We start from the raw sequence: 57,671 nt of genomic DNA, 5'->3' as shown, positions 1-57,671 counted from the left end.
GTATTGAAGGGATTTTAGAGAATTTATCATCATTATCAGCTGGAATCCGTAAGAAAATTGAAGCAGACCTTGATATGCTTCATTTATCAAGAGACTTAGCTACTATTCGTTGTGACGTACCTTTAGAATGCAATATTGATGAAGCAGAATGGAACATGATACCTGAAGTAGTAAAGTTTAAGTTTGAAGAACTTGAATTTAAGAATTTAATGAAATTAATAGGCTAAGTATCACACGAACTGGAGAACAGTTCGTGTTTTTTTTTAGGGAAGTTAAATCAACAACTATTACACTTCTACGTTTTTAAGATTTCGTGTTCCGTTTCTTAGCTCGGTTTTCCAGTTCTGTCTTAGGTTCATTTTCTATTCCGGCATCTTTACTATGTCCTTGTGGATTTACACTTGATGCTACTGAACCACGGTTATCTTTATTACTTTTATGAGTTGCCAATTCACTCACCTCCATTATTACGTTTTGCAAAACCCCATAAAAATATGTGCATAGAAACTGATTCGCAATAAAACAATATTAATTGAGGTGAGATGATGAATCGTGCGATAGCTACTGCTTTATGTTCAATTGGAATAGCACAAGTATTGAAAATTCCTTTTGCAAAAGACAAGGACGAAGGGATTATTAAAACAATATTTTCAACAGGGGGAATGCCGAGTTCTCATTCGGCTGGAGTTTCTTCTTTAGCGACGTATGTCGGCTTGAAAAAAGGATTTACGTCAGTTGATTTTGCTCTTGCAACAATTTTTGGATTAATTGTTATGTATGATGCACAAGGAATTAGGCGTCATGCTGGTGAAATAGCTATTCAAGTAAATGATTTAGATGAAGAAGTAGAAAAGTTAGCAGGCGACCACCCTGGAGTATTTCACACACGCCGTGAAAAAGAACTAAAAGAAATGCTTGGTCACCAACCTGAAGAGGTTGCTGGAGGAGCTGTACTTGGAGTATTACTAGGAGCAATTAGTGCATCCTTATCAAAATAAAAAAGCAAGCGCTATGCTTGCTTTAATCTTTTTAATTTTTTAATAGCAGGAAGCTCTGCTAATATCATTCCTAAGAAAATGAGGAAACATCCGATGATAGCTGATTTTCCTAATGTCTCACTAGTAAAGAGAAAAGCTGTTAATGCTGCAAATACAGGTTCCATTGCAAAAATGATTCCGACTTTCGTTGGTGTAGTATATTGTTGTGTAGATGTTTGGATAAAGAATGCAAGTGCAGTAGCAAGGAAAGAAGTAATTCCAATTGCTAGCATGACATCTTTGTTCAACAACACTTGTAAGGAAAAAACACTTTTCCAATCTTCAAAAAGTAAAGAACTGGTAAAGCTTAATATGGAAACGGTCGTAATCTGAATGACTGTTAACATTAGTGCCTCATGTTTTTTAGCAAAATATCCTGTATAAATGATGTGCAGTGCAAAGGAAATAGCACAACCTAAAACTAACAAATCGCCAAAAGCAATACCGAATGTATTGATCATAGTTAGTAAGTATAAGCCAATTAAAGCTAAAAATATGCCCACTACAGGAAAGAGTTGTGGCTTTTGCTTAAATAAAATAAGGGAGAATATGGGAACTAATACAACACTTAATCCTGTAATAAATGCAGCTTTAGAAGTTGTCGTATATAATAGTCCAATCGTTTGAAATGCATATCCAGCGAACAATAGTATTCCTAATATGACTCCAGAAGTAATAATCTTTAAGGATACTTTTGCAACCTGTTTTTTTCTATTTATTGAAACAAGCCAAATGATTAAACAAGCTGCAGCAATAAAGAAACGCACTGCATTAAATGCAAGTGGAGGTAACGTATCAATTGCATTTTGAACTAGAACAAAGGTGGTTCCCCAAATAAAAGCAACAAAAAGTAAACTACTATCCGCAAAAAGTGTTTTATTATTCATAGTCACACCTCTTTATTTAAGCGAATAGCTTGCTTCGCTAATTGGTCTGCTTTATTTTGTTTCGTAGGAATCCATTTAATAAAAAATAACTCTATTTTATCTATCATAAGTAAAGCTTTATCTAAATGTATTTTAAATGCTTTGTTTTTTATATATTTATTTTCTACTGCTCGTTCAACAAGTTGAGAATCAGTTTTTATTGAAACTACATTAAATTCATTCTCTATGCAATATTCGAGCGCAATGATCAACGCCAAAAATTCAGCTTCATGGTTACTTACCATTCCAAGAGGCTTTGAAATTTTTTCAACATTACCTTTTGATTTATGAATTGAAATACCAGCTCCAGCTGGCCCTGGATCACCGCTACTTGCACCATCGATGTAAATTTCTATCACTTTTAAATCCCCCTTAAATGCTTCCAACTAATTATACAATGGAAAGCAAGGAAAGGATATTATAGATATTTAACTTTCTTCTTCGTTTGATAAGGTTAATTTAACAGGTGTATTTAATGCAAGACTAGTTTGGCATAACGTCTTCAATTTTTCCCATACGTTATATACTTCAGTATTTTTATAGTTAGTGTTTAAATATATCTCTAACCAAGTACACTCATCTAGAAGCTTTTTAGCAGAACAAAATGAAAGCGTCTTTCCGTCGGCGGTTATTGAGAATGGTTCGGCAAAAGATAAAGGTAATATATAGCCATCTGTTAAGGAATGTTGAATAAGTTGTTTATAAATAGTATTTTTCTTAATTTGAGCATACCACAGGAACAGTCCGTCATTTTTAGCAGCTGCCCTCTTTAAATTTTTAATTTGTTTTTTACCAGATAAAATCATGTTCCCGTGATTTTTGTCCCAATTTATTTGTTCTGTAAATGGCATTAATAGTCCTAGCAGTTGCATTCTAGAATGCATTTCACAATAAAAAGGATCAGTCTTAGTACGATTTATATTTAATGGTTCATAAGATGCTACTATCTTCATGATGAAACTCCTCTCGATATCTTGTCTTACACCTTTCGTTTGAAAAAAAGTGCTTATGTCGGTAAGTTCTAAAGCTACTAAAAATTGTAACTTTGTATTACTTGGAGATGATAATGTGGAAAAACATGACATTCTAATGAAAGTTACTGGAATTTTAGATATGTACTGCGAAGATTGTTTATTATATCACTGTAACAAACAAGAAGAAGGGAAACGACAAGCGCACAGATTTTGTTTACAAAGTTGTACTATAGGAAAAAAACTTCAGAGTTATGGTAAGAAATTAATGTGATAAAAGAACTGGAGGATGAAATATTGAAAGTGTATGTGAATTGGCAATACCAAATGAAAAGAACAAAGAAGACTATTTCATTTCAGTCGGAAACGATGTCCCCAGCAGAAGCACTTTTTCTTTATGAAGACCTTGAAGCAAATGCCCGAACACAATCACTAGAAATTATTGATGAAGACGGTTTTAAAATAATGAAAAAGGAGTTAAAGAAGTATTTAGACTCTATCGTAGATGAGCCACATGATATAATTGCATATTTTGATGGAGGCTTTGACACATCGCAAAATATTGGGTCTGCCGGAATCGTAATTTACTATAAAAAAGGCACAAAAAAATACCGTTTGCGAGAAAATGAGATTATACCTTATATTGACTCCAATAATGAAGCGGAATATGCAGCATTTTGGAGTATGATTAGTGCACTAGAAGAGCTCGGCGTAAATTCAATTCCTGTCACCTTTAAAGGAGATTCTTTAGTTGTCTTAAAACAACTAGAGGGGGAATGGTCATGTCATGATGAAACGTTAAGTAAATGGCTTGATCGTATTGAAGACAAAATTAAAGTATTGAAAATTAGACCTAATTATCAACCTATAAATAGAAATGAAAATAAAGAAGCTGACAAATTAGCTACTCAAGCTTTGAATGACATAAAAGTAAAAAGTGTTATTGAAATTATTGACTAAACGATTCAAAAAGTAAAAATAAAAGACGACAAGTTGTCGTCTTTTATCTTCTAGCTTCATTAATTTGTTCTTCACACTGAGCTAATAACTGTCTTGATTGAGCGAGTAATTCTTCATCAGTGCCTGGACCACTATTGCTTAAGGCATTTAATTGCGCATGAGCATTGTTAACTGCTTCAGTAGCTGCTTGTAGGAGATTATCATCCATAGCCATCGTAGCTTTACCTACCATGTTTTGCGCAGCTTTTAATGACATCTCTAGTTGTTTTACTTCATTGAATGGTTCTGACATAAATTCATCCACCTACCCTTTCATCTTTGTAGGATGACCAATTTTTTGGTATTTATGAATGAATTATGCAATTAGGATTTGTTTATTTAATGGGATAAGTTTTTGAGGACTAAGAGGAGGAAAGAGAGGTATTACTATTTATTATTTTTGTTTTGTTGATATTTCCCATCAACATATCCTTGACCTACGACATATGACATCATTAAACCAATAGCGCTTAAAACTGTTTCTTTTTCAAGGCCAAGTCCATAATAATCATTACATATGATAGTAATAACCCCAGCAACAGTAATAATAAACTTCCTTGAAGATAGCTTTTCTTTTAACAAATCCATCCCATCACCTCCTAGACAAAACTTGTTTCATCATATTTTATGTGACTGTCCTATAAATGGAGAGGGCTGATGTTTATTTATTCGAATATTCTAGTAATTAAATATATAATTAGTTTATTATTTAACTAAGCATAAAAAAGGAGTGTGAGAAATGGGTTCAAGAATAACAATGATTGATGAACATGAAGCAGAAGGAAAGCTTAAAGAATTGTATGAAAACTATGGTAAGAAAGTAGCAAACATATTAAAAGTTCATAGCTTATTTCCTGAGTCATTAGAAACTCATTACAACTACTATAAGACGATTATGTATAAGAAGAGTCCATTAACTAGAGCAGAGCGAGAAATGATCGCAACAGTCGTTTCTGCTGAAAATGAGTGTTTTTACTGAATGGAGCATCATGGGGCGGCGCTCCATATGTTGACGAAAGACAAGGAACTTGTTTTGCAACTGAAGGAAAATTACTTGGAAGCTTCTTTAGATGAAAAAACAAAAGCAATGCTGTCATATGCAGTGCAACTTACTAGACGACCTGCTAGTGTTAAAGATGAACACGTTAATCAGCTACGTAACCACGGCTTTTCTGATCGGGCAATTCTTGATATTTGTCAAATTGCAGCATATTTTAACTTTGTAAACCGAATGGCTGAAGGACTCGGTGTTCAATTAGAGGAAAAATAGCGTAAAAAAAAGGCATTCATACATTGTATGAATGCCTAAACTATAAGTTTTAATTACAGCTTAGTAACGTTAGCTGCTTGTGGTCCGCGGTTACCTTCAACGATTTCGAAAGAAACTTCTTGACCTTCTTCTAATGATTTGAAACCTTCGCCTTGGATAGCTGAGAAGTGTACGAATACGTCGTCTGCACCTTCAACTTCGATGAAGCCAAAACCTTTTTCAGAGTTGAACCATTTTACTTTTCCGTTTAACATAAAGAATTCCTCCTGTGTTTCGTGGTACATTGTACCAAAAGATATTAAAACATTACCATTACCATACAAAAGCGAAGTAAAATCACAGATTAGTCAGAAGACGTAAATCATTTTATTTTAACTGAGCTATGTATTCATTTATAATGTTTCATAAGCATTTTATCTTTTTTGAAAAAAATCGTCAAGAGAAAAGGGTGTCGAATAATGTTTGATCCAACTGTCTTTGAAAACTTAAAAGTTGTTCTTGAAGGGGATGTTTATGACCGTGACCTTTTTCAGGAAATTAAAGTAATAAACAGAAAGGACATCATGGATATGGCTTCGATGTCGAGAACATTTAAAATGTCCTTTTGTACCTACGAAAGACCAGCAAATATAGTTACTATTAAATTATATTCGGGAATTCATGAGTTTGTAGATGAAAAAATTCACTCTAAGGAAGATGTTGGCTGCGATATCTTTATTACTTTTAGGTGGCCAATAAAATATGAAAAAACGTGTGAGGAAATAGAGAAAAAGTTGAAGGAAGTTTGGTTAAATGAACCGAAAATGAGACGAACAATAAGTTACAATTTAGATCATAAGGAACAAATGACGTTAGAGATTACACTTGATTTCAAACGTAAAATAACAGAAGAGCAAATCGATGATTTATCCCCAATGGTTGATTCATGTGTAAGGTCGTTGAATAATTTACAATTAATATAAAAAAAGATGCCTAAAAACAGGCATCAATTTATCCTTCGTAATGTTCATTAGTTTGCCCAGCTAGAATCATCTCATGTTGGGCAGTCCGTACTTGTCTTTGGATTAGTTGGAGTTGGTAACGTTGCTGAGAGTTTGCTGAACGCATCATTGCATCTAAATCTTCATAAGTTTGTTCAAGTTGTAGCTGAGCCTGCGTGAATTCATCCATGTCAGCACCTTGCTGTTGCCTCGCTTTGTCTAATTGTTCTTTAATTGTTTCTAATGTATTTTCTGCACTTTTAATATGTTCGTCAATATCTGTTCGATTTGCCATTGGATGATCCTCCTTTAAAGTACTGTCATAGTTAATATGGTCAACAGATGAAAATGTATGTAATGTTTGGTTAAAATAGTAGTAAGAAATGTGTTGGAGGTAAAAAATGGAGCCGAAAAATGATATTGAAATTGCTCAATCTGCTATATTAGCTAACATAAGTGAACTAGCATCAAATCTTCACTTAAATGAAAACGATTGGGAGCCATATGGAAAATACATAGCCAAGTTAAATACTGAAAGCTCTTCAAATAAGCAAGGTAACTTAATACTAGTTACTGCAATAAACCCAACACCAGCTGGTGAAGGAAAAACGACTGTAACAATTGGCTTAGGGCAAGCCTTAAACCGTATAAATAAGAATGCGGTAGTTACATTACGTGAGCCATCACTTGGGCCTACTTTAGGTATGAAAGGTGGTGCCACAGGTGGTGGATATAGTCAGGTACTACCAATGGAAGACATTAATCTTCATTTTACAGGCGATATCCATGCTATAACTACAGCTAATAATGCTCTTGCAGCCTTATTAGACAATCATATTCACCATGGGAATGAACTAAATATAGACCCACGCCGAGTAATAATAAACCGCGTTGTTGACTTAAACGACCGTTCGTTAAGAAATGTAACAATTGGTTTAGGTGGTCCTTTCAACGGTATACCACGAGAAGACAAGTTTGACATCACTGTTGCCTCCGAAATTATGGCTATATTATGTTTAGCTACAAGCTTAGAAGATTTAAAAGATCGACTTTCTAAAATGGTCATAGCCTATAACTATCAAAAAGAACCTATTACAGTCAGGGATTTAAACGTAGAAGGTGCGCTCACTGTTTTGCTTAAGAAAGCATTGCATCCTAATTTGGTACAAACAATTGAAAACACTCCAGCAATAGTCCATGGTGGTCCTTTTGCTAATATCGCACACGGATGTTGTAGTTTAATTGCAACGAAAACCGCTTTAGGGTTGTCTGATTACGTCATTACTGAAGCTGGTTTTGGAGCAGACCTTGGAGCGGAAAAGTTCTTTAATCTCAAATGTAGAATTGGAGAATTGAAACCTAGAGCAGTCGTTATAGTAGCAACTACTAGAGCACTTAAAATGCACGGTGGTGTCGGGAAAACCGAACTTTTAGAAGAAGATATTACTGCCGTAGAAAAAGGTATAGAAAACTTAGAAAAGCATATTCAGACCATCCAAACATTTGGTCTTCCTGTTATTGTAGCGATAAACCGCTTTGCAACTGATTCAAAAGCAGAACTGGAATATATAATTAAATGGTGTGAAAAGAAAGAAGTAGATGTGTCATTAACGGAAGTTTGGGAGCATGGTGGAAAAGGAGGCATCGATTTAGCGGAAAAAGTAGTCAACATTTGTGAGGAAAAGGAAAGTGATTTTTCTTTTCTATACAGTAATGATGAAACAATCGAAGAAAAAGTTGCATCTATAGCTAAAAAGGTTTATGGTGCTAAAGATGTAGTATTTTCAAAAAAGGCAAGAAATCAAATTAACTTATTCCAACAATACAAATGGGACAAACTTCCTGTTTGTATCGCTAAAACGCAATATTCTTTGTCAGATGATCCTTCATTGTTAGGACGTCCAAAGGATTTTTCGATTACAATTAATGAGTTAAAACCGTCAATTGGTGCAGGTTTCATTGTTGCATTAGCAGGGAATATATTAACAATGCCAGGGTTACCTAAAAATCCTGCAGCTTTAAATATTGATATTGATGATAATGGCAATACAAAAGGTTTATTTTAAAGAAGAGAGGTATTTATATGAGTCAATTAATGGCTGGAAAACAATATGATTTAACCGTTTATAATACAAATGATTATGGTTATACCTTAAAAGAAGGTGATGACGAAGTTTTCTTACATACAAAAGAAGCAGCAAGTGGTCTGAAAATCGGGCAGGTTGTAACTGTATTTTTATATCAAGATCACGGTGGCCGTTTAGCGGCAACAATGGCAGAACCTTTAGTCACACTAGACTCTTTTGCATGGTTAAAAGTAGTTGGAACAAGAGGAAGACTAGGAGCTTTCTTATCTATGGGCATTCAAAAAGATATTTTACTTTCACGTGACGATTTACCAGAAAAATTTTCCCATTGGCCAAAAGAAGGCGATGAAATCTACTGTACATTAACAACAGATAAAAAAGGACGTTTATTTGCAAAAATGTCATTAGAAGCAGTTGAACAACAAGCAGTTTTTGCTGAGGATGAAATGTACAATGCTGATGTTTCTGGAACGGTTTATAAAATTGCCGAAGAAGGAGTAAAAATTATTACTGAAAACCGCATCATTTGCTTCATTCATGAAAGTGAAATGGATGAACCAGTAAGGCTAGGGCAAAAAGTAAAAGGTAGAATTACATTTTTAAAAGCAGACGGTACAGCAAACATGTCATTAAAGCCAAGAAAACAAGAAGCTCTCCAAACAGATGCTGAACTAATATACAGTTATTTAGAACATAACAATGGTGCAATGCCAATTCATGATAAATCGTCCCCAGAAGTTATTAAAAGTACTTTCCAATTAAGTAAAGGTGCATTCAAACGTGCCTTAGGAGCTTTATTAAAAGAAGGTAAAATTGAACAAATAGATGGATGGACTAAAATAAAAAAGACTGAACAATAACTGATGAGGAGTGGTTTTTATTTCTAATAAATCAATACCAATCCATTATGTAAAAAATACACGTGCGGTTAAATCAAGCATCGTTTTGCCACCTGATACGAATAACCACCATACGATGTTTGGTGGAAAAGTAATGTCATATATTGATGATATTGCGGCAATTTCGGCAATGAGACATGCTCGAAGTAATGTAGTAACTGCTTCCACCGACTCTGTCGATTTTTTACATCCTATATATGAAGGTCAATCGGTTTGTTTAGAGTCGTTTGTCACTTGGACGAGCAGAACATCGATGGAAGTTTTTGTGAAAGTTGTTGCTGAAGACTTACTAACTGGAGACAGAAATGTATGTGCAACTTCATTCTTAACATTTGTTGCAGTTGATGAAAATGGTACACCTAAAAATATTGCAAAAGTAATACCTGAAACAGATGAAGAAATTTGGTTACACAATTCCGCACCTGAACGGGCAAAACGCAGAAGAATAAGACGAGAAGAAAGTAAGAAAATAGCGGGTGAAATTGGCCATTTAAAACCATGGGAAAGAGAATGATTGTGTGGGGGAGAAGCAATTATGATGATCGATCTTAGAAGTGATACTGTTACAAAACCAACGGAAGCGATGAGAAAAGCGATGTATGATGCAGAAGTTGGCGATGATGTATACGGAGAAGACTATACTGTCAGAAAACTTGAAGAAATTGCAGCTGAAATGTTAGGTAAAGAAGACGCGTTATTTGTTACTAGCGGCACGCAAGGGAATCAAATCGCTGTATTAACACATTGTCAGCCTGGGAATGAAATCTTATTAGAAGCAGATTCTCATATCTTTTATTATGAAGGAGCGGCAATTTCAGCTTTTGCTGGTGTTCAACCACGGACTATTTCAGGTAATCGAGGACAAATGAGTGCCAAGGATGTAGCAGCTTCCATTCGAGTAGATGACATTCATATGCCAGAAACCTCATTAATTTGTCTTGAGAATACACATAATCGAGCAGGCGGAGCTGTGGTTCCGATAGAAAATATGAAAGACATCTATTCAGTTGCACAAAATCATCATATTCCACTTCATTTGGACGGGGCGCGACTTTTTAATGCATCAGTTGCTTCAAATACAAAACTAAGTGAGTATGGTGCACAAACGGATACAATTCAAGTCTGTTTATCAAAGGGTCTTGGAGCACCTATAGGTTCTGTTATTGCCGGTTCTGCCCCTTTTATAAAGGATGCTCGTAAATGGCGTAAACGCCTCGGCGGTGGCTTAAGACAAGTGGGTGTTATAGCCGCTCCTGGCATTGTTGCTTTAACGCAAATGGTTGACCGCTTAGAAGAGGATCATAAGCGAGCTAAACGATTAGCAGAAGGATTACGCGAAATTCCAAACATTACAGTTGAAAATGAAGTAGACACGAACATTATTGTTGTAAACATTTCCAAAACCAATATATCAGTAGATGACTTTTTACATAGGCTTAAGGAACAGGAAGTCTTAGCGGTTCCATTTGGAAGTGAAACTGTACGTTTTACGACGAATTATCATATTACCGATGAAAACATTGAGCAAGTTTTGCAAAAGTTAAACGCTTGTTTAAAATAAAAGAAAACGACGCTACCATGCGTCGTTTTCTTTTCATTATACAGCTACCTATTCATCTTCAGGGCGAGGGCCTGCATCTAGTCCAGTACTTTCAACAGTTTTAAGTGGGTTAACTGTCATGTCTTCTGTAACAAAGCATTGACATGAAAGGCGAATTCCTTCTTCAACACCTTTTGCTTTAATTGCAGCTTGTTCAGCTTCGTTAGGTTCAGGTAATGAGCCAGATTGAATTTCAACTTGGCAAGATGTACACTTAGCCTTCCCTCCACAACGATGTAATATATGTACTCCGTTATCTTCTAACGCTAATACTAATTTCTTTCCATTTTCAACTTCGAATGTCCCATGTTCAGGTACAGTTATTTTTGGCATAATTATTCTTCCACTCCCAATAAATTATTTAAAAGCTTATACAATTAATTTTCCCCGAGTTTCGTCAATAATAATCAAAAAGAGAAGCGATTAGCTTTACTGATTATTATACGATGACTTAAGATAGTATTAATTACTAAAGTTACCTTAATTTAACTCATTATTCAAATTTTTTAACTAGCGGAGGACTTTTTGTGGTTATTAATAAATATATAGGGCATTTGAAAAAGCACTTTGAAGATAATCGTGATAATGAAAAAGCTATTCCAATGAAGAAATATATGAAAGATCATTTTGAATTTTTAGGTATTCCATCTCCGATACGAATTGATTTAACGAAACAATTTTTTAAAGAATACGGTATTCCTGAAGGGAAAGACTTACACACTATAATTAACTTGTTATGGGAATTACCAGAAAGGGAATACCAATATATTGCTTTATCCATTCTAGATAAAAAAAAGAAGCAGTTATCAGAAACTGATATCCCGTTCTTAGAGGATCTTATTACCAATAAATCTTGGTGGGATACAATTGATGCGATTGCTCCGAATTATTTAGGATTAATTCTCAAAAAAAATCCAACCATTGTTGAAACATATGTAAATAAGTGGTTGAGTTCAGATAATATATGGTTGAATCGTACAGCAATTCTTTTTCAATTGAAGTATAAAAAAGATACAAATAAGGAGTTGCTTTTTAATATTATTTCAAAACTTGCACACTCCAATGAATTTTTCATACGTAAAGCAATTGGTTGGGCTTTGCGTGAATACTCTAAAACTGATCCAGTTGCAGTTACCGTATTTATAGAGGAAAATAACGATCAACTTTCCCCATTAAGTAAAAGAGAAGGGATGAAAGTGATTAATAAAAAGAAGAAAGAAGCAGGAATGTAAATGATTGATTTTAATCACGTAACCGAAAAATTTAATACAATGTTAACTTATTGGGATAGAATGCAAACGTTAAGTGGTGATGAAGGAGCAGACGCTGCCGAACTCTTTGAGAAAACATATTATGAATACATTGATAAGTTAAGAAAATGGTACCAAACACTTCATAAAAAGCCGACTTCATTTGAACAGTTTGAAGAGATGCCTGAAATTGAAAAAATGTATGAAAAAATACCAGGACCCTTACAAATTAATTTGATAACGGACTTAGAAGAAATTTTTGATGGAATTGAACCGAAGCGTTTTGACTAATGTTTTATGAATTGGTTAATATTGAACAGAAATGCAATTGTTCTATAAAGTAAAAATTAGTTAATGCCATACACTAATAGTACCTCGACCGAGAGGGGGAAGTATTGTATGGATACTCAAGAATATGATAAAGCCTTATATTACGCTAGTCATTTATGTTGCCAAGACCTTATTATCTTAATGGTACAAACGAAAGATGATCTCTTATCAAAAAAAATAGAACAATTTATCTTATCGTTTAAGTTTGAACAAGATATAAAAAATGTTGAAAAGAAAAGACAGCAATTAATTGAATATATAACACATGCGACAGAGTCACTACCTATACAATATAATGAATATGCATTTTAATAAAACAGGCAGTTTTTTTCTGCCTGTTCAGCTTTATGAAAGGAGTTGTCAAGTATCATGATTATTCTTCGATCGAAAAGAGAAATTGAAAACATGCGAAAAGCAGGATCTTTATTAGCCTCATGTCATCAAGAAATAGGTAAGATGATAAGGCCAGGTATTTCTACTATGGAAATTAATGATTTTGTAGAAGATTACCTCAAAAAAAACGGTGCGACACCAGAACAAAAAGGGTACAAAGGCTATAAATATGCCACGTGCGCATCTATAAATGATGAAATATGCCATGGGTTTCCAAGAAAAGAAAAATTAAATGACGGAGATATCGTTACAATCGATATGGTTGTAAATTTAGATGGGTGGTTAGCAGATTCCGCTTGGACATATGCTGTTGGAAATATTACTACTGAATCAGCACGACTAATGGAAGTGACAAAAGAAGCACTTTATCGAGGTATTGAACAAGCAGTAGTGGGTAATCGGATTGGTGATATATCCCACGCAATTCAAAGTTATGTGGAAGCTGAAGGGTTTTCGGTAGTCAGAGACTTTATTGGTCATGGAATTGGGACGAAAATTCATGAAGAACCTGCAGTTCCTCATTTTGGTCCACCAGGTAAAGGGCAACGTTTAAAAGAAGGCATGGTCATTACTATTGAACCAATGGTAAACATCGGGGACTATATGAGTAAAATGGATGATAACGGATGGACAGCTAGAACCGTAGATGCCTCATTGTCAGCGCAATTTGAACATACAGTTGCAATAACTGATGGCACTCCGCAAATTTTAACAGATCAAAAAGAAAGTGATGATAGATGTAATGAATGAAATCATACATAAAGCAGAACAATTTGCAAAAGAGTTTTTCCTAAATGACAGCAGTGGTCATGATTGGTACCATACAGATCGCGTTAGAAAAACTGCATTAAAATTAGCTAAAGAAGAAAATGCAGACGTATTTATCTGTGAAATGGCAGCATTGCTTCATGATGTAGCAGATGAAAAAATGAATGATTCTGAAGCGGCAGGGTTAGAAAAAGTTAGAAAATGGTTAGCAAAACATAATGAAGATGAAAAACAAAATTTACATATTATTAATATTATTTCATCCATGTCTTTCAAAGGTGGAAACAGTAAAGGTGTAGAAACTGTTGAAGGGAAAGTTGTCCAAGATGCCGACAGATTAGATGCTATTGGAGCTATTGGGATTGCACGAACTTTTGCATATTCTGGTGCAAAAGGACAAGCGATGTACGATCCAACAATTCCAGTTCGAACTGATATGACGAAAGAACAGTATCGGAATGAAAAGAGCTCTGCGATAAATCACTTTTACGAAAAATTATTTAAGCTTAAGGATTTGCTTAATACTAGGAGTGCTAAGCAATTAGCTGAGGAAAAGCACGCATTTATGGTTGAGTTTGTTACGACTTTTTTAGATGAATGGGAGCAAAAATAAAAACGCACTAGCCTTTGCTAGTGCGTAATTTTTATGCTTTTATATCACGTTTATTGAAAATAAACCAAGCAATAAACAAAAAGATTATATAGTAGATAGAAATAATTGTGATTGATTGACCTAATGTTCCAAGAGCAACCTGATTCCCCATCTCATCATACCTCATTAACACATGACCACTTATCATGTATTCTTGCAAGTTTATAGTGTGGATAAATAAGAAATATTTTACCCATTCAAAACCAAGTTCGAAAAAGGCAATCGAAATTGTAGATCCCATAAATAATGTCAATAAAGAAATACCGATTGCTAAAGAACTACTGCGAAAAACTGTTGATATCATAAAGGCAATCGTTACGATAATAATTAATGAAACGGATTGGATCCCGTAAGATTGAAAAATATTTAAAAACCTGGATTTTTTAATGATCTCTCCGTCAGGAGTAATAGTGATTAGTGATTGGTTAAACCCATCAAAACCATACAATATGCCGCTAATTGTAAAAATTGACACGAAAAGTAAAACTAATAATAATAGTGCAAAAGATAGTGTAGCTAAATATTTAGCAAGTAATATTTTTGTTCTGCTTACTGAACGGATTAATAATAATTTGATTGTTCCCCAAGTGAACTCACTTGCAACAATATCTGCCGCAATAATTACAACGAACAATGTCAGTAGTTGAAATGCCATCGTTGTTGCTCCCTCGATATTATTCCATATTGGAGCTGTTGGAGCGATGTCATGCTCAAGTTTGTACTCAATTTCTTCAATTTCTCTTTCAAGATAGCTTTTGTACTTTTCATCCATATGTTCACTATTTAATTCATTCTTTAAATGTTCTATCTTTTCTCTTTCATAATCTTTCCAATCTTTATTTTGTTGTTCGTATTCTGACTGATACATATCTTCAGACACTTTTACAACAATTGATCCACCAATTACTAATAGAAATAATAAACCAAACATAATCCAGGTTCGCAAACGTTTATATATTTTTAAGTTTTCATTCAGCCACAATTTAAACAATTTCCTCACCTCCAGTAATTTGTAAGAATTTATCTTCGAGTGATTGAGATACAGTAGAGATGCCAAATACTCCTATTTCAGCTTGTACTAAAGCTTTATTTACAGTTGGAATTTCATCTTGTTTTAATTGAACAATTAACATATCGTCTTTTATTAAGACTTCTTTTTCTATAAGTTGCGAAATTTCAGTTTGAGCTTTTTCTAGCTGGTCCACTTTAAATGCTACGGTTAATAACGCTAAACTTTCTTCTAAGTCACGAACAGGTTGGATATCAATTAGTTTCCCGTTTTGAATGATCGCAACACGATCACACATTAGTTCCATTTCCGATAATAAATGGCTTGAAACTAATACCGAAATACCTTCTTCTTTTGCAAGTTTTCTTAAGTGGTCACGAAGCTCACGAATACCAGCAGGGTCTAGGCCGTTTGTAGGCTCATCTAAAATTAGTAATGTCGGGTTATGTAATAGTGCTTGTGCGAGTCCTAATCTTTGGCGCATTCCAAGAGAATAAGACTTTACTTTATCTTTAATACGGTTATTCAATCCTACTAAGTCAACAACTTCATTAATTCGAGCGTCAGACACTTCAGAACTCACCATGCGAGCATAGTGCTTCAAATTGTCATAGCCTGATAAAAACTTATACATTTCTGGATTTTCAACAATTGCACCGACGTGAGCCATTGCCTTTTCAAAGTTCTCTTTTACACTAATTCCGTTAATTAATATTTCACCACTAGAAATCTTCATCAAACCAACAATCATCCGAATTGTTGTTGTTTTTCCTGCACCATTAGGACCTAAGAACCCAAACACTTCGCCACTGTTCACTGTCATTGAAAGGTCATCAATTAGTAACTTTCTTCCGATTTTTTTTGATACATGTTTCAATTCTAATACTGTAGAATTTGATTCCACTTAAATACCCCCGAAGTAACAAATTTTTTCTTATGTAATATTTTACATGTTGCATTTGATTTGTACTAGATAATTTTTCCAAAAATAACTCACAAAAAAGTTGCCAGCATCTACTGGCAACTATTGTTGAACAATTCGCTTTGCTCCTAAATATCTTGTTTTCCAATAACTTGTAGATAAATTACTTATTGTGACTCCTTTATTAATTCCGGAATGTAGGAAATTTCCTTTCCCTAAATATATACCTGCATGTGAAGGGCCTGGTTTATATGTTTCGAAGAAGACGATGTCACCAACAGCAGGTTCTTTTACAGGAATCGTATAGTTCCAAATGTCACTAACAGTTCTAGGGAGTTTGATGCCTTTAAAGTGGTTGAAAACAAAATTGATGTATCCGCTGCAATCAAATCCTGCAGGTGATGTTCCTCCCCACACATAAGGAGTGCCAATATATTGCTTTGCATTTGTAATAAAATCTTCACTAATTTTTATTGGCTTCGTTTGCTTAGGGTATTTTGGTGTTTCTTTTTTAACAATTAATTTAATTCCTTTAATTTTATTATAGGTTTCACTTGTAACAATCCCTGTAATTGGTAAGTTGTGCTCTTCTTGAAATTTAATAATTGCTGTTTTTGTAGCTGCCCCATAAATACCATCAATCATACCAGAGTAGTAGCCAAGTAACTGTAGCTTTTGTTGTACTGTTGACAATTCTAGGCTTGATTCACTTTCATTAAAAGAACGTATTTGTACTGTGCCAATATTTACATCAGAGGGAGCATAAATATGTTTGACAATTCCAGAGTCATTTTCAATAACAGTGAAATCATAGTCAAACGTTGAATTACCACTTGCCATTGTATAGACGTCGATGGACTTATTCGGGTAAGACCCTTCCAAAGGCTTTAGTTTTTCTAAATTCTTTGTCAGATTATTAATCTCTTCGTGCCCTTTAATAGGTGGTAAATCCAAATATTCGTTTTCAAAGGATTCAGCAGTATTTGTTAGGCCAATAGCCATTCCTGTCATGACAGAGGAAATGAATAAACGTTCCTTCACACTAGGCGATTTCCTCATTGTTTGTCGCCCCCTTAGTTTGTTAATAACTTTCAGAAGTAAATCAGATTTTAAGCCATATATTGAAAATATGCGGAATGCATGTCCTTTATGAAGTAAATGATTAGTAAAAGTTCAAATTAATATGGTACACTCAAACTAATATGATATGAAGAGAGGGTAAGGAAAAATGAGAATTATGACGATAGAACCTACCCCAAGTCCTAACACAATGAAAATTGTTTTAAATGAGACATTACCAAGTGGGGAAACTAGAAATTATAAAAAAGAACAAATGAATGAATTGCCTACATATGCAAAACAATTACTTTCTATTGAAGGCGTCAAAAGCTTTTACCATGTTGCTGATTTTATCGCACTTGAAAGAAACCCGAAATTCGATTGGAAAGAGATTTTACCTCAAGTGCGTCAAGCTTTTGGTGAAGAAGTTAAGTTACAACAAGGAACTAAAGAACTAAATGACCACTTTGGTGAAGTGGAAGTATATGTACAAATGTTCCGTAACATACCGATGCAAATTAAATTAATTTCAGGTGAAGAGGAATTGCGTGTTGGCCTCCCTGATGTCTTTAAAAATGCCGCGATGAAAGCTCAAGAAACATCTGAAAATATAGTTATTGAAAGAAAGTGGCAAGAGTCTGGCGTAAGATACGGAGACCTCAAAGAAATAGGCAACCAAGTTTCTGAAGAAATTATTGCCGCATATCCAGAGGAAAGAATAGAGAGACTAGTTAAACAAGCACTTGAAGGAACATCCTCAACAAATACAGTTAATTCTACCAGCTCTAAGGAACTAGAAGAAGCGCTTCAAAGTGATGATTGGAAGGTGCGATATGCAGCATTAGATCGTTACAACCCGAAAATTGAAGATCTATCATTATTAGAGAAAGCGCTACAAGATGAAAAGGTTTCGATCCGTAGGCTAGCTGTAGTATATATTGGAATGCTTGAGGAAAATCAAGACAAAATCTTACCATTATTGTTTGAAGCAATGAAAGATAAAGCGATAACGATAAGAAGAACGGCAGGAGATTGTTTGTCTGACTTAGGCAATACAAAAGCCATTCCTACTATGATTGCCGCATTAAAAGATAAAAATAAACTTGTTCGTTGGCGTGCTGCAATGTTTTTATATGAGGTTGGCGATGAAAGTGCTATTCAAGCTCTAAAAGAAGCTGAGAATGATTCAGAGTTTGAAGTAAGCATGCAAGTTAAAATGGCATTAGCGAGAATTGAAGGCGGGGAAGAAGCAAAAGGCTCTGTCTGGAAACAAATGACTGAAACGATGAAAGAATCGAAGTAAATAAAGGGAGATGGATTTTAATGAACGCTTATGATGAATATATGAAACAGATGGTAGAACCGATGAGAAAAGAACTTTCTAATAATGGTTTTACAGAACTTACTACTGCTGAAGACGTTGACAAATTTATTGAAAATGCAACTGGTACAAGCTTAGTTGTTGTAAACTCAGTATGTGGCTGTGCAGCTGGACTGGCAAGACCTGCTGCTGTTGCTTCACTTAAACATCCAACAAGACCTGACAACGCGGTTACAGTGTTTGCAGGACAAGATAAAGAAGCAACTAGCAAAATGAGAATGTATTTTGGTGATATTGAACCGTCTTCGCCTTCTATGGCATTATTGAAAGGAAATCAAGTCGTTCATTTTATTCCTAGAGAACAAATCGAAGATAATACACCTGAAGGAATTTTAGAAAATTTAATTGCAGCTTACGAGCAATACTGTTAAAACAGTAAAGTAAGAGTGGGTACCTAATTGGTACCCTTTTTCATACGCTCAGTTAGGAGGAGTAAAAGGTGATAGTTACTACAGCAGGACGTACCAATGAAATAATGATAGAGACAGCAAAGAAGGTAGCAAGTGATTTACAATTGACCTATATTCCTCGAAAAAAATTATCCACTGGTAAGCTCCACGAGATGTATGCTGATGACCTCTTAATTGTTGGTAAGGAACGGCTAGAAATCTTACCATTACATGAAAAAGAACCAGTTTTCTTTCACCCAAACTCAGCAATGTTTCGGTTGAAACGCTTGCAAAGAGGAGAATCTGACCCATTCCTAGAAGTAACAGAATTAAATCCTGGAAACAGCTTTCTCGATTGCACGTTAGGATTAGCTTCAGAAAGTATTCTAGCTAGTTACCTTGTAGGCGAATATGGAATTGTAAGAGGTGTGGAAGGAAATCGTTTTTTAGCTTATTTAGTAGCTAATGGACTGAAGCAATGGGAAACAAAAATACCTAGTATGGACGATGCGATGAAAAGGATTAACGTAATCAATGAAAATTATGAATCCTACTTGCCTACATTAGCTGATAATAGTTTCGATGTCGTTTATTTTGATCCGATGTTTGATACTTCGATCATTGAATCAGACGGTATTAAAGGAGTCAAACAATTAGCTATCTATGAAACTATTTCTGAGAACGCTATAAAGCAGGCGAAAAGGGTTGCCAAAAAACGGGTCGTCTTAAAAGACCATTGGCAAAGTACTCGTTTCCAACATTTTGGCTTTAAAGTAATTAAAAGGCCAACAGCAAAATTTCATTATGGCTACATAGAATGTAATGATACTAAAATGTGAGGTTAACTATGAGTAATGAATTTATTATAAAAAAAATGACAAGTGAAAACGCAAAAGAGATATGTTCTTGGAAATATGAAAAACCATATGATTTATATAACATGAATACAGATGTCTTTGAGGAGCTAATGAATAATAATTATTATGAGGTCATTAATAATGAATGCCAGTTAATAGGGTACTTTTGCTTAGGCAAAGACGCTCAAGTTCCTGGCTGGGGTTATAATAATGGACCAATCGATATAGGCTTAGGATTAAACCCAGCATTAACCGGCAGAGGGTTAGGGGCCGCCTTTTTATTGGCAGGATTAAAATTTGCAAAGCTAAAATTAAATAAAGTCAACTTCCGCTTAACCGTTGCTACATTTAATGAAAGAGCTATTAAAGTGTATGAAAAAGTGGGCTTTATAAAACGTGGGGAGTTCCTACATTCAAACACAAATCAACCATTTTATGTCATGGATTATCAATATTAGTTAACAGGAAGGCTAAGGTGATTGCATGTCTTCAATTATTTTAATGAAACTGGGCATTGCTGGAATTCTCGGATTGATACTAGGGATTGAACGGGAAATGAAAAAGAAGCCTGTAGGGCTCAAAACATCACTAGTCATATCAATTGTCAGTTGTTTATTGACGATTGTCTCTATTGAAGGGGCTGAAATATACGCTGAATCTTATTCAAAGCCGATGGATCCATACCGTCTCGCTGCACAAGTTGTAAGTGGCATCGGATTTTTAGGTGCAGGTGTTATCCTTAGGCGAGGTAATGACTATATTTCCGGATTAACAACTGCTGCAATGATTTGGGGAGCAGCAGGAATAGGGATTGCTGTAGGTGCAGGATTTTATTTAGAAGCTACAGTTGTTTCCATATTAATTTTAGTAAGTGTTCAATTTATTCCTATCATTGTCAAGTGGATAGGACCAGCAGCACTGAGAGAAAAGGAAATTAGGATCAAAATGATTGTTGTCAGTGAGAAAAAGTTAACAACAGTGTTGCAAGAAATGAATAAAAAAAGTATTAAGGTTAATAAAGTAAAGGTGAAGGATTTAGATGATGGGAATCGAAAAATGGACTTAATCATTTTTGTTAGCCAAAAAAGGTATACAACGGACGTTTACTACGATGTAAAAGAGATTGAAGGCGTTATTAATGTTGAAATTGAAAGCCTAACGTAATTTTTTAAGAAGAGACTGGGACAAATAGCGTTTAAGTAAAGAAGGAACCGAATTCATTCAGATTTACGATCTAGATGAATTCGGTTCTTTCTTATATTCTTAAGAAAAAATAATAATGCTCCGTCAAAATCGTTCGCTTTCCTCAGGCCCGTCCTCAGCCTCCTAAGAAAGCAAAGAACACTTTCTTACGGGGGTCTTCGGACACGGGCTTTCCCGTAGGAGTCTCTGATTTTGACTTCGCCGCATTTACTATTATTATCTCTAAATATAATTATCGTCTCTTGAATGAACTGTTTTTGTTTTGTCCAAGCCTTTTAAAAATTATGGTCTCATTAACTATTTTTTTCTGCTAGTTTGATGCGGAAATAATCGTAGCCAGTGACTTTATTAAATCCTACTTTTTCATATAATTTTAAAGCATTTAAGTTTTTTACAGCTACTTCTAGTACGATATCGTTGCGGCTTAAATTATCCAAGTGAACGATGGTCTTCTGCAAAATTTCTAAACCATATCCTTTACCTTGGTATTCTGGCAAAACAGCAAATCCAAAGATATAAGCAGGCGAATTATTTAATTGAACATTGATTTTTCCGACAATCGTGCCATTAAGTTCTGCAATAAAACGTAAATTGGTTGGAGAATTTAGTTGGACTTGAGACATTTTTTCAGCATCTAATTTGGATAAGTTAAAGCATTGACTGTCGATATTAATGACGTCTTGAACATCATCTTCTTTCATAACTCTTACCTTTAGTTGATCTCTCATGTCTTGAGGTAAATTATTGTTCCACTTCATTAAATACTCGGAAAATTCATAAGTTGATTGAAGGTGTTCTAAAGCGGATATCCCTGAATTCGAGTTAGTGTCAGTGAAAAATAGTAATTCATAAATTTTTCGCTGCTTAACTTCTTGGATTGCTTGCTCTAATAATATGGAAAATATCCCTTGATTTCGATACTTAGGGTGAACCATTGCACTTACTTCTGCTTCCTTATTATTAAATATATATAATGCTAAATAACCAACTAATTGATTTTCATCATAATAAAGAAAATCCTGCAATTCATTTTGAGGACGACTGTTTAAGAAATCCCAATTTAACTTCATCGTAATGTTATCGTGTGTATTACAAATACTGGCCAATGTTCCTATGTCACTTAATTGATTTTTCGATAATCCTAAGCCTCTTATTAATCCTTGTCTCAACCTAATTCTCCTCATAAATTTAATAAATAAAAAATCTACATTATAAATTTAATAAATAAAAAATCTACATTTCAAGCATATAAAAAAACTTTCCTAATGGAAAGTTTAAACTGGGAGATATTATTGTTCAATTAGATCTTTTACGTTTACTTGTTTTTCATCATCTGGATTATCTCGTGTATAAACGCGAGCAATTTGCGCATTTTCATCAACACTTTGTAACCATACTGCTTCATTGTTATGTAGAACAATAATTTCATTTGGAGAATCGATAATTTGCTTTGCTCTGTTAATATTCATTTCATCTGCCTCCTTTCGATAGCAATTATTATTACCATAACCTGCTAATAAATTTTCTATTCATCTCGGGAAAGATAGTAATGGAGGTGAAGAGTATGGGTAAAAGAAAAAAGGATGCATCAAAGTCTGTCTTAGGCTCCTCTCAAGTAAAGGGGCAAGGAACTGGATATGAAGCTGAGTTTGGTGCGGAACATGGCGCAACGGACTCAGCAAGAAAGAAGAAAAGACCATCTCGAAAAGGGTAAAAGCAGGGTTTTCCCTGCTTCTTTTGTTATCTCTATATTCCTCTACACTGTTTGAGCACTTAACCATATAACAACTTACATATAGAAAAATAACAAAAACGACTACCATAGATGAATAAAATCTGTTATTATACTTTATGTCGTTCCTTATGTATCCTGCAAATACAGAAAGGTGGAAGTATAAATGTCAGAAATGAATTATCGTGTATTATTGTATTACAAATATGTACACATTGAAAATCCTGAGGAATTCGCTAAACAACATTTAGCATTTTGTAAGGAAAACGAATTAAAAGGTCGTATTCTAGTTGCCGAAGAGGGAATTAACGGTACAGTTTCGGGTACGATTGAACAAACACAAGCTTATATGGATCACATGCATGCAGATCCTCGTTTTGAAGATTTATGGTTTAAAATTGATGAAGCGGACGGACATGCTTTTAAGAAAATGCATGTAAGACCACGTAAAGAACTTGTAACATTACGCTTAGACAATGATGTAAACCCAATTGAATTAACTGGTAATTATTTAGAACCAAGAGAATGGAAAGAGATGTTACAAAGGGACGATGTAATTGTGCTAGATGCACGTAATGACTATGAATATGATATCGGTCATTTCCGTGGTGCGATTCGCCCTGATATTAAATCATTCCGTGAATTACCTGAATGGGTTCGTGAAAACTTAAGTGAGCATAAAGATAAAACTATCTTAACATATTGTACTGGTGGAATCCGATGTGAAAAGTTCACAGGTTTCCTTAAACAAGAAGGGTTTAAAGACGTTAATCACTTAAAGGGTGGTATTGTCTCTTATGGAAAAGACCCTGAAGCTAAAGGTGAATTATGGGATGGAAAATGTTACGTTTTCGATGAGCGTATCTCTGTACCTATTAATCAAGTAGAGGATAAAGTTGTCGGGAAATGTTACTACTGTGGAAAATCTGAAGACCGTTATGTAAACTGTGCTAACCCAGAGTGTAACTTACAACACGTTGCTTGTGAAGAGTGTGAGCACGAACATAAACGTTCATGTACGGATGAGTGCCGCGAGCACCCACGAAATAGATATGAAATGGAACTAACAACAGAAGCTTAATTTTATATATAGTGCAGGAAATAAGTGAAACTTAAAGAATGGCTTTATGCCATTCTTTTTCTTTTTGTGCATATGATTTCCAAGCACGATAAATGGGCTTGGTAAAACGAATGAAAGCGGTCATTTCATGCGGAAAATAATGTATAATAGAATAAAAGATATGTTTATCTTAATATTGAGGAATCAGTGTTGTCGGAGGTATGCGTGTGCACTATATTATTTATGATTTGGAAATGACTAATCACCTTTCCGAAGTTATTGAAATAGGGGCAGTTAAACTAAAGAAGATCAATGGCAAACTAACGGTAATAGATGAATTCCAACAGTTTATTAAACCTAAAAAAGACACGGTAGATAAGAAGATTACAAGTCTTACAGGAATAACTGAAAGCGATGTAAGGCATGCACCATCGTTTATAGAAGCAACAGAGTCCTTTCACTCTTGGATAGGATCAGGTGTATATTTTTTATGTTCTTGGGGTCCAGAAGATAAATGGGCACTGATTAATGATGCTATCTATCATGATCACCCTATTGAATGGTTAATTAACCACAATGATATACAATTAAGCTTTAGTATGTTATTTGAAAATGAGCGAGGATTTCGATATGGTTTAAAAAGAGCTTTAGCCTTATTGAAAATTGAACAGTCTGGAAAGCAGCATCGTGCATTAGATGACGCTAAAAATACAGCTAAAATATTTATTGAAACTTTTGATAAAATTTCATTAAAGAAAAATGATAAGTCGTATCAAGAATCAAAACTCTTAGAGCCAGTAAAAGTAGTTTATAAAACAGAAGAAGATGAGGAAGAAAATATAAAGAACTCCCCATTTGCTCTGTTAGCAGATTTACAAAAGTAAATACTAAAAAGATTGAATGGAGGTATAACATGACTGATATTCAAATTGGTGATATTGCCAGTGCCAAATATAAAACAGGTCGTTATATAGGTGAAGTTATTGATATTGAGGAAAATCGTATCCTACTGAAAATACTCGCTATATTAAAGCACCCAACTCAAGGTGATTTGCACGCACCAAAGCAAACAGAAGTCCCACTTTTTCATACAAGGAAGGCATTAGCTCACTATGAGAAAGCATGGATGCCAAAAGCGACTGTAACAAAATATACTGAAGAGATAATTCCTCCTTACAAAGAATCATTAAGCAAAGCTGTCCAAGAATTAGAAGCAGAACTTAATAAAATGGATTCAACTTTTGCAAGAGAGTCACTAAATTGTATAAAGGAATTAAAGGAAGATTATCATTTGTCTTAACAAGAAAATACATATAATTCTTGCTTATGTAATCCTTCTTTTTCTAAATTGGACAAGCATTGCTCGTTAATGGAAAATGGAACATAAGCATTAGCTTCACTTACAGCATTAATTAACGTTTCAGCTTTAATAACATAACTATTATTAAATCCAAAGTGATTATCAGTTTTGGTAATATGTAGCGTTACGATGACATTCACCTCCTAAATATAATATGTCACTTTTCATAATGATTTAATCAATAAAGGAGATCCTCAACAATGGATAAAACAGAATTAGAAAAGAAAATTATTGAACAATATAAAGCGGATGAAGGTATGATGATTCTTGTCTTTGTCCAATGGTGTATTAATAATCAGTTAGACCCTATTTCACTATATGAAAAAGCTTACCCCGATCAAAAAAGAAATCCATTATTAACACAAATGATGGAGAATTCGGTATCGAAGGAGGAAGCAGGGGATATTGCGGATGAGACCTTGTTACAAGTACTATCGTTATTTGGAAATGATGATTTAGCCTTTGTCGTATCTGAAGAAATTACTAATCGAGATAAAGATAATAGGTAAATTTACTTAATTAATAGTATTTTCTGAAATCTTAGCTTCGATATGATATAATTAGTGCATAAGTATATATATTGGGGTGATGAAGTGGTTGTTTTATTATTTAGAAAATTCTTAGTAACCCTCATCGCTATCTTTACCTTTGGGTTAATTATTCCGGATCTTGGTATAGACCAAAAACCAGATGAGATTAATCCAAGTGCAATTGGGGTAGAAGAAAATAAGGCTACTGATTTAGAAGAAGTCTTGCATTCATATCCTGAAACAGTTACTAAACCGGAAGTAGTTGAAAGATTCATTGCCAATACATACGTAAAAGCAAATGAATTAGCGAAATCAAAATTTGGTAGCGTAATTGATCAAAAAATTGGAGCTTCTTTTGAAAATGAAATTCTACCTAAGATTGTTGAAACAGTAAAGCTAGCGAGTGTAGATTTAGATGTTGATACTCTTCAACATTTAACATTCACAAGTAACCCTCCAGGAGGCTTAACAGAAAAAATATTTAATATTTATGATGAGCGAACTGGAAAGGATTTCTTAAAGTTTCACGTACGTCGAGAAAACCCACCAAAACAAGGGCATTTCTTTAGTTTTCACTATCATACAAATGCAGATTCATTTGAAAACCATTATGAAATAGGAAAAATATTTTGGGATAAAAATACGCCACCTAAATGGAAAAAAACTGCTTAAAACCACTCATTTGAGTGGTTTTTTTGTATAAATAATTAGTTGCAGATGATACTATTAAAAGCAATTATTATGGAGTGAAACGATGACTAAAATAATTAATCATTACATTGAAATCCTTGGTACTGGTGTGCCAATAGTATTTATTCACCCACCAGGAATGGGACATGTAGTATTTAAGTATCAAAAAGAATTAGCTAATAAATATCAAGTAATACTGTATGATTTACAAGGGCATGGTAAGAGTGATTATTCAGGAGATCCATTAACAATACCAACATTAAGTGAAAACTTATCTCATTTACTTGAACAATGTAAAATAGAAAAAGCTTATATCTGTGGCTATTCAAATGGAGGATTTGTCGCACAAGATTTTGCTATACGATACCCTAACCAAACATTAGGAATAATCTTATGCGGGGGATTTTCAGAAGTTACTACATTACTTCTGAAAAAGCAGTTTGAGGTTGGAATTTGGTTAGCAAAAAATAATCTATCTTTATTAGCAAGCCTCTTATCATTTAGCCATAAGGTGGTTAAAGAGGATCTATATGAGATGAAGGAATACTTTTTAATGAATAACCAAAAGGCAATAGCTGACTTATATACAAATGGTTTGCAATACTCGTGTACTAACAAGCTTGAATATATAAAGGCTCCGATGTTGCTTATTTATGGGAACAAAGATTATTACATCCACTCTTATCAAAAGATTTATCAAGAGAAGGTACCAAATCTAAAAACCGTTTATATTAATAATGCCTTTCACCAAATTCCAACGAAGAAAGCAATACCCTTTAATCATGCTATTGACCATTTTCTTAAAGAAAACACTCAAGATTTTTAATTTATGTTCACTAATGTTCCGTTAGGAATTGTTGATGCTAGTTCTAGAACATCCGCATTGTACATTCTAATGCAGCCTAAAGAAACAGCTTTTCCGATAGAAGAAGGATTATTTGTTCCGTGAATACCGTAATGTTTTTTAGATAAGCTTAGCCACATGCTTCCAAATGGTCCGCCTGGATTTGGTTGTCTATTAACTACAACGTAGCTTCCAGAAGGTGTAGCATGCAATATTCGACCAATTGCTATAGGATACTCTTTAATAAGTACGTTATTTTTAAGTAACTGGAGTTTTTTTCTACCTAAAAAAACCTTTATTTGATATGGAATTGTGTTAGGGTCTGGTAATCCAGGAATGATTATTTGTTGTCCAATCATAATCATATTTGGATTTGTAATATTATTGGTTAGTATTAAGTTTGATAATGGAACTCGATAATCTTCAGATATAGACCAAAGCGTTTCGCCTTTTTTAACCGAATGGATTAGCACATTTACCACCTCATCAGCTATCATATGCGACAAATAAAAATAGTTAACTAGAAATATTACTGGGAGGCTATAAACTAATATATGTTACTAGTCTACTAATACAAACGATATATTTACCGTATTGGTTAAAGTTTTTATTAGAAAAATTAACCTTTTCCCTGTTACAATAATAATATGAAAAAATTATTATGGGGGAATTCTGATGGAACAATATTTAAAACTTTGTGAGAAGATATTAAATGAAGGTACTACTAAAATGGACCGAACTGGGACAGGTACAGTAAGTATTTTCGGTCATCAAATGCGTTTTAATTTACAAGAAGGATTCCCACTTGTTACTACAAAAAAAATACATATGAAATCTATTATTCACGAATTATTATGGTTTTTACAAGGTAGTACGAATATTTCTTATTTACAAGAAAATGGTGTTAAGATTTGGAATGAATGGGCAGATGAAAATGGAGATTTAGGACCAATTTATGGTCACCAGTGGCGCTCGTGGACAGCTGACAATGGAACTACTATTGATCAAATTTCTGATGTCATCCAAGAAATTAAGCAAAATCCTAATTCTCGCAGATTAATAGTTTCTGCCTGGAATGTTGGTGACTTAAAGAAAATGGCTTTACCACCATGCCATTTATTATTCCAATTTTTTGTTACAGACGGTAAACTATCATGTCAGCTTTATCAAAGAAGCGGAGATGTCTTTTTAGGTGTTCCATTTAATATCGCTTCCTATGCACTCTTAACACATATGGTTGCTCATGTTTGTAACTTAAAGCCGGGAGAATTTATCCATACATTAGGAGATGCACATATATACTCTAACCATATTGAGCAAGTGAAATTACAACTTTCACGGGATCCTAATACACTTCCACAACTAGAGATTAATAAAGAAAAGAAAACGATTTTTGATTTCACGTTCGAAGACTTTTCTATAAAAAACTACAATGCTCATCCGCATATTAAAGGAACGGTTTCTGTATGATTTCATTAATTACATGCATGGATAAAAAAAACACAATAGGATTAAATAATAAATTGCCTTGGCATCTACCAGCTGACCTAAAGTACTTTAAACGAATCACGACAAATCACGTTATAGTAATGGGTAGAAAAACGTATGAATCTATTGGCAAACCACTTCCTAATAGAAGAAATGTTGTCTTAACTCGTAATAAGGATTGGTCTGTATCTGGTGTCGAAGTTCTCCATTCTGTTGAAGAGGTACTTACTACTTTTAAGGGACAGGAAGTCTATGTTATTGGTGGAGAAGAAGTGTACAAGCAATTTCTAACAAAAGCAGATAAGTTGTATATTACATTAATTGATGAAGTTTTTTCAGGAGATGCCTTTTTTCCATTTGTTCAAATGGAACAATGGGAATTAGTCCATGAAACAATTGGGGAAAAAGATAGTTCCAATCCTTATGATTATAAATTTTTAGAATATGTAAGGAAATAAAGAAGTTATCATTAGGCGGACATTTGTTCGCTTTTTTCTTTACAACCAATAATGAGCATTTTATTTAACTGAGTTATAATAATTAAACAGAGGAGTGACAACTAATGATTCATATTGTTAATGGAGATGTGCTCGCAAACAAACTGAAAAATATAGAAGGTGAAATAATAGTATGGCGTGAAATGTACGACTTTGGCCCACTTGAAGAACAGTTAACTGAAGCGGTTTTGAATAAACGGGCTAAATACTTTGAAAATAGTATTGGTGTACCAAAGGAGTTATTTATTGAAACATCCATGAAACAGGAGGAAGCGCTTAATCGTATACAAAGAAATGATGATGTAACATTGTGGTTTGAACATGATAGATATGACCAGATAATGCTTATTTACATATTAAATCGTTTAAAAGGAATATCGTTTAACACATTAAAAATAGTTAGTATTAATAATCATCCTTCTGTGAAGCAATTTCATTCCCTAGGGCAATTATCTGAGAATGAGTTGAAAAAACTATTCGTAAGTGATAGAAGAGAAGTATCAAGAAAACAAATAGATGATGCTGCGTTAGCTTGGGAATATTACACATCAGATAACCCGGTTCTATTACATGATATGTTACAAAATGAGGAGCTTAGCCTTCCGTTTTTAAAGAAAGCAATTGAAGTTCATTATTCTTATTTTCCACATCCTGCAGACGGATTAAATGAATTAGAAAGAACGGTATTAAAACTATTAAATGAAGAGGCTTTGCTATTTAATGAGCTCTTTCAAATAATAACTAATGAGCGTGTAGAGGATGGGTTAACTGACCTGCAATTTTCTGCAATTTTAATGAAGTTATCTCCACTAATTCAAGTCACTGATAAGCTGCCAAGGCTAAATGGAAATAACAATCCGCTTTGCTCTATAACTAATATAGGGAAGTTAGTACTAGATGATAATTCAAAGAAAAGAACAGATTATTCGCCAATTGATTGGTGGGTAGGTGGAGTTCACTTAACAGATCATGGTTGGTATTATGATGGGGAAAATTTAATAAAAAAATCCTAACCACAAATAATATTGGTTAGGATTTTTTATTTATTTGTTCGATTAAGTTTGAAGAAATTTGATTACGACCATTTCTTTTTGCTTTATAAAGCTCTTGATCTGCAATGTCAATTGTCAATTCCATATTTTGAACGTTTACATAATTAGTGAATCCAATTGAAGCAGTTAAAGTCATCGGCTCATTTTCATGTGTGTAAAAAGTAGTTCTTTCAATATCGTTTCTAATAGCTTCAAGCTTGTTTAAAACTCCTACTGGAGACATACCTGAAATATGAATGATAAACTCTTCACCACCATACCTACCAACAACTAAATTCTTTCCTGAGTTAGATAACAATAAGTTAGCAAAGGCTGACAAAATTTTATCACCAGATACATGTCCGTATGTGTCATTAATTTTTTTAAAGTAATCAATGTCGACCATTGCAATATAATAAGGCCCATCCTTTTTTATAAATACTTCTTTAACCTTTTCAAAAAATCTCCTATTGTTATATAATCCTGTAAGTGGATCGTGATTAGCAAAAAATTTAAGTCTATTTTGGAGTTCTAATCTTTTTCGGTTTTCCATTACCATTAAATAGATCATGTAGGCACTAGAAACAAAAAACAAGAAGCGCAATGGGAATATATCTTTAAAAACTTCCCAACCATTTGGGACTACTATAATGATGAATAAGTCTGATGATAAAATAACAGCAACTGATCCAGTTAAGTATCTGAATACATTTTTCATTGCAAATGCATTCTTTGATAATAGCATAGCAACTATAGTCGGTATCATAGTTCCATAAATAACACCTGGAATAGCTCCTTCTCCGCCAAAACTAAATCGCACGAGTGATACTAAGATTAATGCAGGGATTGTATGCTTCCATCCTAATATGAATGCTAGTAGCATCAAAGGTAGAGCTCTAAAATCAAAGCGAAAGTCGCCAAAAGCAATTGGGAAATATAACATGGCAATTGATGTTAATGAAACAATTGTAACTTGTAATAGGTATGTGAACTTTGTATTGAATGGCTTTAATTTACTATGAACGGCACTTAATAAAACATGCATCATGAATAACAAAGCGATGTTTGCTAAAATTAATTGTAATTTTTCTATTGTCATGTAAGAGGTCTCCTTGCGGCAATTACTGAGTAGTTTATTTGATTTTATCATAAAAGAGTAGATAAGTAGTTAACAACAAGATGGAAATTGTAATTTCTTATAGAAATTTGTCGGAAAAACTAATACAATATAATAGTATCATTAATAGGTATATTTTTCCTAGAAGAGAGTGAAGTTAAATGTTCTTCCGTACACTTTATAGTAAACTACTGTTTATAATACTATTTATTTCAATCTGCTCACTAGGAGTTTTAGGTTTTATTTCGTATGATGATCAAAAAGAGATTCTAGCAAATCAAATAGATCGAAATCTTCATTTTGCTTCTGAGAGTGTTTCGGGTGAAATTAATGAGTTCATATATGAGAGATTAGCCGATATTGATTTATTACGAAGGAACACGGTTATTACAAATTTCCATGGCAACTCTGAAGAGGTTAAAAAGGAGTTTTATTCGTTTATCGAATCACACGATAAATATTTTTATGGCTCAATTTTATTAAATAAAAAAGGAATTGTTATTGCAGATATGGGAGACGGAATGCTTGGGGCAAACTTAAGCACACGTTCTTGGGTTGATAAAGCAAATGAAAATGGCATTTATTTCTCAGATATATATTTATCACCTGTTATTAATCGTCCACTTGTAGTATTGGCAGCACGTGTGGAAAAAAGTGATGGCGTTCATTTAGGCACTGTTTCAACTTCGATAGATTTAGATGCATTTTGGGACTTAATCGACCGTTTTAGTAAACAAAGTAGTAATGCTAACAGTCATGACCTTGCCTTTTTAATGAATGGCAAAGGAGAAATTATTGCCCACCCTGAACGTTCTTATATCTTTAATGTTAATTTCTTTAATTATTATGGTGTTGAGAAAGAGAAGTTGAAAGACGCCTTACAAAATAAGGAAATATTGCTAAGTGAAGACGAAAGTTATTCGTTTAGCGTTTCAAAAATCCAGCATGTTAATGGTTTTAATAATGATTGGTATGTAGTTATTTCATCACCAACAAATAAAATGTACGAGCCGTTGCGACAGTTGTTAGTTAAGTATTTGTTTATTTTCATTATTGTGTTACTTACTAGTATAATTCTTTCTATTTGGTTAACTAAATATTTAACAAAACCAATTTATGAACTAGTCGAAAGAGTATCGATTTTTGGTGAGGGTAAAACCCCTCAAAATAAAATCAATAATACATATAAAGAAGTTATTCAATTAAATGCATCATTTGATTTAATGATGGAACAAATTATCAATAGAGAGCACGAGTATCGTAAGGCCGCAACTATTTTAGAAACTACTAACTACGGTGTTATATCGATAAGCAGCACAAATAAAAAAATCACAACATTTAACAGTTACTGTGAAGACTTATTTTCAATATCAAAAGATCAAGTAGTAGGGAAGTCTATTGAAAACATTAAGAGCATCAATATAGAAATATTTCGTTTTATTAGTGTAATTGATTTTGATTCATTTAATAGTAATGAAATAAAACATAAAAAAATAGAATTTAGTTTAGATCTTGATAGTAAACTTTATACTTTTAGTGGTACGATCTCCAGTATTCCTTTTAGTAAAGAAGACCTTAGTAATAATGATTTATTAGTCATGTTTACGGATATAACCGAACAAAAAATACTTGAAAAAGAAATTTTCCATTCTGAAAAGTTAAATGCAATTGGACAGATGGCCGCAGGCATTGCTCATGAAATTCGAAATCCATTAACTACAATTAAAGGTTTTTTAGAACTTGAAAATGATAACAACTCATCTGCAGGAGTGTATAAACCTTTACTAATTAATGAGATAGAAAGAATAAATTCAATATTAAATAGCATGTTATCTATTTCGAAACCTAAAGTGTCCAATAAAGTTGTAAAGACCAATATTAATCAACTTTTAGATGAAACAATATTATTATTTGTGAATGTGTTAAAAAATAAAGATATTACGGTCATTAAAAAGTTCTCAAAAATCCCTGAATTTTATGTGAATGATGACTACTTAAGGCAAGTATTTTTTAATATGTTCCAAAATGCGAACGAAGCTATGGAATCAGGTGGATCTTTAACAATAAAAACTAGTTTTGAAGATGATCAATTTTGTATTTCCATTTCAGATACTGGAATCGGTATGGAGCAACACGTAGTTAACCAATTAGCAACTCCTTTTTTCACGACAAAAGAGCAAGGGAATGGATTGGGGTTAATGATTTCCTACCGCATTATTCAAGATTTAGGTGGAGAAATAAAAGTTCAAAGTGAAAAAAATAAAGGGACCACATTTAATATCTATATCCCTACAAAAGCAGATAACTGAAGTTAAGTTATCTGCTTTTTATATCAACTCATTGAATATCTTAGGTGAAAGTAAATTTGTTACGCAATCATAACGGTCTTCAGATCCGTTATAACAAAAAATATCCTCTATTAAAACTTGATCATCATTAGTACTTACAATAATTTTAAAACGATCGTTATAAGAATGTGCATTATTATTTTCTACCTCTATTAAAAAAGTGGATTGGCTGCCTTGAATATCTAATAGTTCTTTATGAATTACCTTCATATTAAACTCCTTTTTAGAACTATTATTACCGAAGTAGTAAAATCTTAAACATGTAATTAGTTTCCCGGGAAAGCGCAAACTACGAGGGTTTTCGACGGTTTCCTAACTATTCGCATGATAGTTTGACAGATTTTGTATAATCTAGTATCTTGTAAAAAGAGATGAAGGCAAAGTTTAAGATAGGAGGACGATTGGTGGAGAAATCCTTTTACCATTTCTTAATGAAATATAGAGGCGATAGCAATATTGACATTGCCAAAATAGCTAATGAAGTTTATCTTGCACATGACTTCCCTAAACAATCTAATAATTATGATGAAATTAGCACATACCTTGAATTACATTCATCTTCAATTCATTCCCTAACATTATTTGATGATTTATGGGAAATTTATTTGTTAGATGAGTTAAAAGTGTTATAACCTACCTGCGGATATGGTAGGTTTTTTATATTCATTCATAAGTTACTCTCTTTTGTAGTATTAAATAGAAAACAGCAAATGGAGATGATGCAATGAATGAAAAGTTGTTATTTAATCAATTACATTTTGCCAGAAGCCTTACTTTAAAAGCAATAAAGACAATACCAACAGATTTATTAGATGAAGTACCAAATGGGTCTACAAACAACTTACGTTGGCAGTTTGGACATATTTTTACTGCTCAAAGTCTTTTAGTAAATCGTTTTGTTGGGATACCGTTACAACTGCAAGATGAATATATATCGTATTTCGCCCCTAAAACTAGCCCTGATAACTGGAAAGAGGTACCGCCAACCATCAAAGAAATAACCATACATTTATCGAAACAGCCATCTGAAATCGAGCAATTATTAACAGGGAAGTTAGAGGAAAAACTAAAAAAGCCGTTCCTAACAGGTACTCATGGAGAATTTACGACTGTTCAAGAAATACTTACCTTTGCAATTTACCATGAAGGTCATCATTTAGGAGCTATAAATGTATTAAAGCGCATACTGGGGATTAACTTATAGGAGTAAGCCTTTTTAAGCAATTGTTCTAAAATATGTTGTTAAGCGAAGGTATTAGATTAAAAAACAATGAAAAAAAGAGATGAGGATTCATTCCTCATCTCTTTTAGCGTCTTACTTCGTTTTCTAATTCAGGAAGCATGCGGACTTCTTTTTCCATTTCACCTTTGCAAAAAGGACAATCAGGCTCTTTATCAAATGAAAAGTTTTCACGAATCCAACCGTTGCAATCCTCTTTTTTGCAAGTCCATACATTTGTTTCTACATCTGGTCCAGGTTCTGGGCCCTTTCTTGAAAATGCCATAAAACCAACCTCCTAATTTGTCGATACTGACGAGTCACTATGTATTAGTATATGTACATATTCTAGATGATATGTATACGCCTAATAGTAATAATCAGTTGCTAGAGCCATTTAATTTTTGGTTCTGTTTTGTTCATTATTCTTTTAATATTAGCACGATGGCGATAAAAAACAAAGATTCCAAGTAATAATACAGCAACTATTAACCAAAGATCCTTAATAAAGATAGAGAAAATTAAAGAATAAATAGCAGTTAACATCGATGATAATGAGACATATTTTGTTAAATATAAAAATAAAAAGAAAGCAATTAGTGAAGTAATAAACAGTAGAGGGTGATATGCTAAAAACACACCTCCAGATGTTGCGACTGCTTTACCACCTTGAAACTTAGCGAATACCGGATAAACATGTCCGATAACTGCAATAACTCCTAGTAAAAGAGAAGGCTCAGGATTAATTGCAAAAATTACTGGTAAGAAAGCAGCTAGTGTACCTTTAAGTAAATCTGCTATAGATACAAGTAGACCAGCTTTTACGCCAAGAGTACGAAAAGTATTCGTTCCACCAAGGTTTCCACTACCATATTCGCGAATATCTTTTCCATAGCCAATCTTTCCAACAATAAGTGCAAAAGGAATTGATCCTAGCAAGTAAGCTGTTATGTATAATAAGTAATCGTAGTACATTGATAATTCCCCTTTGTTCCAGATACTATTGTTTAATTATAGGATACAAAGCCGTTACTATCAAGTTATTATTGTGATTAGGTAATAAAAGTAACTAATAATTGTTTACATACTAAGTAGAACATAGGTAGTATTTCTCTTTGTGTTATTGAATCTCTTTAATATTCTTTTGACGAATTCATATCCGCCATATTATGCTAAATACAATAAACATATCCATTTTCTAAAATACTTGTGATGTTTAAATAATAATTTAGTTTGAAAGGTGATTAATGATGACTATTGAAAATCCTAGCAGAGATGAAATAGGAGAAATTCTCCGAAAAAAGAAAACGATTGCTGTTGTCGGACTTTCAGATGATCCAACTAGAACGTCATACATGGTATCTGAAGCAATGCAAAGAAGTGGATATGAAATTATCCCTGTTAACCCTAAAGCAGAAGTTATTTTAGGTATGAAAGCTTATAACTCCCTATCTGAAATTGATAAACATATAGATATTGTTAATGTATTTAGAAGAAGTGAGTTTGTTTATGATATTACGAAAGAAGCAATAGAAATAGGAGCAGATGTTTTATGGACACAACTTGGTGTCATTGATGAAAAAGCATTCGAATTAGCAAAAGAGCAAGGCATGATAGTAATAATGGACAGATGTATAAAAGTAGAGCATGCTTTAACAAAATAGAGTAAATATCCCCTGTTTTTGAAGATTAGCAGGGGATATTTAATGACAGAAAATTTAAAAAATGGTTGCGGAATTAGGAGAAATAGGTAAAATTGATTTTAGTAATTAATATAAAGACAGTTGATTTGATGGTGACAATTTATAAATCCTCTAGTACACTATGGTTTATAAATGCAGAGAAACGGATGTTTTTGCAACATTGAAGGGAGATTACACAGTGGTTAAGCAAAAAGGAATAGAGTATAACGATGATGCTATTCAGGTTTTAGAAGGGCTTGAAGCCGTTCGAAAGCGTCCTGGAATGTATATCGGTTCTACTGATAGTCGAGGGTTACATCACCTCGTTTTTGAAATTGTTGATAATTCAGTTGATGAAACGTTAGCTGGTTTTGGAAATAAGATAGATGTCGTAATTCATAAAGATAATAGTATTTCAGTTACAGATGAAGGCCGTGGTATGCCAACAGGGATGCACGCATCCGGGAAACCGACTCCTGAAGTAATTTTAACTGTGCTTCATGCTGGTGGTAAATTTGGACAAGGTGGATATAAATCTAGTGGAGGATTACATGGAGTAGGTGCCTCTGTAGTAAATGCACTTTCTGAATGGCTTGAAGTTACTATCAAGCGTGATGGCATGATTTATCGCCAACGCTTTGAGAATGGTGGAAAACCTGCAACTACGTTAGAGAAAATTGGCAAAACTAGAAATTCAGGTACGATGATTCATTTCAAACCTGATGTTACGATGTTTTCTACAACTACATACAATTTTGATATTTTAAGTGAACGTTTACGTGAAGCGGCATTTCTTTTAAAAGGTTTAAAAATTACGCTTACTGACGAACGTGATGGACGAAAAGAAGAGTATCATTATGAAACAGGTGTGGAAGCTTTCGTTGCCTACTTAAACGAAGATAAAGATACATTACATCCTGTCATTTCATTTGAAGGCGAGCAAAATGGAATTGAAGTTGAAATTGCGTTCCAATTTAATGACGGATATTCTGAAAATGTTCTCTCCTTTGTTAATAATGTCCGTACAAAAGATGGCGGGACACATGAATCAGGCGCGAAAACAGCTTTAACGAGAGCTATGAATGAATATGCTCGTAAAGTAGCATTACTTAAAGAAAAAGATAAAAACCTTGAAGGTGCAGATATTCGTGAAGGGTTTACTGCGATAATTTCTACTCGTATTCCTGAAGAAAAATTACAATTTGAAGGACAAACAAAGAGTAAATTGGGTACTAGTGAAGCTCGATCTGCTGTAGACGGTGTCGTGTCAGAACAACTTTCTTATTTCTTTGAAGAGAATCCTGATATATCTTCCATGCTTATAAAAAAAGCAATTAAAGCTGCTCAAGCACGTGAAGCGGCAAGAAAAGCACGTGAAGATGCGAGATCTGGTAAGAAAAACAAAAGAAACAATGCTACGTTAAGCGGGAAACTTACACCTGCTCAATCTAAAAATGCACAAAAAAATGAACTATATCTAGTTGAGGGTGACTCTGCCGGAGGGTCTGCGAAGCAAGGGCGTGATCGTAAATTCCAAGCAGTTTTACCATTACGTGGTAAGGTAATTAATACAGAAAAAGCAAAGTTAGCTGATATCTTTAAAAATGAAGAAATCAATACAATAATTCATGCAATCGGAGCGGGTGTAGGCTCAGACTTCACTGTAGATGACATAAACTATGACAAGATTATTATTATGACCGATGCGGATACAGATGGAGCACATATTCAAGTGTTATTACTAACGTTCTTTTATCGTTATATGCGTCCTCTAATTGAAGCTGGCAAAGTATACATTGCACTTCCTCCGCTTTACAAAGTTAGTAAAGGAAAAGGGAAGAAAGAAGTTATTGAATATGCTTGGAATGAAGATGAATTACAAGGTGCCATTAAAAAAATTGGTCGAGGTTATATTATTCAACGATACAAAGGTCTTGGAGAAATGAACGCGGATCAATTATGGGAAACTACAATGAATCCCGAGACACGAACACTTATTCGTGTTAAGATAGATGATGTGGCACGCGCTGAACGACGAGTTACAACGTTAATGGGTGATAAAGTTGAACCTAGACGTAAATGGATTGAAAGTAATGTAGCTTTTGGAATGAACGAAGATAAAAACATTTTAGAAAATGAAAATTTAACGGTAGTAGAGGAGGATTAAGATGACAGAGCAGCAAGAAGTTTTCCGAGACCTCCCGCTTGAAGATGTCATTGGCGACCGATTTGGTCGATATAGTAAATATATTATTCAAGAACGTGCTTTACCTGATGCAAGGGACGGTTTAAAACCAGTACAGCGACGTATTTTATACGCGATGTACCAAGAAGGGAATACTGCCGAGAAAAATTTCCGAAAATCAGCTAAAACTGTCGGTAATGTTATCGGTAACTATCACCCACATGGTGATACTTCCGTGTACGACGCAATGGTACGAATGAGTCAAGATTGGAAAGTTAGAAATTACTTAATTGAAATGCACGGTAATAACGGAAGTGTTGATGGTGATCCACCAGCAGCTATGCGTTATACAGAGGCACGTCTGTCTAATATTGCTTCAGAATTATTACGTGACATTGAGAAAAATACAGTCGATTTCATACCAAACTTTGATGATACAATCAATGAACCAGTTGTATTACCAGCAATGTACCCTAACCTATTAGTTAATGGATCTACAGGTATCTCAGCTGGTTATGCGACTGATATTCCTCCACATAACTTAGTGGAAGTAATTGATGCTGTCATAATGCAAATGAAAAATGAGGATTGTACAGTCGACGAATTAATGACTGTTCTAAAAGGTCCTGATTTCCCAACTGGAGGGATTCTTCAAGGAGTAGATGGCATTCGTCAAGCTTACGAAACTGGTAAAGGACGAGTTGTGCTTCGCGGTAAAGCAGAGGTTGAAGACCTTCGTGGCGGAAAACAACAAATTGTCATTACTGAGATTCCATACGATGTAAATAAAGCGAACTTAGTAAAGAAAATGGATGAACTTCGTCTTGATAAAAAAGTTGAAGGAATTGCAGAAGTCCGCGATGAAACGGACCGTACTGGGTTACGTATCGTAATTGAGCTTAAAAAAGATGCAAACCCAACTGGTATTTTGAATTATTATTACAAAAATACTGATTTACAAGTATCTTATAGCTTCAATATGGTAGCAATTCACAATAAAACACCTAAATTACTTGGATTAAAGAAGATTTTACAAGCATATATCGATCACCAAAAAGAGGTTATTACTAATCGATCTAACTACGAGTTAAATAAGGCAAAAGAAAGACACCATGTAGTTGAAGGGCTAATGAAAGCGTTATCTATTTTAGATGAAGTAATTGCGACTATCCGTGCTTCAAAAGACAAGCGAAATGCGAAAGATAACTTAATTTCCTTATATTCTTTTACGGAAGAACAAGCAGAAGCTATCGTTTCATTGCAGTTATATCGTTTAACGAATACGGATGTTACGGCACTGCAAGCAGAAATGGATGAGCTAGATAAGAAAATTCTTCAATTAACAGCAATTCTGAATAGTGACACGAAACTTTTAGATGTAATACGTAAAGACTTACAAAAAATTAAGAAAACATATGGTAACAATCGTGTTACTGTTATTCAAGATAAAATTGAAGAGATTAAAGTTCAATTAGAGGTAATGGTCGCATCTGAGGATGTTATTGTAACTGTAACGAAAGATGGTTACGTAAAACGTACTAGTCTTCGTTCGCATTCAGCCTCAAATGGAGCTGAACTTGGTATGAAAGATACCGATGAAGTGCTTGGTTTCTTTGAAATGAATACAACTGACACACTATTATTGTTTACGAACAAAGGAAACTACTTATATATCCCTGTTCATGAGTTGCCTGATATTCGTTGGAAAGACTTAGGTCAACATGTAGCGAATATCATTCAAATTGATCGTGACGAAGAAATCTTAAAAGCTATTCCAGTAAGTGATTTTGAGACGGAAGATTACTTAATTTTCATCACTGAGGCAGGAATGGTTAAGAAAACGGAATTAAAACATTACCAAGCTACTAGATATTCTAAGCCACTAATGGCATTGAAATTGAAAAAAGGCGATAATTTAGTTGATATTTACCGTACAAATGGTAAAAATGATGTATTCCTTGCTACTAGCTATTCTTATGGCTTATGGTTTAGCGAAGATGAAATAAGTATTGTTGGCCAACGTGCTTCTGGTGTTAAAGGAATTAACTTAAAAGCTGGAGATCAAGTAATTTCTGGAACATGTTTTGATCCTGATGAAAAGCAAGAAATGATCGTTGCAACACAACGTGGAGCAGTCAAAAAGATGGCAATTTCGCAATTTAACAAAACTTCACGTGCAAACCGTGGAGAGAAGATGTTAAAAGAACTAAAAACGAACCCACATCGACTTGTAAGTGTTATTTTTGTTAATAACGACGACAGGTTAGTGCTTGTTACTGCAAAAGGGGAGGAAGTTACTGTGGAATCTTCTGACTATAATAAAGTAGATCGCTATAGTAACGGATCTTTTGTAATCGACAGTAAAAATAACAATGAAGTAGTTGCAATGAAAAAAGAAGTTAAAACAGAAATTTAATAACGAATTAAGCCCAGATCCTTGTGATTTGGGTTTTTTTATATTTGGTGTCAATAATATTATTATGTAAACTAAAATGATTTCAAAAATACATTATGCATCTTATGTTTGTAGATTTTTAGCGTTGTTTTTGTGTTGTTTTAGAATTTAAGCACTTGTTTTGTCGAAGCTATTGTAAGGTTAATAGTAAAAACGTAATATTTTTAGAGACCATCAGTACTATATTTTCTTCCTTATTTTTTAAACTTATTTATGTGCTGAATAAGGTTAATTTTATTTGTAAAGGGGATAGTTTATTGCAAAAGAAAATTTTTAAGTTAGTTACAGCATTAATATTACTCATGTCTGTATTTTCGGCTACTACCTATGCTAAAGGAAAGCCAGGTTCAGGAACAACTGGAGGAACTCTTGTTGCTTTAGGCGACTCAATCACTTTTGGCTATCTGTTAGATGGTACAGAGCAAAGAGACAATGCTCATGGCGAGGCTTTTCCAAGTTTAATGGCTAGTAACCTAAATCTAGATTTAATAAACGAAGGGATCGTTGGCCTGAGATCTGATGAATTGTTAGCGCTTATTCTTTCGGATAGCGAATATCAAGTAAAAATTAGTAATGCAAAATATATTTCTTTATACATTGGTGCTAATGATATAATGCAAGATTATTATTTTACTAACTCAAAGACGTTGGATGAAGCATTTGCTGACATGAAAGCAAATCATCATTTAATTGTTATGAAAATAAGGGAACTTACTAAAGCAAAGATAGTAATTTATAACTTTTACAATCCATTTCATCGTACAACAGATTGGTTAAATTATCATACTTTTGAATTGATATTACCTGGATATAATGCAGAGCTTGTACAACAAGGCAGCAACTATACTAATGTAGTTTATGCCGATGCCCATAGTGCATTTTCTGGGTGGGGTCATGACACATATTTAATATCTACTGAAACACATCCAAATGATATACATCCGTCATTAAAGGGTCATAATAAGCTTGCTGAAATTGGTGTTCAAGCATTAAGTGAACGAAAAAAAGGAAGAAAATAATGAATTGAACAAGGCAATTAGTGAGCGTTCAGCGCGTTTACTAATTGTTTTGTTTTTTTATGATATCTCATTATCTTAAGTTTACCTTGATTATGAGATATAAAATCGATTTTTTTAATTGCTTCCGATAATATATATTATGTCAACTAAACAAAAACCTAATCAGATCAATAAGTAACCCTCTTACTTCTTATAATAAACTGCATAAGGAACTACTACCTCTCCAAGTTTCTTATAATCGTTAGTCCGTCCAGATAACTGAATTGGCAACACTAAATTAGACAATTTTCTTAAGGTGTTCAAGTTTATATTCAAATGGGCTTAAGTAGCCCAGTGTTCCATGGATTCTATGGTTGTTAAACCAATGTACATAATCATTTAATTTTACTGTTAACTGTTCTAAACTAGTGAAGTGACGCTTTCTAACAAACTCAGTTTTAATTATTTAAATGTTGCTTCAGCTACGGCATTGTCGTAGCTGAAGCAACATATCATACTTAGTGAACGTTTGATTCCAAATGCATCAAGTGCCCCATCCATCAATTTGTTCTTAAATTCACTTCCTCGATCTGTGTTAAAGTATTGAATTTTACGAAGGTCTCTTTGAATAGAAGCGAATGCTCGATAAACTAATGCTGCACCTTTGTTTGGACCAACGCTATAACCGATAAGCTCTCTATTAAAAAGGTCCACAAATACACATACATATTGCCATTTATTATTGACTCTTACATATATTAAGTCGCTAACTACAACTGATAACTCTACTTCCTGGTTGAACCTACGGTTCATTCATTTTTGACTTGTAACTCATTACAAGATGTTTTTTGTGGTTGAAATTAAACTACTGTGTAATTTGAAACTAAGCAATTTTCTTTCATTATTTGTGAATTGAACTAGTAGGTCAAACAATTTTAACAATAAGTTTTCAAACTTCTACACTTCAGACCAGTAAAAACGATGATATTTCAGACCAGCTTGAGTTGATAAAAAGACTCTAATCGAGAAAAGATTATAAGATGCCTACCTATTAGACCTATTTATATAAATAGAAAGTCCCTCAAAATGGATTATTTGAGGGAACAGGTAAGTGATTATATATTATTTTCTCACTAGAGAAACTACACACTCCACATGTGTTTTGATAGAAAAATGATACTAATACGCAAAAATCAGGCTCTTACTTGTGCAGTAGGCCACCATTATATTTAGGTAAAGCTCTGCGCAAATCACAGAGCTTTTCAATAAAAGCTTATTTCTTTTAAATTATTATGGTTTCAATCAAAAGTGTGTGCATAAATTCTTTCATGAGTAGAGGTATGTAATTTTTCATTGCCAATATAAATAGTAAAAGGGATTCCTCTTTGGACCGCCGGAAAGCTAATATAATGTTGACCTTTGTTAGAAACCGTAATTGCATCATAAGTTTCATTATTTTGAACAATCTTCATATCTTTGATATTAACTGCCTTTGAAAAATTTAATGTAGTAGTTATAGAATCTAATTCTATTGATTTAATAGTATATTTTTTATTTTTATACTTAAAATCGAAATTTATCTGATCCTTTGAAATATTCGGCATATCCACTTGAAATTCGAAATCTATATCTTTATTTATATTCAGTAAATTGTTAAAGGATACATTGAAAACAGAATTCTCTGACAAAACAAAATCTGTTCCGTAGTTGCTTTCATCTAATAATAACGCGCCTTCTAAAGTGCCGCCTTCAATTACATTTGAAGCTAAAGTCACATCAACAATATCGTATTTTTTACCATCAATAGAAATACTGCATTTATTTGATATTTCTTCATTTTTGTAATCCGAAGGGATTTTTCCGCCCTTACTTGTTAGCGTATAAGAGATAATGATTCGCTTAATGCCTAAGTATACATTATTCAATTCTAAAGAAAAGTCTGCATTTAATTGCTTATTAATATTTAAAGATGTATAATTACCATTCCTATCTGCAAGTTTTATGCCATCATCATAACCTTTGAAAGAAATGGAAGACATAGCTGGCCGGTTTAGCACAAATGCACTTGCAATAAAAACAGAAGAAAGTACAATCAAAGAAATTATCGCAATCGAAATACCGATCTTTACTTTCTTATTCTTAGTCAAATAAAACACCTCATTCCATACTGATTCAACTATACTATAGTATACGCGTAACAACAAAATATACAATGTGGAGTTCGTAATGAATACGGCTCAAGCATGAATTTATATTTTAACAATAACTCTATATATCAAAAACCTGTATATAATTCTTTTGAATGGCTTTGCACCATTTCATTACATCCCTTATGTGAAATTACTTTCTTCTATTGATGAGATTCTATTATTTTGAGCATACCAAATAGCACTAAGTCGCTTATCACTAAGCCAGTCTACCCTCCTAATGGTATAAATTAGCTTTTTATTTGTCCAGTATTAGTGATTCTAAGAATCCTTCATCTGCTTCTGCTTTAAATCTTTTCATTTAACAAATCGCTATTTCAACTGATAATTGCTCCAATAAGGATCATAGGTAACAGTGGTTCCAAACCAAGATGATTCAAGTGTTTTGTTAGTAATAAGCCAATTTTGTCCATCAACCATATACTTCATCTTATTATAGAAGAGAACAGAATTCCTGGTTGATGAAGCTTCTGAGAAAGTTACACTTGTGTGCTCAGAATGATTTCTTGTATAGGGATTATTCCCATTAAAATCCATATGGAAAGTCGTCCCGTTATAAGATGATTCTGTGTATTTATTTGTGTAATATTCGATTTGAGTGGTCGCAAGTGATTTTGAATAGCTTGCACCTACAGTAACAGAGGCTGAACCTGTCTTACCTTCAATTCCGCCAGTAGCATCTATGCCCCATCCGTAAGTTAAAGTTTCCTCTTTAGGCGTATTTGTAGGTGCATAACTTTTCACGCTTGCATGTGGACTATATACTTCTGACCAAAACCAAGCATCTTCAACAAAGAATGGACGATCTGTGGTACTTGTATTATTCGGTATTACTTCTGTTAGTGATACATTAGCCCAAACGCGTTTCCCTCCTGATAATTTTTCTGATAATAGGTATGTCCATTTACTATGCATTCTAAAGGAAACATGCGAATAGTGATTTGGTAAATAACCTTCTAAAGTATAAGAAAATATTGATTTATGCCGAAGCCAATTTCCATGAAATCTTACACCTAAAGCACTTGAATCAGTATATCCAGCTGCTCTGACAGTCATAAAAAGGCTATTCTTCTGCTCTTGTTTTCTCAAAGCATTCTTATAACTTTCCACATCTTCTAAATAATTAATATTGTTTCTGTTTGACCATGCATGCTCCAAAACAGAACGGTCAATAAGCATTTGGTCACCATTATAATATATTTCTACAACATTAAAGTAGGTAAAATCATCTTTGCTTTTTGAAACATAAAAATAACTTTTCTTTTTCTCATCTGAATAATCATTGTTTTTGATTTCATTCTTTGATTCCATTTCCTTTTCAACATATAAATTATCAACGCTCTTAAATATATTTTTACTAATTTGATTCATTGTTTGTATATCTGCGCATTATCAGATGATTTAAAATTAAACATATTAGAAAAAGTAGACTAGGGATAACCGTAGCCTACTATTAACGAACCGAAATATATATAAAGTCTACTAGATGAAAGTTAATATAATTACAGCAGCCTCTTCTACTTGAGTCCGGCCTAAATCACTAGCTACTAATTATATTTTCCTCTATTTTTTTCAATTTATAAAAGTATCCTTTCTTCTCCATTAACGCTTCATAGTTTCCTACCTCTACGATTTTCCCTTGATCCATGACGACAATTTGATCCATCTTTTCAAGTCCTGCTAGTTGGTGACTTACTAAAATAACTGTGTCATTTGTTGCTCGTCGATAGAGTTCGTTATATATACGATTTGCAGTCCAGCTATCTAGTGAAGAAGTCGGCTCGTCTAGTAACCAGATGTTACCTTTCTTTACTATTGCGCGAGCCATAGCAAGTCGCTGTTTTTCGCCACCAGATAAGTTCTCGCCATTCTCAAACACTTCAGTTGATGGGGTAAATTGTGATAATTGGACATCAAATAGTAATTGCTTTATCTCTTCATCGGTCATAAAATCTGCTTCAAGTAATAAATTATCTCTTATCGTACCGGCAAAAAAGTGGTTTTCTTGTAACACGACTTTCGCTTGCTTCCATAATTGTTCTTGGTCTAGATCTTTCAGATTAATATCTTCATATTTTATTGTCCCTTTAGTCACATCATGTAACTGCAAAAGCAAGTTTAATACAGTAGATTTACCTGAGCCACTTGGACCAACAATAGCTGTTTTCGATCCTGAAGGAAAATGTAAGTTGATATCTTTAATTACTTCCCTGCTCTCCCCTGGAAAAGAAAAACTAACATGTTCTAACGTAATAGAAGGTGGATTTTTAAAATTGCCTTCCCCCCTCTGCTTCTTAGATTTTATTTTAGGGGAGTCAATGACAGATTCTAGACGAATTGCTGCACGCTCACTTTCTTCATAGTATATTGGCAATGTAGCCATCGGTGTGGAATGGTCGAACAATGTAAGGCTAATCATAACGACCATCGCGAAAAATAGACCATCTAACTGGCCACTTGCAACTAAATATCCACTAACAGCAACAACTGTCCAGAAAATAAGAAATGAAACAGCTAGATTTATAGAGTGATTTATATTAGATCTTTTTCCTAAGTTCTCTTGTTGTTCAATATAAGCGTCAGATGCACTAATTAATTGTTGTTCTTTTTCTAATAGTTGCCTGTGAATTTTTAGATCACGATAGCCTTTAAACCATTCTGTCGTTTCAGTAGAAAAATTTGCTCTAGTGTTTAGTATTTCTCCACTTAATTTTCTTTGTTTGATTGCAAACCATGCTGGAATAAGAAAACCTGTTAACATTAATCCTATAATTAAAATAATGACAATCTCCACCGTATAAAAAGAGACAAACATAATCGTGCCTATAAAAACTGTCACCATAATAATCGGCGGATATAACACACGTAGAAAAAAGTTTTGTAAACTCTCGACATCTCCTACGATTCGAGAAAGTAAATCTCCACTACGATACCTTTGAATGTCAGGTAACGGCATCTTTTCTAGTTTTTCAAAGAAGTGAACGCGAAGGTCAGAAAGCATCGTAAATGTTGCTCGATGGGAATAGTAGCGCTCTCCATAGCGACTTGTTGCCCGAAGGAGTGATCCTAATTTTACAACTGCCACCATTCCAATAAGAATGTATAAAGGTGGAGTAAGAGCAGCTTGTGAGATTAAATATCCGTTTGCAGCAAATAAACCTACTGCTGTAAGTCCTGCAATAGAGCCAAAGATTATGGACAACAATACATCTCTTTTTTCCTTTAACATAATAGAAACGATTCGGATTAATTCTTTCAAGCCTACTCCTCCCCTTCTCTAGAAAATAACTTACTGTAAGCAGGAATGTCTTTACATAACTGCTCATGAGTTCCTTCAGCTAGAAGTGTTCCTTCATCAATAACTAAAATGTGGTTAGCGTTTTTAATTGTTTGCAGTCTATGGGCCACTGTTATAACAGCGGATGATTTACTCAATTCTTTAATAGAATGTTGTAGTACTTGTTCTGTAACTAAATCGAGGCCAGATGTTGGTTCATCAAATAAAATAACAGACGGATTCTTTAAAAAAGCGCGAGCTAAAGCAATCCGTTGTTTTTCTCCACCAGACAGCCCTCTCCCACTTTCGCCAATAATCGTTTTATAACCTCGCGGAAATGACTGAATCAAGTCATGAATATTAGCTTTTTTTGCGGCCGCTTCAATATCTTCTAAACTGTCATCCAGTCCAAGTGCTATATTTTCTGCAATTGTACCGGCAAACAGGTAAGGGTGCTGGGTAATATAACTAACGTTTTCAAACCATTGCGTCTCGCTGTAATCATTAAGGCTACGTTCATTTAAGAGTATTTCACCTTCACTTCGTTTTATCAGTCCAGCAATTACGTGAAGAAGTGTTGTTTTTCCAGAGCCACTTTTACCTACAATTGCTACCTGACCAGTTGTTGGAAGTACTGTATTAATATTTTTTAAGGAAAATTGACCATTAGGATAAACAAAGCCTACATTTTTCAACTGTATTTTAACTGGACCTTCTAGTATTGCCTTTCCCCAATCCATTTTTTGCTTATCTATTCTTAGTTCTTCCTCTAATCTTTCAGCCGCTCCAGTACTACTCCGACCTGCATGGAAGGCACTGCCTAACTCCTTAAGCAAATGGTAAAACTCAGGAACTAGCAAAAGAATGAAAAAGGCAGTGAAAAAACTCACTTGTTGGAAAACGACTAGCCGTAAACCTAATTCTAATGCGACTAATCCGATACTTAACATCGAAATGAATTCGAGCATTAACGATGATGTAAAGGCGATCTTTAATATATTCATCGTTGTATCACGAAAACCAATGCTGCTTTTCTTAATTGCATCACGGTAAGTACGAGATTGACCATAAAGTTTTAAACTAACCAACCCGGAAAGCGTACCAAGAAATTTTCCAGAAAAAGCATTTAAACTAGCGAGTTTTTCCTGTGATTTTTTCGCTGTGGCTTTCCCAATGATCATCATAAAAAATGGGATAAAAGGTGCTGTAAATAGAATAATTAAGCCAGAATACATATGTTGTGTAAACACGACGATAAGAATCATTAGAGCCACTATTGTTGAAATCATTTTTTGTGGCACGTATTTGCTATAGAAACTATCTAGCTCATCAACTGTATCGAGCATGACACTGACCTTACTTCCAGTTTGCTCTTTGTATGAGGCTAAAATGGACTGATCAGCATAGGAGTGTAAAAGCTTCTTGCGATAGTCAGCCTTTACAACTGCTGCCATTTTCACGCCAATTTGTCCTGTGCCATAATGTATTGCTGCTCTTAATAAAAGAACCACTAATAATCCTATCAGTAATGGTACTACTTCCTTGAATTCATGCTTACTCAAGAATAAGTCATCAACGATCGTAACAGTTAAGTAAGCTTGGGTAATTACGACAACTCCTAAGGCAATGACTAATGCAGTCAGCGCATAATATCGTCCCTTCTGCTTACTTGCCAACTGTTGAAGTGTTTTCATCAATTACTCCTCCATTTTCGTACTTTTCGTAACGAACATAAAAGAAAAAAATACTGCCATTACGACGATAAGAAGTGGCGCATAAAATAGTAAAAATTCGTGCATCGTTCATTCCTCCTTAACCTTTTTTGTTTTGAATGTAAGGCTTATTCATAATGAACAGTTTAAAAACAAGGTATAACGACGGAATTAGTAACAAAAGACCTAGAATGAACACGATAACTAATGCTTTGGCCATCGTTTCATTAGTAAATCCGTCATAAATAGTTAAATACGGATACAATAAATACGGGTATCGTGACACGCCATATGCATAAAAGGCTAAAGCAAACTGTAATACAACAAAGACAAATGACCAGCCATAACGCCCTCTTTTTAATAACAAAAGACTTATAATAAAGCAGACAAGCGAGAGTGCAAATAGCCACCATAATGATAATAAACCTTCATAATGCGCGATGTTGTGCCATTTCATTTCAATAATGATTCCAAAAGCAGTGATGATCGTTGGAAAACTCCATATCCATGTGTATTTTTTAAATAACTTTAGTGCCTCCTTATCCTCGGCAACCGCTGAATAATATGCCAGAAAGCTAGCAGAGATAAATAACACACTAACTAAACTTAGTAACACAATCGACCATGAAAATGGGCTCGTAAATAACGTCAAGTAATCTAATTCAATTTTCCCCGAAGGTAGTTCTTTAATATAGCCACCTTGAGAGACGATTAGTGCAGTAGTCAAAGAGGCTGGGATTAGCACTCCTGTTACTCCATACATAAGTGTGTAACCTTTGTGCCCTTTTGAACCATACGTGCTAAAGGCATAATAACTACCTCGTAAAGCTAGTAAAATAATCGAGATACTTATTGGAATAAGTAGAACCGTACCGAAATAATAAGCCGTTTTCGGAAAGAAACCGATCATTCCGACAAAGAAGAATACGAGAAAGACATTTGTAATCTCCCATACCGGAGACAAGTATCGTTGAATAACGGAATTTACAATATGATGTTTATTTGTGACAATCGTAGATGCATTGAAAAAACCTGCGCCAAAGTCAATCGAAGCAACAATGACATAACCGAAAAGAAATAACCATAACACTGATATTCCAAGTATTTCTATCGTCATCCGATGTCACTCCCATTCCCATTTAATTTCTCCAACTCTTTTTCCATTGGATTTCTTTTAAACATACGTGTTAATACAACTGCTGTTCCGACCATTAGAATAAAGTATACGAAAGCAAAAACAATAAACATTAACCAGACATAGTCTGAATCAGTTGCGCCTTCTGCAGTTGTCATAAATCCTCGCATAATCCAAGGCTGACGACCCATTTCTGTAAACCACCATCCAGCTTGAATCGCTAGCATCGCAAGTGGACCTGATGCTACAAGGAAGAAGCGGAATAGTTTTAATTTAATAAATGACCAATTTCGATTTACTCCTATTAAATAGATCATCGACAAAAGCGTTAATCCAATTCCGATTGAAACCATGATGTCAAAGAAGTAATGGATAATATATGGTGGATGTTCATCTCTTGGAATGTCATTTAATCCTGTCACTTCTCCAGATAAATTACTATGAACTAAGAAGCTAAGCGCATAAGGAATCTTAATTGCATACTTTACTTCATTGTTATCAGTTAATACTCCGAAAAGTAAGATTGGTGCTTCCCCTTCTGTTTCAAAATGCCATTCAGCAGCAGCTAGTTTTTCTGGTTGATATTCTGCTAGAAACTTTCCTGATAAGTCACCAATTAGTGCTGTAGCAATACAGAAAAGAAAACCGACTTTCATTGTCAAAGCAAGCGCTTTTCGGTGGTACTCATGACGATTTCCTCTTATTAAGTGAAAGGCTGCAATTGATGCCAAGAGAAATGCAGCAGTCATATAGGCTGAACTCAGGACATGTGCTACCTTTGTTGGCATTGCAGGGTTAAACATCGCTAGTATTGGTTGAATATTAATTAACTCGCCATTTAACAATGAAAAACCTTGTGGTGTATTCATAAATGCATTTACAGACGTAATAAATAAAGCAGACATTGCTCCTCCGAGCAACACTGGTATAAGTAAATAGAAATGATGTTTAGGGTTTTTAAAGCGATCCCATGTATATAAATAAATTCCTAGAAATATAGCTTCAAAGAAAAAGGCAAACGTCTCCATAAATAGCGGAAGTGCAACAAGCTGTCCTGCAAATTCCATGAAACGGGGCCATAATAGCGCTAGCTGCAGTGCAATGGCAGTACCAGTTACTACTCCAACTGCGACACTTATGACATAACCACGTGCCCAGCGTTTTGCCATTAAAAGATAGTGTTGATCATTATTCTTTAATCCGAGCCAATGTGCCAACATGATAAATAATGGAACACCGACTCCAACTGTTGCAAAAATCACATGTACTGACAGTGTTAACATCGTTAAATAGCGGCTAAATTCTACAGAATCCATTTATGATCGCCTCCGATACTTTCATTCATTCTTATAGTTACAGTATAATCTTTGCATAACAGTGAAAGTCGCCACAAATCAAACAGTTCTGTTACAGAAAAGTGTACATTTCGTGAACTAAACATACTTTATGATCCTTAGTAACCTTGGATATATATTTGAACGTAAAAAAATTAGATAAATTATTGTTGATTTTAGGTGGGTTATAAAGGCTAAGAAGAAAACGCTCCATCAGAGTAAGTAACTAGAAGTATCCGAATGTAACTGATTTTGTCTTGAGTATAGGGGATTTTTAGTAGCTGATACCATTTTTAACATTAAAAATAGGAGTAAGATGTAAAATCTCACTCCCATTCTCTTGATATGTTTTAATTATTAATTCTTATTTTCATATAACTTCACGTTATCAATAGTAATAGTCATTGATTCTTTAATGTCATTTCCAAGTTCTCCTAAAAGAAGTTTAATAGTTGCTTCGTCTGAAATAGATTCTATTGCAACTTTGACTGTTCGCATTGATTCGCCAATGGAGACTTTTTTGTTAATGTACCTGTGATAGTCAGAATTATCGACTACAACAAGCAAGTCTCTTTCAATAGTTGAGCGCACCTCAAATTCTAATGTATACGAGTTTCCAGATTCGAATAAAAATGGACCTTGGTATAAATGAATAGAGTAATCTTCTCCACCATCTTTAGCAATTGTATAAACTGCTTCCCCATCTATCACTTCAAAAGTTGCTTCAGCATCAAAATGGACGTAAGAGTTCCAATCTTGCTTTCCTTCGTCAAATGTTCCATTAACAAAACTCTCTACTCCCGGAGCTTTTGCTGGTAATTCATAAATGGTATCAACAATTTCTTCGCCATCAATTGAATTTTGATTAACGTCTTTATACATCCTAATGTAATCAACGATTAGTTGTTTAGGGAAAATAGTTGTTTCATCTGGAGAACCAGGCCAGTTTCCTCCAACAGCAAGATTTAAGATTAAAAAGTGATCGTGATCATACACCCATTCTTCAGGTCCATATTCCAAATCGACTTCATCCTTATTTACTATATGATATAAAATATCATCAATGTAAAATTCTACTTCGTCTTCATCCCATTCAATAGCATATACATGGAAATCCTTTGATAAATCAATACCCATATCAATATGACCATTTATTCCTGGTCCCGCAGTTACAGGTCCATGAACTGTTCCATGTATTTCAGTAACATTGCTCCCTATATATTCTAAGATGTCAATCTCTCCGCTTTGTGGCCAACCTACAGTTTCAATATCTTCACCCAACATCCAAAATGCCGGCCATATCCCTTGTCCACTTGGAACTTTAATTCTAGCTTCAATTCTTCCGTAAGTTGTATTTACTTTACCTTGAGTGATCATTCTTGCGGAAGTGTATTCTGTAGTGTAATTTATACCATCATAGCTAAAGTTTTTTACTTCTTTTAATGCTTGAATAATTAAATGTCCATCTTCAATATACGCATTATTTGGTGAATCAGTATAATATTCTAGTTCATTGTTTCCCCAACCAGGAATACCTTTTTCTGCACCATTTCCTATTTCAAATGTCCAGTAGTTAAGATTAATTGTATCTCCTTCAAACTCATCCGCCCATACTAATTCCCATTCTTCGACTTTATCTTCATCAATTTCTGTTTTAACTCGATTTGAAAGATCTTCTAAAGTAATTGTAGGTTCTTCCTCGTCGATTTTCTCCATAGATACATTTCTAATCCAGACCGGTTGTTCGTTTTGTGCAAAAAATATCTCGAATCTTGAAGATGTGTCTGTTTCATCATACATTGTAAATTCAAATTCATACGTTTCATAGTTTGATGTTAAAGTAATATCTTTTATTCCGTAGGCTTTCCAACCTTTATTGCCGGTAGCACCTATTTTAATCGTAATATTTCTCTCGTTTTCAGTTTTTGCTGTAATGCTAACTTTATAGACACCAAGTTTTTCAACAGTTATCGGTGATTGAATCAGCTGTATCCCATAAGGTGGTGAGTCTATATTAGTTGGTGTAACTTTAGCAACATTTCCAACAAGTTCGTAGATTCCTTCTGCTCCACTATTTGTATAGAAAATCCAGCTTTTTTCCGTATTAACAACGCCATGAGTGTCAGGTACGTTAGTTGATAAAACATTACTAAACTGCGAATTAAATAAAAGGTTGTTTTTATTTTCTGTTATTGTTTTTCCTATTGAGTTAAATAATAAAATTCCGATTAGAACTCCAATGACTAGTAAGAAGCCTAATAACATAGAAAATTTCAGTTTTTGATTCATATTTGCCTTCCTTTTCTTAAATTATTTTTACGAAACCGCTTTCGTAAAACCTATTAATTATATGATATAGTTTTTTATTCCGTTTGTATATTGTTTATCGTATTTTTCCCAATAGTTTGAAATTTATATGTTATATAAAAAGGAGACCGCGGATATTCGAAGCCTACTCTAAAAATTTGCTATACTAGTTTATCCTGCGTTTAAGTTAGAGAAGAAACTTTCAATTAATTCAGCATCAGTTTTATACCATTGTTCGAAAGAACCTTCTTCATTATATAAGTGAAAGTGATCCTCGTAGATTTCCATATAAAGCTTCTTCCCATAATAATAAAAAGTAAATTTTTCTATATAATCTTCCTGTAAATTAGAAGAGCTAACCTCTTCTTTCTCCATCATTAAAAAGTTTGAAACAATGGAATTTATTCTAAATGGAGACAACATTGGATAACTATAGATCTTTTCCCCTACCATCATGCCGCTATGAAAATATTCACTTAACATTGTAGTTTCTGGATAATTTTCTGGTTTCTTCACAAATGCTTTTGCAATTTGCTTATAGTCCCTACCACTCTTATAGAAAATCTCCTCATTTTTATCTTTAAAGAAGTTATCTCTTAACGAGTGGAAAGAATAAATTTTACCCTTACTATAAATATGAAAGGTGAATGACGTAATACTCGTACCAGATCCGCCAGGGTACGGGTGATTTGTTTCAACAACGCTGCCATGCAAACTATTCTTGAATTGCGTCATAATCTCATGTGAATCAATCTCAATCTCTTCTCCACCTGATTCAATCACAATTTTGTCCCAGTCCTCTTGCAAAAAAGATAGTTCCCCACTTGAATCGCTATTAGGATCAGAATATCCGTTAGCATTTGCGAGCTTTAATTTTAAGTCGGAAATTTGATTGTTTAAAGATTCAACATGTTTAGTTTCATTAATTAATTCATCGTTTTGACTTTTTAGTTCTTGATAATCTTTTTCTATTTTTTTCTTATCTTGAAATACGTTTATTGTCATAATTCCGATTAAGCAAGCTACAATTAATGACCCAACTGTAAGCCAAGTAGAAAGTTTTCTCATAATAAGCCTCTCCTTATTACTTTATGTATTTGTTAAATTTTGTAACTATTTATCCTCTTCGTCATGAATCGTATAACTTCCTGCTTATAATTAGATTAAATTATAAGATTTTAATGCATACAAAAAAACGAACCTAAATAGGTCCGCACAATAGTCAAAGTTGTTTCCTTTGAGTCTAATAAATATGAAAAACAATGTAGAAAGTTTACTAGATTGTCCAATAAGTAATCGTATCAATTATTCCTAGAATAATCATCAATAATCCTGCTGCCTTTTGCACATACGAACCTAGCCTTCTACCCTGTTTCTTCATTAATCTCCCATCTAGTTTAAAGTACCAAAGCAAAAAGACAGTTAATATCACAGGAATTGACGTACCTATTGCAAAAACAGAAGGTAAAATTACACCAAATGAGCTTGAAAGTACAATTGGCATTAGTGTAATGAAAAATAACACAAACATGGTTGGACAAAAGGCTATTGAAAAACTTACTCCCATAAAGAAGGATCCTAATCTTCCACTTTTAAGACTATCTGGTAGCTTAAATAATCGTAATGTCCAATTCATCTTTATAATTCCAATCATAAACAAGCCTAAAATTATCAATATTGGTCCGATAACTTTTCTGAAATAAGGGAAGTACAATGTTAAGGTTTGTTGAAATTCTTTTCCTAAAACCCATACTAATAAGCCTATGCTTGAGAAAACAACAATTTTCCCTAAAATAAAGAAAAACACTTCTTTCCAAGCTAATCTCTTTTGTAAAGACTGGTTTCCAAAGATAGTGATTGCGCTAATATTACCAGTAAATTGACAAGGTGCTAATGCAGCAACAAGACCTAGAATAAAAGCAGCCAGTAATGGAATCCCTTCAGTAGCATAAAAGATATTTAAAAATGGTTCACTTAAAGAAAAACTAATCTTACTTATAAAATCGTACATTTACTAAACAACACCTTAATAATTAATGATAAATTTTCTGAAGTGAAAGGTACTTTAGAGTTGGTTAATAATAATTATATACCCTTCCTAATCTATTCGTATATTATTAGACAAATAAAGTATTATTGTATAGTAATTTATTTAATAAATCTAATTTATGAATAATTCACAATAAAAAATAGAACGAACCTGCTTTTGGTTCGTTCCAGTAGAATAGATTAATACAACTTCCCTTGTGTATACAACACTGTTGACAATTTCATAACGGAATGGATATAACAGTTTTGTCTCAATGGGAATGGATCTCCGAAAAATTGCGGTAAAATTGTATCCATTGTTTCTTGCATTTTCTCAAATAGCATTTTAAATACTTTTTCCTCACTTAAAAACTGTGTTTCACGACCTTGCAACCATTCAAAATAAGAAACGATTACACCACCGGCGTTAGCTAAAATGTCAGGCATAATAATGACACCTTTTTCGCTTAAATAGTTATCCGCTTCCCCTGTTACAGGAGCATTGGCACCTTCGACGATAATTTTAGCATTAATTTTTTCCATATTATCTTTATGAATTTGGTCTTCAAGTGCAGCTAAAATTAATACATCAACTTCTTGCGTTAATACTTCATCACGATCATGAATGTGTGCTTTGACTTCCGCTTCTTTTAATTGATTTTCATTTTTTGGTAAATCACCACCGTTACCTGCGGTATATTTTACTAAAGCAGGAATATCTAAACCATCTGAGTTATATAACATGACATTACGATCACTTACTGAAACTACTTTGTTTTGTAAGTAAGTACATTGGAAAGCTTCTAGTGCTGCAACTGAGCCTACATTGCCAAAGCCTTGTACGGCAATTTTTAGAGGCTTATCTTTATACTGTAAAGCCGTTCTTGCAAATATGTTATTTGTCTCTGTTAAATATTTTTCTTGCTCTTTCAAAAAATCATGTAACATATATCTAAAAGTAAAATATACTCCTTTACCGGTTGCTTCTCTTCTTCCTAAGGAGCCACCGTTAACTAAACTCTTTCCTGTAAAGCTGCCTCTATAAGGTGTGCCTGGACGGATTGATTTATATTCAGCCATCATCCAATCCATTTCCCGCTCACCAGTACCGACATCAGGTGCTGGAATATCTTTGTCAGGACCTAAGCTATCGCTAAAATATTGCACATATTTTTTACAAATTAAGTGAAGTTCTTTCACGGATAGTTCCCGTGGATTTACGATGACTCCACCCTTTCCTCCACCGAAAGGCACATCATGTAGAGCGTTTTTTAACGTCATTAAAGCTGCTAAGTTAATGACTTCATCTTCATTTACTGATTCATGAAAACGAATCCCACCTTTATATGGACCTAATGCATTATTATGTTGCACTCGGAATGAAGGAATTCGTACTACTTTTCCATTTTCTAAAGCAATTCTTAAAAAAGACTTATGTACTTGGTTAGGTGTT

Annotated in this window: 68 protein-coding genes and 1 pseudogene (2 of these 69 only partly in view); 37 read left to right on the top strand and 32 right to left on the bottom strand. The window is 33.9% G+C overall.

The features are described 5' to 3' along the window. Positions 1-227, top strand: partial view of a 5'-3' exonuclease gene (locus CIB95_RS08325; RefSeq protein ID WP_269844980.1) — the end only. It extends 646 nt beyond the left edge of the window; 227 of the gene's 873 nt are visible here — the last part of the coding sequence; the start codon falls outside the window, past its left edge; it ends in the stop codon at positions 225-227. Positions 228-303: 76 nt separating this feature from the next. On the opposite strand, the gene sspL is transcribed toward CIB95_RS08325, so the two are convergent. Beyond that, positions 304-459: a small, acid-soluble spore protein L gene (sspL, locus tag CIB95_RS08320; protein WP_408607205.1), complete on the bottom strand. Its 156-nt coding sequence runs from the start codon at positions 457-459 to the stop codon at positions 304-306. Between the two features lie 86 nt (positions 460-545). Between sspL and CIB95_RS08315 the strand changes: the two genes are divergently transcribed. Then, on the top strand, positions 546-998 hold the full coding sequence (locus tag CIB95_RS08315) for a divergent PAP2 family protein (protein WP_094924113.1): 453 nt from the start codon (positions 546-548) through the stop codon (positions 996-998). An 11-nt stretch (positions 999-1,009) separates the two neighbouring features. On the opposite strand, the gene CIB95_RS08310 is transcribed toward CIB95_RS08315, so the two are convergent. The 3 genes from CIB95_RS08310 to CIB95_RS08300 form a co-directional block, all read right to left on the bottom strand. Beyond that, on the bottom strand, positions 1,010-1,924 hold the full coding sequence (locus tag CIB95_RS08310) for a DMT family transporter (protein ID WP_094924111.1): 915 nt from the start codon (positions 1,922-1,924) through the stop codon (positions 1,010-1,012). Between the two features lie 2 nt (positions 1,925-1,926). Further along, positions 1,927-2,322 carry a reverse transcriptase-like protein gene (locus CIB95_RS08305; RefSeq protein ID WP_094924109.1) on the bottom strand — a complete coding sequence of 132 codons (396 nt, stop codon included), beginning with the start codon at positions 2,320-2,322 and terminating at the stop codon, positions 1,927-1,929. 69 nt (positions 2,323-2,391) lie between these two features. Continuing rightward, entirely contained in the window at positions 2,392-2,916 is a 525-nt protein-coding gene (locus tag CIB95_RS08300) for a hypothetical protein (protein ID WP_094924107.1), read from the bottom strand. A 55-nt stretch (positions 2,917-2,971) separates the two neighbouring features. Here CIB95_RS08300 and CIB95_RS16500 point away from each other — a divergent pair, with 55 nt between their 5' ends. Together CIB95_RS16500 and CIB95_RS08290 are read left to right on the top strand one after the other, a co-directional pair. Then, entirely contained in the window at positions 2,972-3,208 is a 237-nt protein-coding gene (locus tag CIB95_RS16500) for a zinc-finger domain-containing protein (RefSeq protein WP_269844979.1), read from the top strand. 29 nt (positions 3,209-3,237) lie between these two features. Next, positions 3,238-3,894: a reverse transcriptase-like protein gene (locus tag CIB95_RS08290; RefSeq protein ID WP_233144091.1), complete on the top strand. Its 657-nt coding sequence runs from the start codon at positions 3,238-3,240 to the stop codon at positions 3,892-3,894. 43 nt (positions 3,895-3,937) lie between these two features. Here the strand turns inward: CIB95_RS08290 and CIB95_RS08285 are convergent, their stop codons facing one another. Next, entirely contained in the window at positions 3,938-4,186 is a 249-nt protein-coding gene (locus CIB95_RS08285; protein ID WP_094924102.1) for a DUF2564 family protein, read from the bottom strand. A 134-nt stretch (positions 4,187-4,320) separates the two neighbouring features. Beyond that, a complete protein-coding gene (locus CIB95_RS08280) occupies positions 4,321-4,521 on the bottom strand; it encodes a hypothetical protein (RefSeq protein WP_094924100.1) in 201 nt (66 codons plus the stop codon). A gap of 151 nt (positions 4,522-4,672) precedes the next feature. On the opposite strand from CIB95_RS08280, the gene CIB95_RS16565 reads away from it, so the two are divergent. Then, complete coding sequence (locus CIB95_RS16565; RefSeq protein WP_332893191.1) at positions 4,673-5,203, top strand: peroxidase-related enzyme; 531 nt, start codon at positions 4,673-4,675, stop codon at positions 5,201-5,203. A gap of 53 nt (positions 5,204-5,256) precedes the next feature. Here CIB95_RS16565 and cspD read toward each other — a convergent pair whose 3' ends face one another. Then, positions 5,257-5,457, bottom strand: a complete 201-nt coding sequence (gene cspD / locus CIB95_RS08265; RefSeq protein WP_094924096.1) for a cold-shock protein CspD — start codon at positions 5,455-5,457, stop codon at positions 5,257-5,259. A gap of 204 nt (positions 5,458-5,661) precedes the next feature. On the opposite strand from cspD, the gene CIB95_RS08260 reads away from it, so the two are divergent. Continuing rightward, entirely contained in the window at positions 5,662-6,165 is a 504-nt protein-coding gene (locus tag CIB95_RS08260; RefSeq protein ID WP_094924094.1) for a hypothetical protein, read from the top strand. Positions 6,166-6,193: 28 nt separating this feature from the next. On the opposite strand, the gene CIB95_RS08255 is transcribed toward CIB95_RS08260, so the two are convergent. Beyond that, on the bottom strand, positions 6,194-6,478 hold the full coding sequence (locus CIB95_RS08255; protein WP_094924092.1) for a DUF2524 family protein: 285 nt from the start codon (positions 6,476-6,478) through the stop codon (positions 6,194-6,196). A 106-nt stretch (positions 6,479-6,584) separates the two neighbouring features. On the opposite strand from CIB95_RS08255, the gene CIB95_RS08250 reads away from it, so the two are divergent. The 4 genes from CIB95_RS08250 to ltaE are packed head-to-tail and all read left to right on the top strand — an operon-like array spanning position 6,585 to position 10,730. Further along, positions 6,585-8,249, top strand: a complete 1,665-nt coding sequence (locus tag CIB95_RS08250; protein ID WP_094924090.1) for a formate--tetrahydrofolate ligase — start codon at positions 6,585-6,587, stop codon at positions 8,247-8,249. 17 nt (positions 8,250-8,266) lie between these two features. Further along, positions 8,267-9,130, top strand: a complete 864-nt coding sequence (locus tag CIB95_RS08245; RefSeq protein ID WP_094924088.1) for a CvfB family protein — start codon at positions 8,267-8,269, stop codon at positions 9,128-9,130. Positions 9,131-9,164: 34 nt separating this feature from the next. Beyond that, positions 9,165-9,683 (top strand): acyl-CoA thioesterase, encoded by a 519-nt coding sequence (locus CIB95_RS08240; protein WP_233144085.1) that lies wholly within the window; start codon positions 9,165-9,167, stop codon positions 9,681-9,683. Between the two features lie 24 nt (positions 9,684-9,707). Next, complete coding sequence (gene ltaE / locus CIB95_RS08235) at positions 9,708-10,730, top strand: low-specificity L-threonine aldolase (protein ID WP_094924237.1); 1,023 nt, start codon at positions 9,708-9,710, stop codon at positions 10,728-10,730. 48 nt (positions 10,731-10,778) lie between these two features. On the opposite strand, the gene CIB95_RS08230 is transcribed toward ltaE, so the two are convergent. Next, on the bottom strand, positions 10,779-11,102 hold the full coding sequence (locus CIB95_RS08230; RefSeq protein WP_094924086.1) for a 2Fe-2S iron-sulfur cluster-binding protein: 324 nt from the start codon (positions 11,100-11,102) through the stop codon (positions 10,779-10,781). A gap of 200 nt (positions 11,103-11,302) precedes the next feature. Here CIB95_RS08230 and CIB95_RS08225 point away from each other — a divergent pair, with 200 nt between their 5' ends. The 5 genes from CIB95_RS08225 (at position 11,303) to CIB95_RS08205 (ending at position 14,123) form a co-directional block, all read left to right on the top strand. Then, a complete protein-coding gene (locus CIB95_RS08225; RefSeq protein ID WP_094924235.1) occupies positions 11,303-12,001 on the top strand; it encodes a DNA alkylation repair protein in 699 nt (232 codons plus the stop codon). Next, positions 12,002-12,310, top strand: a complete 309-nt coding sequence (locus CIB95_RS08220; RefSeq protein WP_094924084.1) for a hypothetical protein — start codon at positions 12,002-12,004, stop codon at positions 12,308-12,310. A gap of 108 nt (positions 12,311-12,418) precedes the next feature. Then, positions 12,419-12,661, top strand: coding sequence for a YhdB family protein (locus CIB95_RS08215; RefSeq protein WP_094924082.1), 243 nt, complete (start codon positions 12,419-12,421; stop codon positions 12,659-12,661). A gap of 57 nt (positions 12,662-12,718) precedes the next feature. Next, positions 12,719-13,492 carry a type I methionyl aminopeptidase gene (gene map / locus CIB95_RS08210; RefSeq protein ID WP_094924080.1) on the top strand — a complete coding sequence of 258 codons (774 nt, stop codon included), beginning with the start codon at positions 12,719-12,721 and terminating at the stop codon, positions 13,490-13,492. After that, complete coding sequence (locus CIB95_RS08205) at positions 13,485-14,123, top strand: HD domain-containing protein (protein ID WP_094924079.1); 639 nt, start codon at positions 13,485-13,487, stop codon at positions 14,121-14,123. Before map ends, CIB95_RS08205 begins: the two co-directional genes overlap by 8 nt. Before the next feature lie 31 nt (positions 14,124-14,154). Here CIB95_RS08205 and CIB95_RS08200 read toward each other — a convergent pair whose 3' ends face one another. The 3 genes from CIB95_RS08200 to CIB95_RS16430 all read right to left on the bottom strand — a co-directional run bounded on the left by CIB95_RS08200 (position 14,155) and on the right by CIB95_RS16430 (position 17,152). Further along, on the bottom strand, positions 14,155-15,153 hold the full coding sequence (locus tag CIB95_RS08200; protein WP_094924077.1) for an ABC transporter permease: 999 nt from the start codon (positions 15,151-15,153) through the stop codon (positions 14,155-14,157). Continuing rightward, positions 15,146-16,075 carry an ABC transporter ATP-binding protein gene (locus CIB95_RS08195; RefSeq protein ID WP_233143978.1) on the bottom strand — a complete coding sequence of 310 codons (930 nt, stop codon included), beginning with the start codon at positions 16,073-16,075 and terminating at the stop codon, positions 15,146-15,148. Before CIB95_RS08195 ends, CIB95_RS08200 begins: the two co-directional genes overlap by 8 nt. 120 nt (positions 16,076-16,195) lie before the next feature. Beyond that, a complete protein-coding gene (locus CIB95_RS16430; protein ID WP_094924075.1) occupies positions 16,196-17,152 on the bottom strand; it encodes a C40 family peptidase in 957 nt (318 codons plus the stop codon). Positions 17,153-17,321: 169 nt separating this feature from the next. Between CIB95_RS16430 and CIB95_RS08185 the strand changes: the two genes are divergently transcribed. The 5 genes from CIB95_RS08185 (at position 17,322) to CIB95_RS08165 (ending at position 20,943) form a co-directional block, all read left to right on the top strand. Further along, on the top strand, positions 17,322-18,455 hold the full coding sequence (locus tag CIB95_RS08185; protein WP_094924073.1) for a conserved virulence factor C family protein: 1,134 nt from the start codon (positions 17,322-17,324) through the stop codon (positions 18,453-18,455). 20 nt (positions 18,456-18,475) lie between these two features. Next, entirely contained in the window at positions 18,476-18,904 is a 429-nt protein-coding gene (locus tag CIB95_RS08180; RefSeq protein ID WP_094924071.1) for a BrxA/BrxB family bacilliredoxin, read from the top strand. A 68-nt stretch (positions 18,905-18,972) separates the two neighbouring features. Beyond that, entirely contained in the window at positions 18,973-19,761 is a 789-nt protein-coding gene (locus tag CIB95_RS08175; protein WP_094924069.1) for a class I SAM-dependent methyltransferase, read from the top strand. Positions 19,762-19,769: 8 nt separating this feature from the next. Further along, positions 19,770-20,237, top strand: coding sequence for a GNAT family N-acetyltransferase (locus CIB95_RS08170; protein WP_198949174.1), 468 nt, complete (start codon positions 19,770-19,772; stop codon positions 20,235-20,237). Between the two features lie 25 nt (positions 20,238-20,262). Beyond that, positions 20,263-20,943 (top strand): MgtC/SapB family protein, encoded by a 681-nt coding sequence (locus tag CIB95_RS08165; RefSeq protein WP_094924067.1) that lies wholly within the window; start codon positions 20,263-20,265, stop codon positions 20,941-20,943. Between the two features lie 332 nt (positions 20,944-21,275). Here the strand turns inward: CIB95_RS08165 and CIB95_RS08160 are convergent, their stop codons facing one another. Together CIB95_RS08160 and CIB95_RS08155 are read right to left on the bottom strand one after the other, a co-directional pair. After that, positions 21,276-22,151 (bottom strand): GNAT family N-acetyltransferase, encoded by an 876-nt coding sequence (locus CIB95_RS08160; RefSeq protein WP_158217587.1) that lies wholly within the window; start codon positions 22,149-22,151, stop codon positions 21,276-21,278. A gap of 120 nt (positions 22,152-22,271) precedes the next feature. Beyond that, positions 22,272-22,451, bottom strand: a complete 180-nt coding sequence (locus CIB95_RS08155; protein ID WP_094924064.1) for an H-type small acid-soluble spore protein — start codon at positions 22,449-22,451, stop codon at positions 22,272-22,274. Between the two features lie 95 nt (positions 22,452-22,546). On the opposite strand from CIB95_RS08155, the gene CIB95_RS16050 reads away from it, so the two are divergent. From CIB95_RS16050 to kapB, 4 genes are all read left to right on the top strand, one after another. Beyond that, complete coding sequence (locus CIB95_RS16050; protein WP_142296480.1) at positions 22,547-22,696, top strand: YuzL family protein; 150 nt, start codon at positions 22,547-22,549, stop codon at positions 22,694-22,696. A 184-nt stretch (positions 22,697-22,880) separates the two neighbouring features. Beyond that, the gene (trhO, locus tag CIB95_RS08150; protein WP_198949173.1) at positions 22,881-23,795 is read left to right on the top strand and encodes an oxygen-dependent tRNA uridine(34) hydroxylase TrhO; all 915 of its coding nucleotides are present in this window, start codon (positions 22,881-22,883) and stop codon (positions 23,793-23,795) included. 206 nt (positions 23,796-24,001) lie between these two features. After that, a complete protein-coding gene (locus CIB95_RS08145) occupies positions 24,002-24,658 on the top strand; it encodes a 3'-5' exonuclease (protein WP_158217586.1) in 657 nt (218 codons plus the stop codon). 29 nt (positions 24,659-24,687) lie between these two features. Next, positions 24,688-25,074 carry a sporulation phosphorelay system protein KapB gene (gene kapB / locus CIB95_RS08140; RefSeq protein WP_094924061.1) on the top strand — a complete coding sequence of 129 codons (387 nt, stop codon included), beginning with the start codon at positions 24,688-24,690 and terminating at the stop codon, positions 25,072-25,074. Here kapB and CIB95_RS08135 read toward each other — a convergent pair. Further along, complete coding sequence (locus tag CIB95_RS08135; RefSeq protein WP_094924059.1) at positions 25,071-25,274, bottom strand: hypothetical protein; 204 nt, start codon at positions 25,272-25,274, stop codon at positions 25,071-25,073. The two genes, kapB and CIB95_RS08135, sit on opposite strands and share 4 nt — an antisense overlap. Before the next feature lie 60 nt (positions 25,275-25,334). Here CIB95_RS08135 and CIB95_RS08130 point away from each other — a divergent pair, with 60 nt between their 5' ends. The 3 genes from CIB95_RS08130 to CIB95_RS08120 all read left to right on the top strand — a co-directional run bounded on the left by CIB95_RS08130 (position 25,335) and on the right by CIB95_RS08120 (position 27,180). After that, positions 25,335-25,643 (top strand): hypothetical protein, encoded by a 309-nt coding sequence (locus CIB95_RS08130; protein ID WP_094924058.1) that lies wholly within the window; start codon positions 25,335-25,337, stop codon positions 25,641-25,643. An 84-nt stretch (positions 25,644-25,727) separates the two neighbouring features. Beyond that, on the top strand, positions 25,728-26,336 hold the full coding sequence (locus CIB95_RS08125) for a YpjP family protein (RefSeq protein WP_158217585.1): 609 nt from the start codon (positions 25,728-25,730) through the stop codon (positions 26,334-26,336). Positions 26,337-26,418: 82 nt separating this feature from the next. Then, positions 26,419-27,180 carry an alpha/beta fold hydrolase gene (locus tag CIB95_RS08120; protein WP_094924055.1) on the top strand — a complete coding sequence of 254 codons (762 nt, stop codon included), beginning with the start codon at positions 26,419-26,421 and terminating at the stop codon, positions 27,178-27,180. Here CIB95_RS08120 and CIB95_RS08115 read toward each other — a convergent pair. Next, a complete protein-coding gene (locus tag CIB95_RS08115) occupies positions 27,177-27,671 on the bottom strand; it encodes a L,D-transpeptidase family protein (RefSeq protein WP_233143977.1) in 495 nt (164 codons plus the stop codon). The two genes, CIB95_RS08120 and CIB95_RS08115, sit on opposite strands and share 4 nt — an antisense overlap. 202 nt (positions 27,672-27,873) lie before the next feature. On the opposite strand from CIB95_RS08115, the gene CIB95_RS08110 reads away from it, so the two are divergent. The 3 genes from CIB95_RS08110 (at position 27,874) to CIB95_RS08100 (ending at position 30,196) form a co-directional block, all read left to right on the top strand. Beyond that, a complete protein-coding gene (locus CIB95_RS08110; RefSeq protein WP_094924052.1) occupies positions 27,874-28,668 on the top strand; it encodes a thymidylate synthase in 795 nt (264 codons plus the stop codon). Further along, the gene (locus CIB95_RS08105; protein ID WP_094924050.1) at positions 28,665-29,144 is read left to right on the top strand and encodes a dihydrofolate reductase; all 480 of its coding nucleotides are present in this window, start codon (positions 28,665-28,667) and stop codon (positions 29,142-29,144) included. The genes CIB95_RS08110 and CIB95_RS08105 overlap by 4 nt, the downstream gene beginning before the upstream one ends. A gap of 104 nt (positions 29,145-29,248) precedes the next feature. Then, complete coding sequence (locus tag CIB95_RS08100; RefSeq protein WP_094924049.1) at positions 29,249-30,196, top strand: DUF1835 domain-containing protein; 948 nt, start codon at positions 29,249-29,251, stop codon at positions 30,194-30,196. A gap of 16 nt (positions 30,197-30,212) precedes the next feature. Here CIB95_RS08100 and CIB95_RS08095 read toward each other — a convergent pair whose 3' ends face one another. Continuing rightward, the gene (locus CIB95_RS08095) at positions 30,213-31,313 is read right to left on the bottom strand and encodes a GGDEF domain-containing protein (protein ID WP_158217584.1); all 1,101 of its coding nucleotides are present in this window, start codon (positions 31,311-31,313) and stop codon (positions 30,213-30,215) included. Between the two features lie 179 nt (positions 31,314-31,492). Here CIB95_RS08095 and CIB95_RS08090 point away from each other — a divergent pair, with 179 nt between their 5' ends. Further along, complete coding sequence (locus tag CIB95_RS08090) at positions 31,493-33,640, top strand: sensor histidine kinase (protein WP_094924046.1); 2,148 nt, start codon at positions 31,493-31,495, stop codon at positions 33,638-33,640. 18 nt (positions 33,641-33,658) lie between these two features. Here CIB95_RS08090 and CIB95_RS08085 read toward each other — a convergent pair whose 3' ends face one another. After that, positions 33,659-33,889, bottom strand: a complete 231-nt coding sequence (locus tag CIB95_RS08085; protein ID WP_094924044.1) for a hypothetical protein — start codon at positions 33,887-33,889, stop codon at positions 33,659-33,661. Positions 33,890-34,050: 161 nt separating this feature from the next. On the opposite strand from CIB95_RS08085, the gene CIB95_RS08080 reads away from it, so the two are divergent. Together CIB95_RS08080 and CIB95_RS08075 are read left to right on the top strand one after the other, a co-directional pair. Beyond that, positions 34,051-34,311 carry a YozE family protein gene (locus tag CIB95_RS08080; protein WP_233143976.1) on the top strand — a complete coding sequence of 87 codons (261 nt, stop codon included), beginning with the start codon at positions 34,051-34,053 and terminating at the stop codon, positions 34,309-34,311. Between the two features lie 92 nt (positions 34,312-34,403). Continuing rightward, a complete protein-coding gene (locus CIB95_RS08075) occupies positions 34,404-34,883 on the top strand; it encodes a DinB family protein (RefSeq protein ID WP_094924040.1) in 480 nt (159 codons plus the stop codon). A gap of 103 nt (positions 34,884-34,986) precedes the next feature. Here the strand turns inward: CIB95_RS08075 and CIB95_RS08070 are convergent, their stop codons facing one another. Continuing rightward, on the bottom strand, positions 34,987-35,184 hold the full coding sequence (locus CIB95_RS08070; RefSeq protein ID WP_094924038.1) for a cold-shock protein: 198 nt from the start codon (positions 35,182-35,184) through the stop codon (positions 34,987-34,989). A gap of 101 nt (positions 35,185-35,285) precedes the next feature. Continuing rightward, positions 35,286-35,873: a glycerol-3-phosphate 1-O-acyltransferase PlsY gene (plsY, locus tag CIB95_RS08065; protein ID WP_094924036.1), complete on the bottom strand. Its 588-nt coding sequence runs from the start codon at positions 35,871-35,873 to the stop codon at positions 35,286-35,288. A gap of 275 nt (positions 35,874-36,148) precedes the next feature. Here plsY and CIB95_RS08060 point away from each other — a divergent pair, with 275 nt between their 5' ends. The 4 genes from CIB95_RS08060 (at position 36,149) to CIB95_RS08045 (ending at position 42,239) form a co-directional block, all read left to right on the top strand. Beyond that, complete coding sequence (locus CIB95_RS08060; RefSeq protein WP_094924034.1) at positions 36,149-36,562, top strand: CoA-binding protein; 414 nt, start codon at positions 36,149-36,151, stop codon at positions 36,560-36,562. Positions 36,563-36,779: 217 nt separating this feature from the next. Then, the gene (gene parE / locus CIB95_RS08055; RefSeq protein WP_233143975.1) at positions 36,780-38,747 is read left to right on the top strand and encodes a DNA topoisomerase IV subunit B; all 1,968 of its coding nucleotides are present in this window, start codon (positions 36,780-36,782) and stop codon (positions 38,745-38,747) included. Position 38,748: 1 nt separating this feature from the next. Beyond that, positions 38,749-41,181 (top strand): DNA topoisomerase IV subunit A, encoded by a 2,433-nt coding sequence (gene parC / locus CIB95_RS08050; protein WP_094924030.1) that lies wholly within the window; start codon positions 38,749-38,751, stop codon positions 41,179-41,181. A gap of 296 nt (positions 41,182-41,477) precedes the next feature. Then, positions 41,478-42,239 (top strand): SGNH/GDSL hydrolase family protein, encoded by a 762-nt coding sequence (locus CIB95_RS08045; protein ID WP_094924028.1) that lies wholly within the window; start codon positions 41,478-41,480, stop codon positions 42,237-42,239. 277 nt (positions 42,240-42,516) lie between these two features. Here the strand turns inward: CIB95_RS08045 and CIB95_RS16425 are convergent. From CIB95_RS16425 to CIB95_RS07985, 12 genes and pseudogenes are all read right to left on the bottom strand, one after another. Beyond that, a pseudogene (locus CIB95_RS16425) lies at positions 42,517-43,126 on the bottom strand (IS3 family transposase); the annotation flags it as partial. A gap of 390 nt (positions 43,127-43,516) precedes the next feature. Then, the gene (locus CIB95_RS08030; protein ID WP_094924024.1) at positions 43,517-44,365 is read right to left on the bottom strand and encodes a DUF4179 domain-containing protein; all 849 of its coding nucleotides are present in this window, start codon (positions 44,363-44,365) and stop codon (positions 43,517-43,519) included. A gap of 372 nt (positions 44,366-44,737) precedes the next feature. Continuing rightward, a complete protein-coding gene (locus CIB95_RS08025; RefSeq protein WP_094924022.1) occupies positions 44,738-45,796 on the bottom strand; it encodes a hypothetical protein in 1,059 nt (352 codons plus the stop codon). A gap of 169 nt (positions 45,797-45,965) precedes the next feature. Next, the gene (gene cydC, locus CIB95_RS08020) at positions 45,966-47,684 is read right to left on the bottom strand and encodes a thiol reductant ABC exporter subunit CydC (RefSeq protein ID WP_094924020.1); all 1,719 of its coding nucleotides are present in this window, start codon (positions 47,682-47,684) and stop codon (positions 45,966-45,968) included. A gap of 2 nt (positions 47,685-47,686) precedes the next feature. Then, a complete protein-coding gene (gene cydD, locus CIB95_RS08015) occupies positions 47,687-49,396 on the bottom strand; it encodes a thiol reductant ABC exporter subunit CydD (RefSeq protein ID WP_094924018.1) in 1,710 nt (569 codons plus the stop codon). Positions 49,397-49,399: 3 nt separating this feature from the next. Beyond that, complete coding sequence (gene cydS, locus CIB95_RS16595; RefSeq protein WP_408607202.1) at positions 49,400-49,501, bottom strand: cytochrome bd oxidase small subunit CydS; 102 nt, start codon at positions 49,499-49,501, stop codon at positions 49,400-49,402. Between the two features lie 13 nt (positions 49,502-49,514). Continuing rightward, on the bottom strand, positions 49,515-50,531 hold the full coding sequence (locus CIB95_RS08010) for a cytochrome d ubiquinol oxidase subunit II (RefSeq protein WP_094924016.1): 1,017 nt from the start codon (positions 50,529-50,531) through the stop codon (positions 49,515-49,517). Then, entirely contained in the window at positions 50,528-51,865 is a 1,338-nt protein-coding gene (locus CIB95_RS08005; RefSeq protein WP_094924015.1) for a cytochrome ubiquinol oxidase subunit I, read from the bottom strand. The genes CIB95_RS08010 and CIB95_RS08005 overlap by 4 nt, the downstream gene beginning before the upstream one ends. 375 nt (positions 51,866-52,240) lie before the next feature. Next, positions 52,241-54,172, bottom strand: coding sequence for a family 16 glycosylhydrolase (locus CIB95_RS08000; RefSeq protein WP_094924013.1), 1,932 nt, complete (start codon positions 54,170-54,172; stop codon positions 52,241-52,243). Positions 54,173-54,361: 189 nt separating this feature from the next. Continuing rightward, positions 54,362-55,258 carry a basic helix-loop-helix domain-containing protein gene (locus CIB95_RS07995; protein ID WP_094924012.1) on the bottom strand — a complete coding sequence of 299 codons (897 nt, stop codon included), beginning with the start codon at positions 55,256-55,258 and terminating at the stop codon, positions 54,362-54,364. Positions 55,259-55,466: 208 nt separating this feature from the next. Next, entirely contained in the window at positions 55,467-56,201 is a 735-nt protein-coding gene (locus tag CIB95_RS07990) for an urease accessory protein UreH domain-containing protein (RefSeq protein ID WP_094924010.1), read from the bottom strand. 218 nt (positions 56,202-56,419) lie between these two features. Then, positions 56,420-57,671, bottom strand: the 3' portion of a protein-coding gene (locus CIB95_RS07985) for a Glu/Leu/Phe/Val family dehydrogenase (RefSeq protein ID WP_094924009.1). 128 nt of this gene lie beyond the right edge of the window; only the last 1,252 of its 1,380 coding nucleotides appear in the window; its start codon lies beyond the right edge, outside the window; it ends in the stop codon at positions 56,420-56,422.

The sequence above is a fragment of the Lottiidibacillus patelloidae genome (genome assembly GCF_002262935.1).
GTDB lineage: Bacteria > Bacillota > Bacilli > Bacillales > SA5d-4 > Lottiidibacillus > Lottiidibacillus patelloidae.
Note: the sequence above shows the minus strand (reverse complement) of the source record. Positions and strands in the feature narration are given on the sequence as shown.

Coding starts and splice junctions, on each gene's coding strand:
- CIB95_RS08165 (WP_094924067.1), top strand. CDS start 20,263: ATGTCTTCAATTATTTTAATGAAACTGGGCATTGCTGGAATTCTCGGA.
- CIB95_RS08095 (WP_158217584.1), bottom strand. CDS start 31,313: ATGACAATAGAAAAATTACAATTAATTTTAGCAAACATCGCTTTGTTA.
- CIB95_RS08310 (WP_094924111.1), bottom strand. CDS start 1,924: ATGAATAATAAAACACTTTTTGCGGATAGTAGTTTACTTTTTGTTGCT.
- CIB95_RS08070 (WP_094924038.1), bottom strand. CDS start 35,184: ATGGCATTTTCAAGAAAGGGCCCAGAACCTGGACCAGATGTAGAAACA.
- CIB95_RS08205 (WP_094924079.1), top strand. CDS start 13,485: ATGAATGAAATCATACATAAAGCAGAACAATTTGCAAAAGAGTTTTTC.
- CIB95_RS08280 (WP_094924100.1), bottom strand. CDS start 4,521: ATGGATTTGTTAAAAGAAAAGCTATCTTCAAGGAAGTTTATTATTACT.
- CIB95_RS08010 (WP_094924016.1), bottom strand. CDS start 50,531: ATGACGATAGAAATACTTGGAATATCAGTGTTATGGTTATTTCTTTTC.
- CIB95_RS08005 (WP_094924015.1), bottom strand. CDS start 51,865: ATGGATTCTGTAGAATTTAGCCGCTATTTAACGATGTTAACACTGTCA.
- CIB95_RS08130 (WP_094924058.1), top strand. CDS start 25,335: ATGGATAAAACAGAATTAGAAAAGAAAATTATTGAACAATATAAAGCG.
- trhO (WP_198949173.1), top strand. CDS start 22,881: ATGTCAGAAATGAATTATCGTGTATTATTGTATTACAAATATGTACAC.
- CIB95_RS08215 (WP_094924082.1), top strand. CDS start 12,419: ATGGATACTCAAGAATATGATAAAGCCTTATATTACGCTAGTCATTTA.
- CIB95_RS16430 (WP_094924075.1), bottom strand. CDS start 17,152: ATGAGGAAATCGCCTAGTGTGAAGGAACGTTTATTCATTTCCTCTGTC.
- CIB95_RS08285 (WP_094924102.1), bottom strand. CDS start 4,186: ATGTCAGAACCATTCAATGAAGTAAAACAACTAGAGATGTCATTAAAA.
- CIB95_RS08180 (WP_094924071.1), top strand. CDS start 18,476: ATGAACGCTTATGATGAATATATGAAACAGATGGTAGAACCGATGAGA.
- CIB95_RS08110 (WP_094924052.1), top strand. CDS start 27,874: ATGGAACAATATTTAAAACTTTGTGAGAAGATATTAAATGAAGGTACT.
- CIB95_RS08300 (WP_094924107.1), bottom strand. CDS start 2,916: ATGAAGATAGTAGCATCTTATGAACCATTAAATATAAATCGTACTAAG.
- CIB95_RS07990 (WP_094924010.1), bottom strand. CDS start 56,201: ATGTACGATTTTATAAGTAAGATTAGTTTTTCTTTAAGTGAACCATTT.
- CIB95_RS08090 (WP_094924046.1), top strand. CDS start 31,493: ATGTTCTTCCGTACACTTTATAGTAAACTACTGTTTATAATACTATTT.
- cydD (WP_094924018.1), bottom strand. CDS start 49,396: ATGAAAACACTTCAACAGTTGGCAAGTAAGCAGAAGGGACGATATTAT.
- CIB95_RS08100 (WP_094924049.1), top strand. CDS start 29,249: ATGATTCATATTGTTAATGGAGATGTGCTCGCAAACAAACTGAAAAAT.
- parC (WP_094924030.1), top strand. CDS start 38,749: ATGACAGAGCAGCAAGAAGTTTTCCGAGACCTCCCGCTTGAAGATGTC.
- CIB95_RS08255 (WP_094924092.1), bottom strand. CDS start 6,478: ATGGCAAATCGAACAGATATTGACGAACATATTAAAAGTGCAGAAAAT.
- CIB95_RS08085 (WP_094924044.1), bottom strand. CDS start 33,889: ATGAAGGTAATTCATAAAGAACTATTAGATATTCAAGGCAGCCAATCC.
- ltaE (WP_094924237.1), top strand. CDS start 9,708: ATGATCGATCTTAGAAGTGATACTGTTACAAAACCAACGGAAGCGATG.
- CIB95_RS08170 (WP_198949174.1), top strand. CDS start 19,770: ATGAGTAATGAATTTATTATAAAAAAAATGACAAGTGAAAACGCAAAA.
- CIB95_RS08080 (WP_233143976.1), top strand. CDS start 34,051: ATGAAGGCAAAGTTTAAGATAGGAGGACGATTGGTGGAGAAATCCTTT.
- CIB95_RS08315 (WP_094924113.1), top strand. CDS start 546: ATGAATCGTGCGATAGCTACTGCTTTATGTTCAATTGGAATAGCACAA.
- CIB95_RS08245 (WP_094924088.1), top strand. CDS start 8,267: ATGAGTCAATTAATGGCTGGAAAACAATATGATTTAACCGTTTATAAT.
- map (WP_094924080.1), top strand. CDS start 12,719: ATGATTATTCTTCGATCGAAAAGAGAAATTGAAAACATGCGAAAAGCA.
- CIB95_RS08220 (WP_094924084.1), top strand. CDS start 12,002: ATGATTGATTTTAATCACGTAACCGAAAAATTTAATACAATGTTAACT.
- CIB95_RS08185 (WP_094924073.1), top strand. CDS start 17,322: ATGAGAATTATGACGATAGAACCTACCCCAAGTCCTAACACAATGAAA.
- CIB95_RS16050 (WP_142296480.1), top strand. CDS start 22,547: ATGGGTAAAAGAAAAAAGGATGCATCAAAGTCTGTCTTAGGCTCCTCT.
- CIB95_RS08120 (WP_094924055.1), top strand. CDS start 26,419: ATGACTAAAATAATTAATCATTACATTGAAATCCTTGGTACTGGTGTG.
- CIB95_RS08105 (WP_094924050.1), top strand. CDS start 28,665: ATGATTTCATTAATTACATGCATGGATAAAAAAAACACAATAGGATTA.
- CIB95_RS08155 (WP_094924064.1), bottom strand. CDS start 22,451: ATGAATATTAACAGAGCAAAGCAAATTATCGATTCTCCAAATGAAATT.
- cspD (WP_094924096.1), bottom strand. CDS start 5,457: ATGTTAAACGGAAAAGTAAAATGGTTCAACTCTGAAAAAGGTTTTGGC.
- CIB95_RS08060 (WP_094924034.1), top strand. CDS start 36,149: ATGACTATTGAAAATCCTAGCAGAGATGAAATAGGAGAAATTCTCCGA.
- cydS (WP_408607202.1), bottom strand. CDS start 49,501: ATGCACGAATTTTTACTATTTTATGCGCCACTTCTTATCGTCGTAATG.
- kapB (WP_094924061.1), top strand. CDS start 24,688: ATGACTGATATTCAAATTGGTGATATTGCCAGTGCCAAATATAAAACA.
- CIB95_RS08025 (WP_094924022.1), bottom strand. CDS start 45,796: ATGAATCAAATTAGTAAAAATATATTTAAGAGCGTTGATAATTTATAT.
- CIB95_RS08000 (WP_094924013.1), bottom strand. CDS start 54,172: ATGAATCAAAAACTGAAATTTTCTATGTTATTAGGCTTCTTACTAGTC.
- CIB95_RS16500 (WP_269844979.1), top strand. CDS start 2,972: ATGTCGGTAAGTTCTAAAGCTACTAAAAATTGTAACTTTGTATTACTT.
- CIB95_RS08260 (WP_094924094.1), top strand. CDS start 5,662: ATGTTTGATCCAACTGTCTTTGAAAACTTAAAAGTTGTTCTTGAAGGG.
- CIB95_RS08230 (WP_094924086.1), bottom strand. CDS start 11,102: ATGCCAAAAATAACTGTACCTGAACATGGGACATTCGAAGTTGAAAAT.
- CIB95_RS08075 (WP_094924040.1), top strand. CDS start 34,404: ATGAATGAAAAGTTGTTATTTAATCAATTACATTTTGCCAGAAGCCTT.
- CIB95_RS08250 (WP_094924090.1), top strand. CDS start 6,585: ATGGAGCCGAAAAATGATATTGAAATTGCTCAATCTGCTATATTAGCT.
- CIB95_RS07995 (WP_094924012.1), bottom strand. CDS start 55,258: ATGAGAAAACTTTCTACTTGGCTTACAGTTGGGTCATTAATTGTAGCT.
- plsY (WP_094924036.1), bottom strand. CDS start 35,873: ATGTACTACGATTACTTATTATACATAACAGCTTACTTGCTAGGATCA.